The organism is Vibrio sp. DNB22_10_4, from assembly GCF_052879755.1.
In genome coordinates, this window is record NZ_JBNNXW010000003.1 from 115,343 (window position 1) to 173,013 (window position 57,671).

Consider the following 57,671-nt stretch of genomic DNA (forward strand, 5'->3'; position numbering starts at 1 on the left):
CTTGAACAAGTAGAAGAAATGCAAGAGTTCTTCTCCAAGTACCTTCCACAGATGTCTCTCGCAGTTGCCGTTCCCTTTATCATTTTGATCGTTGTCTTCCCAATAAACTGGGCAGCGGGGCTTATTTTCTTGGTCACGGCTCCATTAGTTCCTATGTTTATGGCGCTAGTGGGAATGAAAGCAGCGGATGCTAACCGAAAAAACTTCAAGGCTCTGCAACGCCTATCTGGTCACTTTTATGACCGCTTGCAGTCCATGACAACAATCCGCCTATTCAACCGCACTAAAGCAGAAACTGAAGTGCTGCATGGCGCTTCAGAAGTTTTTCGAAAGCGCACTATGGATGTACTGCGTCTCGCATTCCTCTCTTCTGCCGTTCTTGAATTTTTCACCTCAATCTCTATCGCTATCACCGCTGTGTATTTTGGCTTTAGCTATATCGGTGAACTGAACTTTGGACACTATGGTTTAGGCGTAACGCTGTTCGCGGGTCTCTTTATCTTGATCCTCGCGCCTGAGTTTTATCAACCGCTACGCGATCTTGGCACCTTCTACCACGCTAAAGCCCAAGCAGTTGGTGCAGCAGAAAGCATTGTCGAGTTTCTAGAGCTTGAAGTGCCTGCACTGCCAAATGGCAACACTAAGCTTGATGCTAAACAAGCGGTGACCATTCAAGCTGAACACCTAGAAGTCTTTAGTCCAGATGGCACTAAACTAGTGGGGCCTATTTCGTTTACTCTCAATGCTAATCAGGCAACCGCATTGGTTGGGCCTAGCGGCGCAGGTAAAACTAGCCTAATCAATGCAATTTTAGGATTTTTGCCTTACCAAGGGTCACTAAAAGTCAACAACATTGAGCTTAAAGAGGTAGACCAGTCAACATGGCGTGATGCCATTAGTTGGGTCGGTCAAAACCCTATGCTGCTGCATGGTTCTATCCTAGACAACGTGACTTTGGGTAATCCAAACGTTAGCGATACTCAAGTGAATGATGCGCTTCTGGCCTCTTTCTCTGCTGAGTTTGTCGAAAAGCATGGTCTCAGTTATCAGGTAACAGATCGCTCAGGTGGTCTGTCAGTTGGTCAGGCGCAGCGATTGGCTCTGGCACGTGCTATGGTTCAAAATGGCCGATTCTGGTTACTTGATGAACCAACTGCAAGCCTAGATGCAAAGAGTGAACGATTAGTGACTCAAGGGCTACATACTTCCACGGCCGGCAAAACAACGCTAATGGTTACCCACCAGCTTTCTCAACTTAAAGATGTCGATTCCATCTTAGTGATGAATCAAGGACAAATTGAGCAGCAAGGCAACTATGATGTGCTAGCCAAACAGCCGGGGCTGTTCCAAAGCATGTTGTCGGCACACCACTCCGCCAAATCCCAAGATAAGGGGAATCTAGATGCGTGACCTACTCCCTTATTTGAAATTATATAAAAAGCACTGGTTTGGTCTATCGCTTGGCATGGTATTGGCATTTTGTACCTTGTTTGCCTCCATTGGTCTGCTAACGCTTTCTGGTTGGTTTATTTCGGCTTCTGCCGTTGCTGGCCTAACCATAGCAAGAGAAACCTTCAACTACATGTTGCCTGGAGCAGGCGTTCGTGGCGCGGCAATGGCGAGAACCGCTGGTCGCTGGGGAGAGCGTGTGGTTAGCCACAACGCTACCTTTAAGCTGCTTACCGATCTGCGCATCTTTTTCTTTAAGAAACTGGCACCACTGATCCCTGGAAAAGCGGTCAACATTCGCGACGCGGACATGCTCAACCGTTTGGTTGCCGACGTTGATGCCATGGATCATGTTTATTTGCGACTGATTAGCCCAATGGTGGTTGGTGCATTTGGCATCTTGTGTTTAACCGCAGTCCTTTGCTGGTTTGACGCTGCCCTTGGTTTGACGCTGGGCGCAGTTTTGATGCTACTACTGCTCATCTGGCCAACGGTATTCTATCGACTCGGTAAGAAAAACGGTGAAGCACTGACACTAAACAAAGCCGAACTGCGCATCAAAACGCTTGATTGGCTCCAAGGTTACAGTGAGCTGACCTTATTCGGAGCAGAGTCTCGTTACCGCAACGCTATCCTTAGCGCGCAAGATGAGCTGATTAAAAACCAGTTCGTTCACGCAAAAATATCTGGACTCGCACAGGGTCTACTAATCCTTGCGAACGGCTGGCTACTTATTCTTATGTTGTGGCTTGCCGCAGACGGTGTCGGTGGTAACCAGCCAGATCCGCTTATCGCCTTGATGGCATTCGCAACTATGGCAAGTTTTGAATTGCTGATGCCAATTGCGGGTGCATTCCAATACCTAGGACAAACCTTAACCTCGGCGAAGCGCTTGAACGAGGTCATCCTAGCCAAACCTGATGTGACCTTCCCAAAGGAAGACACCGCACACAGCGATGCTTACTCAATCAAACTGAACCAAGCAAGCTTTAGCTATCCTGGTGCAAGCCAGATGGCACTGCGAGAAATTGATCTTGACGTCCCTGCGGGTCAGAAGCTCGCTGTCGTTGGACAAACGGGATCAGGCAAATCAACACTATTGCAGCTCATCACACGTTACTGGGATGTCCAAAAAGGGTCGATTGAACTCGCGAGAGAGAACATTCAATCTTGGAGTGAAGCACAGCTTCGTCAATCAACCAGCGTTGTCAGTCAGAAAGTGGACATTCTTAATGGTACGCTCCGTGACAACCTCTCAATGGCAAAACCAGATGCCACTGATGAAGAGTTAACCGCTGCGCTCGTCAACGTCGATCTTGGACATCTAACGGAAGAAACAGGCTTAGACGCTTGGCTGGGTGAAGGCGGTCGTCAACTATCAGGTGGTGAAAAGCGACGTGTCGGTATTGCACGTGCCCTACTGCATGATGCCCCTATACTGCTATTAGATGAGCCAACGGAAGGTCTAGATAAAAAGACCGAGCAACAGATCATGGCACTGTTTGAGACTCAGTTTATCGGCAAAACCGTGGTATTTATCACTCACCGATTAGTGAGCCTAGAGTCATTCGACCAAGTCTGTTTGCTTGAAGATGGCGAGGTACTTGAACTTGGTCATCATGATGAGCTTCTTAGCCGTAAAGGTCGCTATTTCGAGCTGCATCAGACATTGTAATCCTTGAAAACGTAGCAGTCCTTTAGGCTCGCTATCTAGCACGAATAAAAAAGCCCTGCACAGTTAGTTGTCCAGGGCTTTTGTTTATCTACCCGATAGAGCCTAATGCTCTCCCTCTTGTTCAAGCACAACTTCGTGAACCTTGACTTGAGTAATTCGGTTATTTTTAACCGACATCACTTCAAACACGAATCGTTGATAGTAAATCGCTTCTCCCTCCTCTGGAAGACGACCCGAAAGCCAAGTGAGAAACCCATTTAGTGTCTGGAAGCCTTCACTGCCCTCTCCTTCGAGTTCACTAATGTTCAACTTGCTTTTGAAAACAGCGATTGGGATGAGGCCGTCTAGTTGCCAACTGCCATCTTTGCATTTTCGTGCCCAAATATGCTGTGTCGTCATGGCTAATTCACCGGCAATCGAGGTAAGCAAATCGTGATGCGTCACAAGCCCCTGAATGTCACCATACTCATCCACAAGGAACGTCATTTCACAGCTCGTCTGCTGCATATAGCTTAGCAGTGACAACCCTTTCATAGATTCAGGTACAAACCTTGGCTTACGCAATAGTTTGACCAAACGTCCAATCGACAGTTCACTGTACTCATCGAGCAATACTTTTGATGAGATAGTACCAATCAAATTGTCCAAACCACCCCGACAGACAGGCCACACTGAATGTTTCGTTTGACGAAGATGTTTGAGGATTTCAGCAAGTGGTTGGTCGATGTCTAGATAGTGAATGTCACATCGCGGCGTCATCAATGAGGTTACAAAGCGGTCATTCAGTTGCAGCAAGTTGGCTATCATCTCCTGCTCTTGGTGTTCAATCACCCCGCTTTCAGAGCCTTCTTTGACCAAGGCTACAATGTCTTCCTCTGTGACAGCGTCACTATTATTATTCTTCTGACCCAACAGTTTTAACATCAAATTAGTCGACAGCGTCAACAGCAACACAAATGGTTTGGTCGCTATAGACAACCAATGGATTGGGTACGCAACAACCAACGCAATACGCTCTGCATTATTTTGCGCTATTCGTTTTGGCACCAACTCACCAACGACAATCGCAAAATAGGTGATGACCAATACCACGCCCGTCGTCGCAAGCAAACTTGCTAACTCTGGTTCCATTCCGATACTGACCAACCAATGCATGATGGGTGCAGAAAGCACAGCTTCCCCCCAAATACCGCTGAGAATACCAATGGCAGTAATACCAATTTGTATCGTGGAGAGGAAAATCGTCGGATCATCTTTGAGCTTTAGCGCCACCTGCGCTGCACCATGATGATCGGCTAGCATTCGCAGTCGGCTGCTTTTAGCCGCCACCAGCGCTATTTCCGACATCGCAAACAAACCGTTAAGTGCTATTAAGCCGAAAAGAATTAATATATCCATAATGTGTTATCACTGTGAATGTGTACTAAGAATATGAATAGTCGCATGTTCCGTGACCAAGCGGTTATCGGATATTTTATGGTAAAGATAGAAGAAGATTGTTGAATGAGATCGAAAAAGCCGCGTAATGAACGCGGCTTTTGACTAACAAATGAAGGTAAATACGAGCAATTAAGCGTATTGCTGTTCGAATTCTTTCATAAAGTCGACGAGTGCTTGCACACCTTCTAGCGGCATCGCGTTGTAAATAGATGCACGCATACCACCAACTGCACGGTGCCCTTTGAGCGCACGCAGACCACGTTCATCAGCCAATTCTAGGAACTTTTCGTCTAGCTCAGGTTTCGCCAATTGGAATGGCACATTCATGAGTGAACGGTTGTCGCTGTGTACTTGGTTCTTGTAAAACGGCGACGCATCGATGTAATCGTAAAGAATGGCTGCTTTTTCACGGTTAATACGCTCGATAGCTTGAACACCACCCAGCTCTTTCAACCACTTGAAGACCAAACCAGATAAGTACCATGCAAACGTTGGAGGCGTGTTATACATCGACTCTTTTTCAGCGAGAACTTTGTAGTTCAGGAACGTTGGTAGTACGTCGCTTGCAAGCTCAAGCAAATCATCACGTACGATGGCAATACAAATACCGGCAGGACCAATGTTCTTTTGAGCGCCCGCATAAATGACACCATACTGACTCACATCGATTTCGCGCGACAAAATGGTCGAAGACATATCAGCAACGATTGGTAAATCGGTTTGCGGCAGTTCATTAATTTCGATGCCGTCGATGGTCTCATTTGGACAGAAATGGACGTAAGCCGAATCCGGGTCAATCACCCATTCACTCACTGGCTGTACTGCGGTTTTACCGTCAATCTCAGTTTTCGCCTGATGTACGATAGGTGTACAGTATTTTTGCGCTTCTTCTACCGCACTTTGTGCCCAGTAGCCTGCGTCGATGTACGTCGCCTTTCGCTTACCGCCAAGCAGGTTGAGTGGTACCGCTGAGAATTGAGCACGAGCACCACCCTGACAGAACAGTACTTTGTAATTTGAAGGGATATTTAGCAGATCTCTTAAATCTTGTTCCGCCTCTTCTGCAACCTGAATAAACGGCTTACTTCGGTGGCTGATCTCCATAACCGACGTACCCAAGTCGTTCCAATCAAGCAGCTCCGATTGCGCTTTTTTTAATACATCTCGCGGCAACCCAGCTGGTCCTGCACTGAAATTGAATACGTTCTCTGACATCGGCTCCATGACCCCATTACTCCTAACAAAATACTTAATCGAGCCACAAGTAATATCACGTTTTCAAAGAGATAAAAAGCAAGAAAAGAGGCACATGGCCTCTTTTCTTTTGACGGGTGAAAAATTACGCTAGTCGCGTTTATTGCCCCATCGGCTGTCCCATGAGCAATGGCAGGAATAATGCAATCAACGGAATACGTTGACCGTTGGCAAACACCAACTGACCCGCTTCAATATTGGCATCCAACTGGTAGCCCGCTTCTTTTTGCTGAACCATATCCATGACCACCAGCTCATCAACCCCCTGAGCCAACATCGGATGGGCATTAATCATACCTTGTGACATGTAAGCATTCATATTGCCCTGAATAGCCGGCATCACCACACTTGGGTCGCGAGACACGTTGTCTGTCCCTTCTGGTACTTCTAACAACCACTTAGATTTGAACTCTTCTTCAGCTATTTTAAAGTGCATGTCATTCATCGACACTTGGAAGCCACGAGCGAACAGTGTCTCGATTAATGGTGCTAGAACATTGATGTCCGCTTGTGCCATTGACGGGTTCGATTGATACACATCCACCAAGCCTTCAAATGACGCTCGATCTAAGGAATTGAGAGCAAAATCGATATTCAGATCGCTGAGCTCTCCACCTTCAGGGTAAGTTAGCTGAGCCAAATCAAAAATATGCTGTGTATCAATGCGATCCGTTTCAGTATTGAGAGACGATTTGAAGGTGTACCCCATAGAATCGATATCAAACAGACTTTGGTGGTTCTGATCCAAAATGGTAAAGTGCTTCATCGATGCACTTTGCTCACCCAGCCAAAAGCCGTTTTCTTTCACTCCCACGCCGTTACCCACAACATCTGTAATGCGTAGCTGCTCTCCATTCTCAAAATCGAGTTGAATCGAAGGAACATTGGCTTGGAAGGTCATCTTGCCAAGTACTGTAGCAGTACCTGTGATCACAGACGGAGAAATCGACATGCTTACCGTTTGCTGCTCGTTGCCTTGGTAACTCCAGCTGTCCAGTGTCATCTCAAACTCGGTGTTGCCATTGAGCTGAGTCACCGTCTTCATTTGTAGCGGAAAATCAGGGAAATTTTCCAATACTGAGTTCGCCGAAAGGCTGAACAATCCATGGCTAATATCGCTTTTCACAACAAGCTCAGTCGGCAAGCCATCGACTTCTAGCTGCTCCTTTAACACAGGATCTTGTACCTGGTAGCGCGTTTCTACTACTGATGACAAATAGCTTCGATCGTAGGAGACAATCTCGGCGCTCACGCCTTCATTGTTTAGCTGGGCGACGCCGTCTTCAACGACTTTTTGTCCTATGTGCCCGACCGCTAAAGGCCAGCACAATACCAAGGCTACAGCGCCGCCAATAGCGCCATACTTCTTTAGTTGATTCATAGAGATAACTTAAACAGTTTGTGAAGTGTATTTCATTCAGTCTAACTCAACTCGCTAGGATCTCCAATCTCATACCTACTTCTCATAACCCTCTGCTTTTTATTGATATATTAAAATCAATCATGACTGATGAGATAAGCTGAGCAATGACGCAAAACAATCGATACGCAGTACTGTGTTTAGATAGCGATTTCGCTAATCTCGACAAGCTGGATACCGAGCTATCTTTGTACCAATCGCATTTCGACATTCATTTGGCGACCTCGATTTCCGAGGGGCACGATCTCGTGCAGCAAATCGGCCGGCAAGGGCAGCACCTTGCAATGGTCATCGCACGCCACAGTCGTCTTTTTGATGGTGGGGAGTTCCTGATTCAGCTGGAGCAATCCGCTCACGCACAGTCGGCGCGAAAAATACTCATCAGCAAAACCGACTCTATCGATATTCAAGCTATCTTAAACGCAGTGAACGAAGGCCGGCTGGATCACTGCCTAACCTACCCTATCGAACAAGTAAGTTTGCACAAAACGGTGGTCAAAGAGCTCACGCAATATGTCGTACACCATGAGAAAGACCAGCTTCTTGATTTTGGAAAAGTCCTTGATCAGCAAAAGATCTTGCGCGCTCATATTGAAAATAAAATGCACTCTTATCGTGCCAGCTTTATTCATGACTTTCATGAGCTGTCTGACAACGAGCTCGCTGTACAAGTCATCGAAGCGCTATTGGCATTTTTTGCTGAAAAAGACGAAACACGCGCGGTTAGGCAATATTCAGCAGAGCACCTTCTTACCGCCGAAGGACAATCGAACCAATTCTTGTGGTTTATTGTTGAAGGACACGTTGCTTTATATAAGAAAGACGATATCGGCCAACAGCGAGAGGTGGTAAGACATAGCAGAGGTGGCATAGTTGGCGGAATGTCATTTGTTACTGGCGAGCAATCTTTCTCCACTGCAATGACGTTAACCCCAACTAAAGTAGTGAAGCTCGACCGAACCGTATTCACTCAGGTAATGCACTCTAATACCGACCTATTGCCCCTATTCACCAACTTGTTGCTGCGCCACTTCAACCGCCGCCTACAAAGAAGCATTAATACCAAACTCGAGCTCCAGAAAACGTTGGAGTCACTGGAGTCGGCACACCAGCAACTCATCGAACAAGAGAAAATGGCCATGCTAGGCCAACTCGTCGCAGGCGTTGCCCACGAGCTCAATAACCCTGTGTCTGCAATTTTGCGCGGCGCCGAAACCTTATCAATAAAAGTCGATGAGATACTCAACACCAAACATGAAGACAATACATTTGATATTGGCCTTGAGGTACTCAAACAGTCCAGACACTCTTCACCGCTTTCGACCTCAGAGCTCAGACTGCGCTCAAAAGAGCTAAACGAACGAATTGGCGATAGACGCATAGCAAAGCGTCTTGTGAACCTCGACCTTCACGACAACGATGCGCTGCTCAAGCAAGCCATAACGAATCCAGCGAAACTTGCCGAGACTCTTAGCAAGCTTGAACGTTTTCAAGCTACCGGTACCACGCTGCGATCCATTCAAGTTTGTGCTCAGCGCATCGCTGATATGGTCAAAAGCCTCAAAGGATATTCGAGACAAGATAATGAATCTTACGAGCGAGTCGATTTACATGAAGGCATTGAAGATACGTTAGTTATCTTTGAAAACCGTCTCAAGCGCCACAGCCTAATTAAAGAGTACGGATCGCTACCTGAGATATTTTGTAAGCCCATCACTTTGCAGCAAGTATGGACCAACCTCATATCCAATGCGCTCGATGCTCTACCCGAGAAAGGCGAACTCACGATACGCAGTAGTCAAGTTTCTCGAGATGATGTTTTTTACAACTGCTTTGAGTTCATTGACAACGGCTGCGGGATCCCTCAGGCACAGCTCGAGCGTATTTTTGAACTTAACTACACCACCAAGCGTGAAGGTAACTTCGGTTTAGGGATTGGGCTGTCCATCTGTCAGCAAATATTGGCTCAACATCAAGGATGGATTGAAGCGACATCAGAAGTTGGCAAATACACCAATATGGCCGTGTACATACCTGTCACACAACAGAAACTAACCAAGGAGCACCACTATGACTGAATATCTAATTTTATGTGTCGATGATGAGCGCGAAGTACTCGATAGTGTGTTGCAGGATTTGGATGATTTCGAAGAGCACTTTATCGTTGAAGGCGCTGAATCGGTCGACGAAGCGAGAGAAGTGATCGCCGACCATACTCGTGATGGGGCTAGATTAGCGTTAATTCTTTGCGACCATATCATGCCAGAGCAAACTGGCGTCAGTTTCCTTATTGAACTCAGTGAAGATGAACACGCTAAGTCATGTAAAAAAGTGCTCCTTACCGGACAGGCTGGCCATGAAGATACTATTGAGGCAGTGAATCATGCTTGTCTGGACTTTTATATCAGTAAACCATGGAAAGGCGATGAACTACGAGCAGTAGTAAAGCAGCAGCTCACGGACTATATGATTGCTAACACTCAAGACTTAATGCCTTGGGCAAGAGTGCTGGATACAGAACGAATATTCAATGCGATCTCAGACAATCGCATCAACTTTGGCGAGTAGAGACTGTTATTGTCACATTAGTCAAATAAATCGCCACGACTTAGGGAGTTATGCGTTTGATAGCTCCCTTTTTTATTACCATTTCCTTACACAAAGCCCCATTATTGGTTGAAATATGTATGACATTGTCAATTTTTGAGGTTTTGCCCCCGTTAGAAGCACTTTTTGTTGGAGCAGTAAGGGGAATTTGATTTATCATAGCGGGATACTTTAAGTTGCCATAAGCATCTAGCGACGTGCACTCTTATGGTCATGGAATTAAGTTCAAACAAAAAGGTTTAGAGACACTATGCGCAAAACTCTATTAGCTGCTCTGATGGTTATCGCTTCGCAGCAAGCATTCGCAAACCAAGAAGAGCAACGAGCTACGATGAGTAACTTCAGCTACGACTACGCAGAAGCTCGAATTGGTGCAAGCCCAATGACGTTTGGTGCGGCTATCAGTAAGTCGATTCACCCAAATGCTCATATCGTTGGTAGCATCGATTCTAAATTTGAAGGCGACTACGACTTCTCTGGTGGTGTTGGTTTCCATGCTCCAGTCAACAACTGGGCGGACTTCACTGGTGAAATGCTAGCGCACATCCACGACAGTGGCGATCACCACAAAACTGACACCGGTATGGAAGTTAACTTGGGTGTACGTCAATGGCTTGGTCCACAGCTGGAAATCGGCGGTAAAGCGGGTTACTTAAACGTTGGTGACAAAGATCGTTGGATGGGTTCTGTATACGGTCGTTTCCACTCTACCGAGCTATTCTCTCTAGGTCTTGAAGGTCGCATTAACCACATCTACGGTGACCAGCTAATGTTTACAGCGCGCTTCGCGTTCTAATTTTATTTACTGGCTTAGCGATGAAAAAAGAGGCCGCTGTTTTAACAACACGGCCTCTTTTTGTATCAATCCCTTTCTATTTCAATCATTACGCTACAGCAATCACTGTTCTATTTGTGAACAATGCTCCAATAAACGTTGCTTCATTGGATCTTGGATTAACTTCCAATGTACCCCATCTACTGCACCGGCGAATTTCCACAACAACTTAACATCGACATCGTTGCCATAAGTGCGCTTCACTCGATTAAACACTCTTGGTGCTCCTAGCTCCAAAAATGTTTTTACATCTTTAATACCCGACTTCTTGACCATGCGCTCTAACGTGAGTTGCATGTTTGGCAAATCTCGCAAACGGCGATTCTCGACCGCGTTCTTACTGCAATGCTGATCAACTGAGTTATCGATTGAGTTTTGAACTAAATCCTTAAGCTCAGGAGCTTGCTGTTCAAATAAGTGGGTTATGTCGTAATAGTTTACCGTCGCAGTTGATTGTTTTTTCACATGACGAAATTTCTCGCATTGTAGACCATGAAGTTTAGAGTCTAAGCCCTTTCCTCCACGGATAAACACTTTACTGTTACTAATCAATGCGTACATGGCGCCGTCCTTGAAGAGCCCAGTGCCACCAAACATCGAACGTTTTTGCGATTCGCCAAATTGAGTCGTGTAGTTGTAAAAAGATTGCTCTATCATTTCCTTTGATCCTTAATCTTTACCCCGATTAATCGATCACCAGAAATAGCAGCTAAAAAAATCAAATTTGTTATCAGCTCGGTCAATCTATAGTGGTATAAAATGCCGGGCTTTTTTATATGTTTTTATAATAGTTCACATTGCAAATTAAGTCTGGCTCAATGTCACAGTTGTGCGAGTTATCCAAAAAACATTTGCGAGTCACTTCACAAAGTAGCACTATACACAACCAATTGCACTAGAGTATGCAATTGAATGATGTTCTAAACAGCAAACGATTCAACTGCACCAATTTAAATCACTAATCTTATTGTCAATTGCAGACCGGCGCAGGTACACTGACTCCATCGCTTAACCTCTCGAATATTTATGAACCACTTATCTTTTTATTGGCTACCAGAGAACCAACAGCTGTTCATCGAAAGCCTCGAAACGGAATTTGCAGACTTAGTCGAGCAATCTATCAATACTGGGAAGATCACTCTCCCACCCATCTCTGAAGTCGTACTAAAGATACAAGCTCTTTGTAACGATGAATCCACAGGTGTTGCTGACATAGCGGAGTGCCTACTAGAAGACCCTGGACTTGCAGCAACCGTCCTTAAAGTTGCTAACTCAGTCATATTTAATCGCCGCAATATCACTTGTAATGACCTCAATACGGCGGTCTCAAGATTGGGCATCTACCGCGTTCGCGATATTGTGACCGCTCAATCCATCGAACTACTTAAGCATTCTGTTCACTTAACAGATGAATGCCACGAAGTATTGGTCAATAGTGCGAAGGTGTCGCGCGAGTTGGCGGCTGTGATGGTGATGGTAACTCGAAAATTTCATGAGATTTCTAACGAACAGTATGTGCACCTAGAGCAAGACAAATCCTTATTGGTCGGCTTCCTCGCGGATATCGGCCTATTTTGCTTAGTCAACGAGTACCACCTCTATTTAGAAAAGGGCAACTACTTAAACCCTGATCTTGCTATGCAGATTTTCCAATCACGCTGCTCACTAACAAGTGAACAGGTTCTTGATACTTGGGGATTTGACTGCGATTTTATCGAAGTTGCTTCCAACCGAGTTAAGCAGATAGAGCGCCCAGAAGTGTCGTATCTCGACGTTGCTCGCATTGCCAACCATATTTTACTGTTCCGCAGACAAGATCACGATGCGTTAGAAGAGCACGAAGTGGAGATTAATGTAGATGGTGCAGACGTGATGTATCAATTAACGTCATTAAGCGAGCAAGATTTTCAGGACAAAATTGCTGAAGTCATCCACTCCACTGGTATGTAGTTCAGCCACTCGGCGTTTCTATCAATAGGTATGTCAACAATTAGCCAGTAGCGGCGATCATTAAGGATAACAAAAGAGGCTCAACGCGATGTTTTCAGGGATGTTGTTTATTTTTACGCCGCTATGTATTGGCTACCTATTTCCTATTTCTAATACCAAAAAACTCGACGTCATCAACCGAGCCACTTCATGGCTGATTTATGTCATCTTATTTTTAATGGGGCTAAGTCTCGCCGCGCTCGATAACTTTGGTAGTCACTTTAAAACCATCATCACGGTTACCGCGACGTTCTTTATCGTGATTGGTGGTTGTAATCTCCTTTGCCTTCCTCTCATTGACAAACTCATGCCATTGAAAACGGAACAGCTAAAAAATCAACTGCCACTCTCTTCAATGGCAATGGAATCACTCAAGCTAATAGCTGTCGTCGGTTCTGGGTTGGTGCTCGGGCTGCTACTTCCCATTGGGCTTGGCTGGGTAGAGACCGCCAGCGAATGGATATTGATCATCCTTCTATTCTTTATTGGCATTCAACTTCGCAACAGCGGATTGACGCTCAAACAGATTTTGGTCAACAAGCAAGGAATGACTATTGCAGCCGTCATCGTGGCAAGCTCGATGGTTGGCGGCATTATCGGCGCACTTATTCTTGATATCTCTCCATATAAAGGCCTAGCCATCGCATCCGGTTTTGGATGGTATTCGCTCGCAGGCATATTGATTGGTGATGCATTCGGCCCTGTTTACGGCGGTGCTTCATTTATGATTGAGCTACTACGGGAACTTGTCGCACTGATTATGATACCTATGTTGATAGGCAAACGTCCCTGTACCGCCATTGGTTATGCAGGCGCAACCGCGATGGACTTTACTCTACCCATCATTCAAAGCAGCGGCGGTGTAAGATGTGTACCCGTTGCCATCGTCAGTGGCTTCATTTTGAGCTTATTGGTACCCGTTTTGATGCTGTTTTTTGTTTCTCTTGCAGGGTAGGTCTCAGGAAAAGCCTATCTATTCCTGTATTCTTGCTTGCAAACATCTCCCAGGCAGCCGCTAATTTTGCCCTGCTTGGGTATAATTATAAGAACCCACGCTCGTTAGCCCACCAAAGGATTAGAATAATGAAAAAATGGCTCACTGCTGCCGCACTGATTAGCACTTCATTTGGCGCAATGTCTGCGGATGCGACACAGTGCTACACCAATAAGTATGATGCTTATATCGACGCTTCCATTCAGTGGTACCAGGACTTAGCACAAATGACCACTAGCGAATACCCTGAGCTTGATGAAGTAAGCCAGTGGTTTTTAGAAGGCCGAAAGCATCACTTTGAACTTAATCGAGAAGCTGTTCACTACTACTTAAGCAATGAACCAGCGAAAGTGGCCACTGAGCAATCTGTAGAAACTTGGCTTCAGCTTGAGCAGCAAGACGTTAAAACACTGTCACAACGTAATGACAAGCTAGGACAGATGGCAGCTAAGAGCTTCGCCGATCGTCAAGCCGCACCTCACCCACAGAATTATGAGCTACGAAGCGCGTTTGCAGATTTGCTTAGCCACCCAAAGAAAATCGAAACTGCGCTTAATCGCTATAATCAATCGATTCAAAAAGTGGAAACGATTGACTGCAAGTAATAAGCTATTAATAGGTCAACGCTATTGATTCATCGATAGCCGAGACAACGTATAACTTTTCGCACCAAGCTGGCTGTTACGCCAGCTTTTTGCATTGTAAGTAACCAAATGGTGTAACAATGCCCTGTGGCACGGCAAAAAATCGGCGTAACAGGACTTTTTTGCGAGACATTCACGCCCATTTGGTTTAGATTGTGCCGCTTGCAGTAACGGAATAATAGTAGATAACGATATGGTATCTGAGCAAAAAATTGCTGATGTCAGCTTTGAGAGCCTCCTTCGAATATTCACTATCCCAGAAGGACCTGACTCTACGCTTACCCAAATTGAAGAAAGTTTATCCAAAAACTTGAACCAGTTTTTGCGAGAGCATATTGTTGCTGAAGAAAAACCCCTTCACGAAATAGAAAAAGACTTCTCTAGTGCCGCTATTCCAGAACAACCAGAGTTCGTGTCGGCGCATACTGAACATCTATTAGATACCCTGGTTTCGCACTCAGTACACACCTCTTCTCCAAGCTTCATTGGTCATATGACTTCAGCGCTACCCTACTTTTTGATGCCACTATCAAAAATCATGATCGCGCTGAACCAGAACTTGGTGAAAATCGAAACATCAAAAGCTTTTACTCCACTTGAACGTCAAGTCCTCGGTATGCTTCACAAGCTGATCTATTCCGAGTCGGAGCCTTTCTACAATAAGTGGATGCACAGCTCAGAACATTCCTTAGGTGCATTTTGCTCTGGTGGCACCATTGCCAACATAACTGCACTTTGGGTCGCACGTAATCGTGCTCTAAAAGCGGATGGCGATTTCCAAGGGGTAGAGAAACAAGGCCTGTTCAAAGCGATGAAGCACTACGGCTATGAAGGACTCGCCATTTTAGTCTCTGAACGTGGTCACTATTCGCTAAAAAAAGCGGCTGATTTGCTCGGCATCGGACAGCAAGGTCTCGTTGCCGTTAAAACTGATGAATACAACCGCATTTGCCCAGAAGATCTCAAGCATAAATTTGCCGAGCTCAAACAGCAAAGCATTCACCCATTTGCTGTTATCGGTGTAGCCGGAACAACAGAAACAGGCAATGTTGACCCACTGCGTGAAATCGCTGCGATTTGCGCTGAAGAATCTTGTCATTTCCATGTTGATGCCGCTTGGGGTGGTGCGACACTTATGTCTGATAGATACCGCACTATATTAGACGGCATTGAACTCGCAGACTCTGTGACTATCGACGCGCACAAGCAGCTCTACATCCCTATGGGTGCGGGCATGGTACTGTTCAAAGATCCACAAGCAATGAAGAGCATTCAACACCATGCTCAGTATATTTTGCGTAAAGGTTCGAAAGACTTAGGGCGTCATACTCTTGAAGGATCACGCTCAGGAATGGCGATGTTGGTGTATGCTGCAATGCACATCATTAGCAGGCCCGGTTATGAGTTATTGATCAACCAAAGTATCGAAAAAGCCCGCTACTTTGCCGAGCTAATCGACAAACAAAGTGATTTTGAACTCGTTAGTAAACCTGAGTTATGTTTGCTTACGTACCGCTATGTTCCGGAAAACGTTAAGCTAGCGCTGGAAATGGCTTCAGAACGTGACCGAGATGAGCTGCATGATCTGCTTAACCAACTCACCAAGTTTGTTCAGAAAAAACAACGTGAAACTGGCTTATCTTTCGTATCTCGTACTCAACTAAACCCGATACGTTGGTCTGGTCGCGATACCATTGTGTTCCGAGTTGTACTGGCAAACCCATTAACCTCGACAGAAGTGCTAAGCAATGTGCTAGACGAGCAGCGAGAAATCGCTCAGTCCGCAACAGCATTAATGTCCGCTCTCAACGCGTTAGCCAATAAAATTTGCGACTAACCTTGCTCGTTCTCGGTTATATGAAATCACTATCACTCTCACACTTATGAAACTTTCTTTCTGTTTTGTGGGAGTGATACGGTAAAATTGCGCTAGAAACTGACAATAAGTGAGCGTTTTTCACTCAATTGTTTTTTTCTTCCAGTTTTTTGTTTGATGCCTGTCATATTCTAAAGATTTCATGTGAGCTTTTGTTACAGCTAACCGAGTGCTTCGTTTATACTGAGGCTATGGAGTTGGCGCTGATCGACCTATTATAAAAACTCGATATCACGGTAACTTGGTCTTTCATTTAGACAAATGAGAGAGAAAAGCTCCCGGATAATTAGCGTCAGCAAGTTGTTCTCTTTACCCTGTGAACACTATGAATACATTAGAGAAAGTCCAAAAGAATTTAGAAAACTTCAGCAAATCTGAGCGTAAAGTTGCTGAAGTTATTATGGCGTCCCCCCAAACCGCCATTCATTCCAGCATTGCTACGCTTGCCAAAATGGCAGATGTGAGTGAGCCGACGGTAAACCGCTTTTGTCGCCGACTCGACACAAAAGGTTTCCCAGACTTTAAACTGCATTTAGCACAGAGTCTTGCCAACGGCACACCTTACGTGAACCGCAACGTCGAAGAAGACGATGGTCCGGACGCTTACACCCACAAGATTTTCGAATCTACGATGGCGTGTCTTGATGTTGCGAAGAACAGTTTGGACTCAATGCAAATCAACCGAGCTGTTGATTTGCTGACTCAAGCAAAACGCATCTCTTTCTTCGGCTTAGGTGCCTCTTCGTCTGTCGCTCGTGATGCTCAGAATAAGTTTATTCGCTTTAATATCCCAATCTCGTGCTACGAAGATGTGGTCATGCAACGAATGAGCTGCATCAACTGCTCTGATAATGACGTTATCGTCCTTATCTCGCATACCGGTCGCACTAAGAGCCAAGTAGAAGTCGCTCACCTAGCCCGTGAAAACGGCGCGACCGTTATTGCGATTACCGCAAAGGATTCGCCGCTGGATAAAGCGAGCTCATTGTCTATTACCGTTGATGTACCAGAAGACACCGACGTCTACATGCCAATGGCAAGTCGCGTAGTACAGATGACGATTATTGACGTGCTTGCAACAGGCTTTACTTTACGTCGTGGTAGCGGGTTTAGAGATAACCTGAAGCGAGTCAAAGAAGCGCTTAAAGATTCTCGCTACAACAAAGCACCAAATTACTAGTCACTGTCTGCAGATGAGCTCATGCTCCTCTACCGAAACACTCAAAAGGGAGGTCAATTGACCTCCCTTTTTCTTCAATGCGTTTTCTAAATCGCTTAATCGAATCGAACTAGTCTGTCTCTACCGGGTTATTTCGGTACTCTATCTCAGTCGTATCTTCTGAAGTCTCTGCATGACCATCACACTGACACTGGCACACTTGATTAAGGATATAGATAAGCCTGTCCTCGGTTAATGGAATTGGGTTTCCTTTAATCGCAACAGACTTCATAGCATCGGCGGCCACTTGTTCAAACGACGTCCCGCACACGCCAAAATCCGAAAGATGCGGCAAGGACAGGCGCTCTAAGATCATGTTGACCCACTGAATGCTATCTTCAATGCTGGCATCGTTTCTACCAGTGAGCAGCTGAGCCATAGTTCGGTAGCGATTAAGAACATCACTGCGCCCTGCTCGCTTCGCAGCTTTAATATTTTCCATCATGACATGAGGAGCAAGGCGAGCAGTAATCACACTATGCGGCGCAGAAATCTTTCCACCCAATGCCGATGCCAAGCCGTGTGCAGCACCGAGTTTTGCGTTGGTAATCGCCATTCCACCTAACATCGCTGCAAAAGAAAGATCTGCGCGTGACTTTGGATTATCTTGCTTACAGCCTGGAATAATCGAATAGCTAAGTCTTCGTAGCCCCTCTTCACACACCATATCAGTGAGTGGATTAGGCTCTCCGCAAACATACGCTTCCATTAAATGGGTAAAGGCGTCCATAGCGCCACGGCCAGAGGTGTAGACATCAGTCCCGTAGGTCAGCACAGGATCCACAATGGCTACATCAGGTAACATATCCGGGCTTCGTAAACTGACTTTCACCTTATCTTGACCCGATTTAAGCACCGCATTTTTAGTTACTTCCGCGCCGGTACTCGCTGTCGTAGGAATGGCAATCATAGGAATGGGCTTGGTTTTGAGAGGGACATTGCGCCCAACCACTTCAACATAATCGTAAACATCTCCTTGGTTAGGAATGATCGCAGCAAGTGCTTTGCCCATATCGAGAACGCTTCCTCCCCCAATGGCAACCACCATGTCAGGTTTAAAACGACGCCCCATAATGGCCGTCTCTTCAACCATAGTAATGTTCGGTTCACCACGAATAGCGACATGCTGATAACGCATGTTTTGATTATGAAGATAATGGATGACTGGCTCAGCACGCTGACGGTCTTGCCCCGTCACGAGAAGTACGCTGTAACCAAATTGATTTATGATAGACAAAGAAGACTGGAGCGCCCCCTCACCAAAGATAATTCGACTCGAAGTCATAAACTGAAACATACCGGATTCCTTTAGGTACACCGTCAACTCACTATTCGAATCATTGCCTATACCGCCAGCAATACGAAAAACAAACCTTAGCGAGTCTTTTCGGTAGAGCAAACATACAAAGCTAACGTCAGCATGCTATGTTCATTGGCGACAGTTTTTGATTTATGCCAAGCAATTAGCGCATGTCACCCGATTAAATACTCAACTTTTGCACAGCATCACACCCTGTTTTCATCCCGCGTCATAGAGATTTGCGCAACTTCTGTGCTGATAGGTTTTACCTATCGCATCAAGAGACAAATGACGCTTTATTTCCTTCTCATCTTGAGGCATAGTGGTTTTCAACAAAATGATGAACCCCTGTTTTTGGTACTGCTGGTTCACGCAAAAAGTTTAGTCTTCAAGGAGAAATTGAATGTTCGTTGTTATTTTTGGTCGCCCTGGTTGTCCTTACTGTGTTCGTGCAAAAGAGCATGCTGAAACGCTAAAAGCTAAACGCGACGATTTTAACTATCGTTACGTTGATATTCATGCAGAAGGCATCTCAAAAGCAGACCTAGAGAAAACGGTTGGTAAGCCAGTAGAAACTGTGCCACAGATTTTCATCGATCAAGACCACATCGGTGGCTGTACTGAATTTGAAGCTTACGCTAAAGCAAACTTGGGTCTATTCGACTAATATGCCCATACAGTCAACTCAAGTATAGTTGACGAAATCATCTTCAAAGCCAGCGCCTTGCGCTGGCTTTCTTTTTTTGCGACTCGGAACACCTTTGGTATAAATCAAACAAGACCTATTAGATAACATTATGATTTCTAACTTGTTACCCCCCACAATTGAACTAATGTCAAAACCGAAAAAATTTCACTTATCTTTTTGAAAATTTCCGCTACAATCGCCACACTTTAATCATTCTTTCACACTGTCTGTTTGAGTCGTACTAGTGAACATAGACGTCGTCAACTTGCTTGACCAAAACCCAATTCTCCTGATCTTTGTCGCTCTGGCGATTGGCTTAGCCTTTGGCAAAATTCGCTTTGGCAACCTTCAACTCGGTAACTCTATTGGGGTGCTGATTACCTCCCTTATCATGGGACACCTCGGATTCAGTTTTAACGCTGAAGCACTGACTATCGGGTTTATGCTGTTCATTTACTGTGTTGGTATTGAGGCCGGTCCAAACTTTTTTGGTATCTTCTTCAGAGATGGCAAACACTACTTGATCTTAAGCTTAACGGTCCTGGTGACCGCGCTCACGGTCACCTACTTCGCCAGCCACTATCTAGGCTTAGATTACGGCTTATCAGCTGGTGTAATGGCAGGGGCATTGACTGCAACACCTGTTCTCGTAGGTGCTCAAGATGCACTGAACTCCGGTTTAGCTACTATCCCACGCGGTATGGATTTCAACCTAGTGATTGAAAACCTCTCGGTCGGTTACGCGATGGCCTATTTGATTGGTCTTATCAGCATGATCATGCTCGCGAAACTGCTGCCAAAGCTTCAAAAGCAAAACCTTCACGACTCAGCGCAGCAAATTGCGCAAGAGCGCGGGCTTGGTGGCAGTGGACAGCGCAAAGTGTACCTGCCGATCATTCGTGCCTACCGCGTTGGTCAGGAGCTGATTGATTGGACAGATGGTAAGAACCTTCGCGAACTGGGTATTTATCGTCAAACTGGTTGCTACATTGAACGTATTCGACGCAACGGTATCCTCGCCCACCCAGATGGTGACGCTATCTTGCAAGAAGGTGATGAAATTGCATTAGTCGGCTTCCCGGACAGTCACGCACGTTTGGATCCAAGCTTTCGTAACGGCAAAGAAGTATTCGACCGCAACTTGCTTGACCTACGTATTGTTGAAGAAGAGATCGTAGTAAAAAGTGACAACATTGCAGGTAAGAGCCTCTCTAGCCTGAATTTGTCAGAGTATGGCTGTTTCTTGAATCGCGTTGTTCGCGCTCAAATTGAAATGCCTATGGACGCTAACATCGTGCTGGCTAAAGGGGATATCCTACAGGTTAGTGGTGAAAAGAGCCGTGTGCATGGCTTAGCTGAGAAAATTGGTTTTATCTCGATCCATAGCCAAATGGCCGATCTGTTGGCGTTTTGTAGCTTCTTTATCCTTGGCATTATGTTTGGCCTAATCACCATGAGTTTTGGCCAAGTATCCTTTGGATTAGGTAATGCTGTTGGCCTACTTTTGTCTGGTATTACCCTAGGCTTTTTGCGTGCCAACCACCCTACTTTCGGCTATGTACCGCAAGGGGCACTGAACATGGTGAAAGATCTCGGTCTTATGTTCTTTATGGTGGGTATCGGATTAAGCGCTGGTGGCAAAATGTTTGAGCACCTAACGCAAGTCGGCCCTCAGGTTATTCTGATTGCTTTTTTAGTCAGTGTACTACCCGTTGTACTCGCCTACTTGGTTGGTAACTATGTGCTTAAGATGAACCGCGCGCTGCTTATTGGTGCCATTGTGGGCGCGAGAACGTGTGCACCAGCAATGGATGTTATTAACGAGCACGCTCGCTCGACAATTCCTGCTTTGGGTTATGCTGGTACTTATGCAATAGCCAACATCTTGATGACTCTAGCAGGTACTATCCTCATCATTCTTTCCTGATGTTTACTGCAACCTAGACAACGGTTCATTGCAAACAACTGTTCACTAGATACAAGAAGGGGCGCATCATGCGCCCCTTCTTCATTTTAATTCAATCGCTTTCGATTATAGGTCGATAACGTCAAACTCTACGAGTGTTGAAACGTCAGCTTCGTAGTCTACGCCTTCAATACCAAAACCGAATAGTTTCAAGAACTCTTCTTTGTACTCAACGTAGTCCGTCAGTTCTTTCAAGTTTTCAGTCGTAATTTGTGGCCATAGTTCAGCACAGTGCTTCTGGATATCGTCACGAAGTTCCCAGTCATCTAGACGTAGGCGGTTCTTATCGTCAACCTCAGCTGCACTGCCATCTGCTTTGTATAGACGCTGTGAGAACATACGGAAGATCTGTTCCATACAGCCTTCATGAATACCTTCTTCACGCATCTTCTTAAATACCATTGCGATGTACAGTGGCATAACTGGAATTGCTGAGCTTGCTTGAGTTACAACAGACTTAAGTACCGCAACGTTTGCGCTACCGCCAGTTTGAGACAGTTTCGCGTTTAGCTCTGTCGCTGCGCGGTCTAGATCCATCTTCGCTTTACCTAGCGCACCTTCCCAGTAAATTGGCCAAGTTAGCTCGGTACCGATGTACGAGTAAGCGACTGTCTTACAACCGTCTGCAAGTACACCAGCGTCAGATAGCGCGTTGACCCAAAGTTCCCAGTCTTCACCGCCCATCACAGTAACAGTATCAGCAATTTCTTGCTCTGTTGCTGGCTCAACACTTGCTTCAATGATCTTGTCAGAGTTAGTGTCTACCGCCGTCGATGTGTATGCCTCACCGATAGGCTTTAGAGAAGAACGTACGAGTTCGCCTGTTTCTGGTAGCTTACGAACTGGAGAAGCCAGTGAGTAAACAACCATATCGATTTGGCCTAGATCTTCTTTGATTAGGTCGATAACTTTCTGCTTCGCTTCATGAGAGAAAGCGTCACCGTTTACGCTTTTCGAGTACAAGCCTTCTTCTTTCGCTAGCTTGTCGAAAGCTGCAGAGTTGTAGAAGCCAGCTGTACCAGGCTTTCTTTCTGTCCCTGGTTTTTCGAAAAATACGCCGATTGTTGCTGCACCACCACCGAACGCCGCAGCGATACGAGAAGAAAGGCCGTAACCACTAGAAGAACCAACCACTAGAACGCGCTTTGGAGCGTCTGCAATTGGGCCTTGAGCTTTGGTGTAAGCGATTTGTTCTTTTACGTTAGCTTCACAACCAACTGGGTGTGTAGTAGTACAAATAAATCCACGAATTCTTGGTTTGATGATCATATTCAGTTCCTCAAAAAATCCCTAGTAGGATAAGAGTTTCACTTCCAGTTCGCACTCTATTTCTGTCAATTTCTCTGATTTTTCCAAGTGGTTGGAGCACTTTCATACTTATAGCGCACAAAAAAAGCGCTCTAGAAACTAGAGCGCTTAGACCTTTAATTCGCGTTAAGCGACACAATTCTCCTTTATGCCACGCTGTTCAGCTTTGGCTTATCAACTTTATCCGTTCTCACTTCAGAGAAGTCATGGCTAAAGTGGTCAACCTGAATCGCTTTGTAGCGCAGTGCATCAGCCGCAAGGATTTTATCGACCTCTTGCTCTGTAAGCACATTGGCTTCAATCGCTTGCTGTAAGCGGTCTTTCAGTAGACCTTTTCTAGCAATCTTGCCTTCTTTCACGCCGACAAACAGTTTCTTCTCTAGGTCACGAATGTCGTACATCGCAAGGAACGCGTTTTCCATCAAACCAATCTTGTCGTTTGGCTGCTCACCAATGTAGCAAAGGTGAGTCAAGCGGTCACGATGCGCACCCGGAACCATCATGCTCTTCGCCAATTCAAGCGTTAGATTATCAGATGGTTTCTCGAAGTGGTTGCCTAGTGGGAACAACAGTCCTTTTAGCGTGACACCGGCCCAACGAGCTGGGAAGTTTTTGTACGCTTCGTTTAGCGACTTAGCCGCGTTGTGGAAACAGTGCTGAACCGCATAATGCACGTAGTCGAGATCCGATGCCTGACGGCCATCATCTTCGTATTTCTTCAGAGCCGCAGAAGCCATAAATAGATACGCTAGACCATCACCTAAACGCGCAGAGATCATCTCTTTACGTTTTAGGTCGCCGCCCAATGTTAGCATCGCGAAGTCTGAACTGACCGCAAGCGCCTTACTTAAACGCGTTAAGTCTTTGTAGTAAACCTTAGTTGGACCGCTCATATGTGCGCCGACAAATTTAGAACCCGTCAGAGCCGCGGCAAAGGCACCAAAGGTATTTTTAGTCGCATGACCAATGTGCTTAAACAGTAACTGATCAAAGTCAGCAGCACCTTGCTTAGCATCTGGATTCGCTGCTGCTTCCATTTCTTGTAGAACGTAAGGGTGACAACGTGTCGCACCTTGACCAAAGATCATCAGGTTACGAGTTAGGATATTCGCACCTTCAACCGTAATCGCGACAGGAATACCAAGGTAGCTCGATGCAAGATAGTTCATTGGGCCATCTTGAATAGCTCGACCGGCATGGATATCCATTGAATCGTTTAGAATCGTACGCGCCATCTCTGTCATGTGATACTTAGCAATCGCTGTCACGATCCCAGGTTTCTCACCCATATCCAGTGATGTTGTTGTTAGCGTTCGTGTTGCCTCAAGCAGGTAAGTAAGACCACCAATGCGACCCATCGCTTCTGCTACGCCTTCAAACTTACCAATCGACATACCAAACTGTTTACGGACATAAGCGTACGCACCAGTTGTTCTTGTCGTTAGGTGGCCAATTGCTGTACCTAACGCAGGAAGTGAGATACCACGACCAGCAGATAGACATTCAACGAGCATACGCCAGCCGCGCCCTGCGTACTCTTGGCCACCGATCAGCCATTCCATAGGAATGAACACATCTTTGCCGCGTGTTGGACCATTCATAAATGCAAGGTGAAGTGGGTCATGACGCTCACCAATTTCTACACCTTTATGGTCTGCTGGGATAAGTGCACAGGTAATACCAATATCTTCCTTTTCACCCAGTAACTGATCTGGATCGTGAAGCTTGAATGCCAAGCCCAATACTGTTGCAACCGGTGCAAGGGTAATATAACGTTTGTTCCAGTTTAGACGAATACCGAGCACTTCTTTGCCTTCATGCTCACCGTAACAAACCACACCTTTATCTGGAATACCGCCCGCATCCGAACCCGCTTCCGGCCCTGTTAGAGCGAAACATGGAATGTCTGTACCATCGGCAAGCCTTGGTAGCCAGTAATCTTTTTGCTCTTTTGTACCATAGTGAGACAGCAGCTCACCTGGACCAAGCGAGTTAGGTACCATGACAGATACAGCCGCACTAATACTGCGCGTCGCAATCTTGGTTACGATAGTTGAGTTCGCCAGTGGTGAAAATTCACGGCCACCAAACTCTTTAGAAATGATCAGAGAGAAGAAACGCTCTTTGCGCAGGTAATCCCAAACCTCTTTAGGTAGGTCGCGATCTTCCTTAACAATCTTGTTATCGTCGAGCATTGCAAGCAACGTTTCTAGCTCGTTGTCCATAAAAGACTGTTCTTCAGCGGTAAGAACTGGCTTTGGATACTGATGCAGCGTTTTGAAATTTGGCTTACCAGAGAAAAGCTCTCCGTCCCACCAAACACTACCCGCTTCCATTGCTTCACGCTCTGTCGCGGACAATGGCGGTAGCACTTTTTTAAACAGTTTAAACGCTGGGTCACTGATCCATTTTCTTCGTAGAGAGCTCATGATACCTATCCTTTTGTTCAGGTGTATTTTTATTATTTCGTTTCTATATACGTTTTGGTTTTAAAGCTTTACTCCGCTGCAACACCGGCTGCGAGGTAAGGAATAATCTGGTCAATAATTGCTTCTGCGCTGACTTCTTTTTCGAATGAGCTCAGCGCAATTTCAGAGAGCGCCTGACTCGACGCCATAGTAAATACGCAGGTGCCAAGCGTAAGGTGCAGACGCCAAAACAGGGTTTCTGCATCTAATTTAGGATTAGCACGCATCACTGAATGAGTGAACATGGCCAATGTTTCTGTGTATCGAGTCGTGATAAACCAGCGTAGGTGACCTTGTACATCGGTATACCCACGGCCGACTAGTGACATAAAGCGGCTCGCACCACCCGGCTTAACATCGTTAAGCGCAAGCAATGGTTCTTTGAGCGACTGAAATACGTCAACCATGTCATAGTCTTCACGTTCGTTAAGTTGGTACAACGCCGTTTCAACCGCCGGCATAAACGCTTCTAAGTAACGATTTAGTACCGCGCGAACGAGCGTCTTTTTGTCGCCAAAGTGGTAGTTAACCGATGCAAGATTCACGTTCGCCTTACTGGTGATCGTACGCAGTGATGTGTCGTTGAAGCCGCCGTCTGCAAATAACGCTTCAGCGACGTCCAGAATTTTGTCTTTAGTGGTAAGTCTCGTCGTCATTTCAATCGCCCGTATCAAACATATGTTTGAATATACTCCCGCAACACCAAGATAACAAGTGATTAACATCAAACTTTTCACATACTGGTCGGACATCTTTCTCAAGAGGCTGTTTTAAAGGGGCTTTGAAGTTTTCGTAATTTTTTTGCTTTTTGTGTGAACTAATTTCGATCAGGTGGGTCTATTAAAGTGTAGTCAGCGAAGAATGAGTTTCTGATGCCACTGTTTTTCTCTTTGTTGACTACATGCTGCTTTTTTCTTATTAACTCCTATTTGTATCCGCCCAAACCCTTGTTGGTTTGGGCTTTTTTTTGCTTATCGTTTTTCTAGAGCCATAAAAAAACCCAGCCGAAGCTGGGTTTGTTTTGTTCTCACTGCAATGCCTGAGCACTTAATGCCTGAGTACTTAATACCTAAGTGGCTTAATATTGAATTTTTGGCTCGGGTGCGGCTTCCTTTGGAAGCGATAGGTTCAATAGGATGTAACCGAGAACCGCAGCGGTTGTTGAGCCCATCAAAATACCCAGTCTTGCATAAGTATCAAACTCTGCGCTCACACCTACAAACGCCAATGACGCGATAAAGATAGACATGGTAAAGCCGATACCACACAGCACGGATACTGCAAAGATCTGTTTGAAGTCAACGCCCTCTGGCAGTTTCGCAACACCAAGTTTCACTGCCGCCCAGCTGAAGGTAAAGATACCCAGTGGCTTACCAACTAGAAGACCCATAGCGATGCCCAGCGGTAGCATCGAAGTTAGTCCTGACATTGATACACCCTCTAGCGAGATACCTGCGTTGGCAAATGCAAAGATAGGAAGAATACCAAATGCAACGTATGGGTGAAGAGCATGCTCTAGATGCTTAAGTGGTGAATGTTCACCCGGCTTACCATTAAGCGGGATAGCAAAACCAAGTACCACACCAGCTAGCGTCGCGTGAACACCAGAGGCCAGTACACTTACCCAGAGCACCGCACCAACCGCTAGGTAGACAGGTATACTAGTCACCTTCTTAGCATTGAGTACGAACAGTATTGCCGTCATTATAAAGCCAAGCGTCAATGCGATAGTGGATAGGTCGCTGCTGTAGAAAAGCGCGATAATAACGATAACGCCCAAGTCATCGATAATAGCAAGCGCCAGTAAGAAGACTTTTAAAGCAACAGGTACACGCTTACCAAGCAGTGCCATGATACCCAAAGCAAAGGCGATATCTGTTGCTGCTGGGATAGCCCAGCCACTCATAGCTTGTGCATCACCCATGTTAAACAAAACATAGATAAGTGCCGGAGCAACCATACCACCGACAGCTGCAATTGCAGGGAAGATGGCTGTCTCTTTTGACTTTAGAGCGCCTTCAAGTAACTCGCGCTTAACTTCCAAGCCAATTAAGAAGAAGAAGATTGCCATCAAACCATCGTTGATCCAGTGTGAAATTGATAGACCGAAAACGTAGGTATGAAGCACGCCTTGATACATTTCATTGAGAGGAGAGTTGGCGATAACCATCGCAATTGCCGCAGCAATAACTAGGATGATGCCCCCTGCAGATTCCATCTTAAAAAAGTTACGAATGACGTCATTCATAATGTAAAGCCCTTAATATTTATTCACATTGTTTGAATGTTAAAAATTGTATATCTAGTTAAATACCATAAAAAATCGATTCTACGGATGTTAAATGTAGGAATAACCGAATAATACTCTTACAAGATTCGAGATATGTATACCAATTCAGCACCACTAGTAACAGTATAGAGCAAAGATTGATGCGATGAATGAATGGCTTAGCTCAGTCTACTCAATGTCAATATCATTCTAGAACAACAATATGACACGATAGCGTAACAAGAAGTGTCAGATGTAACTGAGTAACGCACAAAAAAAAGCGGCTTAGTAGCCGCTTAATTGCATGAATCCTTGAGCTTGGTGGGAGCCATTTGCCATAATAGCCCCTTGCCATTGGGGCACAACGAAGTTGACCCAGTTATCACGCTTACGCGCTTTAATGACAACATCTATATCATGGCTAGGTACTCGCAATCGCCAGCTAAGTGGGACGCGCCGTCCTGAGTCAAATTCTGTATAGCCAACGGCTCGAATAGTAATATCGTCTGTAGGAATATTCTTGACGTTGCCTTGGCGATCCAATATCGCAGCGCTAGTGTAAGGCATATTATCTTTGTATCGATAACGACTTACTAGTAATGCTTCATCATCGCTAAGCCAAAGAATAAAGTTATCTTCGCCAACATAGCTCGCACCAACTAACTCACTGCCCCACTCTTTGCTGAGCCAAGCTCGGCCTTTAACCGTCAGTACCTTTCCATTCGCGAGCACCAGAGTTCCGACGGTTTTCACAAATGGAGCTTCAATGGCATAAGACGCGCGCGGCAGTAAGTCATGCTTCTTGTGGTAACCATTTTCACCAATCAGAGCATAATGACCGGCCGCCATAAGCTGGAGATTCACCGCAAATTGCTCGGTCGCCAATTTTAAATTGCCCGGCAGTGGCTCACTCGATAAAGAGCGCCAAGACCAATCATCAATCCACACTCGAAACGGGCGACTTAACCCACCCGCTTGGCCAATACCGCCACGAGCTATGCGTTGATCAGTAAACATACCAAGATGGCTATTTAGCACCACGTTAGCAATATAGATTTGAGGATCTTGCCAACCAGTAGCAACGCGATCGTCACTGGCATAACGGAAGAATCGAACTCGCAACCAATAGGTTTGCCCTGCTTGATCTTCTAATTGAGCGACAAACTGCCACCACTCGTGCTGAAACTCTGGATGAAAACGAAAATCTTGCGGTAGCTTGATCTCTCTATCTGGCAAAACTGGCTCAAATACCTTTTTACCTGGGGAACCAAACACCGCATTTATTTGGCTTGTTTTCGTTACTGTAATCGCATCGTGTACCGGCTTGGTCGCCCAGATAACCGTTCCTGCGACCACAACAATCAACAAACAAGCGAAAATGAGTTTCTGCATTCGATTCATTTATAGCGCATCCCTGAGTGAATGAATCGGAGTATTACGAATAAGCTTCAATACAGGAAGCGCACCCGCAATAACCAATGCTGCCAACGACCACAAACACGTTCCTAAGTATTGCCAAGGCACAATCTGCAGCTCAAGTGACCAGCCGAAGGACTGCTTAATCACAATGTCGACAATGAGCTGCGCCAGCGCCACGCCCAAAGGCATCGCGATCGCTGCGGAGATCAAACCAAACACCAATAGCTGTAGGCCACCTATCATCACCAACTCTTTACCTGAAACGCCAAGACAGCGCAGTAATGAAGTATGTCGCTGACGAGTAATCTCCCCGGCAATGGTCGCAAAGAAGATACCAAACACGGCAATCACCAATGTGATGTTGCCAAGCGTATCGGCAATAGCAAAGGTGCGATCAAACGTAGTCATCGCTTTATTGTGGATAGAGGTATTATCATAAATACGTTCGCTGCTCAGCCTAAAGCGTGATTGAAGCCTCTGCTCGACAAACAGCGATTGAGTCTTGTCTTTTAACACCGCACCCAAGGCGACATCACCCGAGCCAGCCAAATTCGCAAGCCAACGGTTTTCCGACAGCAATACCTGATGATATGGATTGCCATAGTCATAGTAGACGCCAACAATATGCCAATTACCCCCTAGCGGCGCTCCCAAGTCGACATAGTCTCCCGGGCGCAAATCACGTTTCAGCGCCATAGACTCACTGATCATAATGCTGCGAGAATGGTGAAGGTGATACCAATAGTTTGGCACCGCTATTTTCACCGTTAATGCATCCATCTCGCCAACCGAATTACCAGTACTCACAACTTGCATCAAACCAGATTCGGTTGGGATTTCTTCTTCCCAGCGCCACCATACGCGTTCGACTTCTGGTTGCTCTTCTAACCAGCGGCTCATGCGATTCGCACTGTTATTGGTCGGATACACATAAATATCCGCCGCTAATCGCTGGGTTAGCCAACGATCCGTGGTATCACGGAAACTGCCAACCATGGTTTCAACACCCATGTTCGCCGCCATTGCCAACATGAACGCCATATTCGCCACACCGCGATAACTCATACTCGCCGCTGCATCAGCAAAGAACCAGCGCAGTTTGACCCAGCGAAGTGAGTAGGAGAACAGGGTAAAAATCTTCCAAGTAATAAAGGGTGTAATCAATGCCACGCTAAGTAACATGAGTACGATAATAGCGTAACCTGAGTTTTGAGACTTCGGTGCCTGATAAATCGCAACTGCCGCCACACACAGGCCACAAGCTAAAAATGCCTGCCAAGTAAACTCTGCACCTGTAAAGCGCATTAAAGAAAGTCGCGCAGACAAACGGACTGGCTGCGTCTTCAACAAGCGGATCAAAGGCCAGCCACAAGAAATCACCGCGCCCGACATCGCAAGCACAAAGCTGTACAAGCTCCATTGCCAGCTCCACTCGATACTCAAGCCAATATTGGCGTCATAAAGATCACTCAAGCTTTGCGAAACGGCAGGGATAAGTTGGTTTGCTAACACAAGACCAAACACGTTGCCGCATAGCCAGCTTAGGAAGACCAATACCGCAAGCTCCATACAGAGCGCTTGCGCCAATTGCCAACCAGACACCCCGACTTGTCGCAGGCTGCCAACAAGCGGTTGACGCTGAGCCAATGACAGTGACATTGCCTGATAAAAGATAAACAGCCCAACCACGAACGACAGCATACTCATCGCTGACAAGTTAGTGTGAAAAGCGGCGGTCAGAGATTCCAGTTCAGATTGCGAACTGCGTGACAGTGTCATCCCATTTGGGATCATTTTGCGAAGTCGTTCTAGTTGACCAGAACTCATTTCACCGCAAGCAATGACAGACAAACCCGCAGAACGTTTGAGCGCACGAACCAAGGACATATCCGCGACAATCTGCATGCCTTTAATGCCGACTTTTCGATCCACTTTCACAGGCCCAAGCACTAAGCCATTGTCTAAAGTAATCGAGTCGCCATTTTTCCAACCCTTTAGTTCAGACAGATCATGGCTAACAAGAATCGTGGTGGGCACCTTAATCAAATCTTGTGATTCAATATCACTGATAGTGACCTTGTTCTTCAATTGCAGGAGAGAAATAGGATCGGCGCCCACTAAGTTCAGCTCTAAGCCATCTTTAGTGGTCACTTTCTGGATATCAAACGGAACGCATTGCTTGAAGCCATCACGGCGCAATTGAATATAGAAACCTTGTGGAATTTTGGTTTCCGCGTGTTTAGGACGAATGCGATAAGGAACCGGATTGGCAAACAGTCGCTCGCCACTGGCATAGGCTTGCTGAGCATGATGGTTGATTGCGGTAACACCAACAAGTAGTGATACACCCAGTGTTAGACCAAGCCAAACGAGAAGAATTTGTAGAGGATGGCGACGATAATGTCCCAGTAGCGCCTTAACTACGGGCCATAACATGCAATTGCCCTCCTTGAAGGCGAATTGAGCCATCTAGATGCGACGCCACTTTTTCACTGTGAGTCACGACCAGCAAGGTACATTCCAAGTGTCGAGTGAGAGACGTCAACAAGCGCATGACCGCCTCAGCGTTTCGCTCGTCCAAACTTCCGGTTGGCTCATCCGCAAGCAAGATTTTCGGCTCCATATACAACGCTCTAGCGATAGCCGCACGTTGCTGCTGACCACCGGAAATTTCTTCTGGATAACGTCCTAATAACGCCATTAAATCGAGTGCGGAAAGAATTTGACGCCACAACCCACGATCTTCAGGTAAGCCTTTAATTTGGCGGCAGAAGCGAATATTGTCGGCGATGTTCAGCGTTGGCAGCAAATTAAATTGCTGGAAGATATGACCAATGTTGTTGCGGCGATAAGCGGTGCGCTTATTCTCTTTCGCTTCATGCATAGCAAAGTCAGGGTACCAAATTTCACCAGAATCAACTTTATCGATCCCTGCGATTAAATTCAGTAAGGTACTCTTTCCAGAGCCACTTTCACCCATTAATGCCAGTTGTTCACCTTGTGCCAGTGTTAACTCTGCACTTTGCAGTACAGGATGGAATTCACCACCGTCAATGTAGCCCTTGCTAAGGTCAGACAACTTAAGCATTGAAACTCTTTACGCAAACGAAAATTTGGACACTGAATCTACACTAAAATCGACCTACAAGGAAGGAAAAACCCCTAGATCACCCGACTATTCTGCGAGTTCGCTATTCTTATAAAATATGCTGTCGCTTAATAATAAAAGAGCACTTCAATAATTTGCTTTTCCGCCAATGAAAAATCAGCGACTATGCAGAATAGCTTTTCTGAAAATTTTCTAAAATGTGTTAAGTTTTAGAGAGATAGTTTTTCTTGTAATAAAATCGAGGGATAGAAATGAAACGAGTTTTGGTTCTCGGCGCATCGGGCTATGTCGGCTCACAACTAATCCCTATTTTACTCGCTCAAGGTTATCAAGTAACCGCTGCAGCGCGGCAAATTGACTACCTTAAAGCTCGGGTTATCCCCCACTCACATTTAACCTTCGAATACCTAGACTTAGCCGATCGTGAAGCCACTCTTGCGCTCGTTCCGCAATTTGATCTGGTCTATTTCCTAGTACATGGAATGGCGCATGGACATGATTTTCTAGAATACGAACTGTCGCTCGCACAAAACTTTCGCGATGCGCTGGAAATCAGTGAGGTAAAGCATGTTATTTATCTCAGCGCCATACAGCCACAAACCGGAAACTCTGCGCACCTAGCCGCTCGTAAAGCAACGGGCAAGTTACTACGCACCAGTACAGTACCCATCACTGAATTACGCGCAGGCGTGATAATAGGCCCAGGCTCCGCCGCGTATGAAATCATGCGCGATTTTGTTTACAACCTCCCCGTGCTTATCGCGCCAAAGTGGGTGGATTCTAAAGCCAACCCTATCGCGCTGGAGAACCTCAACCACTATCTTATTGAACTATCAAAAGAAGCCGAACCAAATAGCGAGATTTATGAGGTCGGTGGACCCGATGTACTCTCCTATCGCCAACAATTTGAGGTCATTTGTCAGCAAATAGGCAAGCCGTTGCGTCTATGGGCAACACCACTTCTCACTCCGAAAATCGCCTCTTACTGGCTCGGCGTGGTCACATCCGTGCCTTCAAGTATCGGCCGTGCTCTACTGGCGGGGCTTGAGCATGATTTTATTGCCAACTCTCAATCGATTAGGCAGCGCTTCCCGCAAGAGCTCATTTCTTACCAGCAATCCGTCGCATCCAGCATTCAGCAGGACGGTGAATTCATTCGCAGCAATGTATGGGGTTTTGAGCCCGCAGCACTTAGCCGTTGGCAAGCTGGGTATGGTTATTATCCTAAAAAAACCGGAGCGAGCTTTACAACGAGTAAAAGCGCTGAGCAGCTATGGGATGTCGTTAAAACCATTGGCGATCCCAAAGACAGCTACTTCTTCGCCAATATACTTTGGCGAACCCGAGAGTGGCTCGACATCTTCTTTGGTGGTGGTCGTCCGGTGAGGCGCTCTCCCGAAGGGCCAGAGCTAAAGGTGGGTGACTTTATCGATTCATGGAAAGTCATTCGCTGCGAGCCGCCTTACTTTCTATCCCTGCTATTTGGGATGAAAGGACCTGGACTTGGACGGCTAGAGTTCACCATCACAGACCATGGTGACAAACGTGAGATAAACATCAGCGCTTGGTGGCACCCTAAAGGCTTTTTAGGACTACTGTATTGGTTTGCGATGATGCCAGCTCACCTGTTCATTTTTAAAGGCATGGTTCGAGCTATTGTTCGCAAATCTAAATAGTTGGTAAAGCAAGGCGATTCGCAAAACTAACTAAACAGATAGCAAGCCCAGTTAAACGAGTATGACATTGATTCAGAAACAAAAAAGCGTAGCACCCATTAACTAAGATGGAGCTACGCTTTTCTAAACCAGCTTATTTAAACCAACTCTTTAAAACCAAATAGTTACGCTTTAAATGAAAGCGGAATTTCCGCTAACTGCGTACCCTGGTTAAGTGGATAAACAAGGTACTCACCGTGGTATTTCACTTTCGACTTATAATCGGTCACTTTGTGAAGCATAAATCCCGCCTCATAAGCTTTCGTGACGAACTCAGCGTGGTTACCACGAACAAACCAGCTCATTGGTTTCACTAGGTTCTCACCATCAAAGCAGTCATCACATTGATTAGCACACACAGCAAACGAGTTGGCGCCATCGGTGAAGAATTGGACTTTGCTGCCATCGGTCAATACTTCCGACGTACACACGCCCCAGCCTGCTTGTTCCATATCATCAATGAACTGCTCGATTTTAGCATCAGTAATCGGGGCTATCTCGCAACCGAAGAAGCCTTCGTAATAGGCAGAGATGCGTTTGAACGTAGGCTCTAGCATCGACTCATTGCCCTTAGAACGCCCAGTCTTTTGCCATTGGATAAGGTTCGCACTCGTCGCTTTACCAAAACGCTGAGTTTTAATCGCACGTGTTACCCACCTCAACAAAAAGTGGTTATTCGATACAGGTGAGTTAATCAGCTTCCCTGTTGCGTGCTCTGCCGCCAACTCTTCTAATGCTGAGTTCACGACCTTTTGAATTTCTGAATAATATGCAGACATTACGCTTTCTTTCCAAACGTCCAATACAAGGCGGCGGATAATACCGAACAAATCGCCATTAATGCAATCATTGGCCACGGTGTACCGCTCGGTAAAAACGCCACAATAGCGCCGACTACCGACCCTGTGCCAAATCGTAACGTACCCGCTAACGACGAAGCTGTGCCAGCCATTGTCGGGTAACCACTAAGCAGTAAGCCCATAGCATTACTACCAATCGTAGACAGAGTACCAACAAATAGCATCACAAACGGCACAATGCCCCAAATACCAAGATCAAGCACGCCACTCACTAATAGCCCCATGCCAGCAAATAGCTGGACACCGATACCAAAGCGCAGCATACCGTGCAAACCTACTTTCTTAACAAAGCGGCCGTTTAAACTGGTCATGATGATCATAGTCACAATGTTCAGACCAAACAGGTAACCAAATTGATCAGGCGACACCCCATAGATATCAATATAGACAAACGAACCGGCTGTCAGAAAGGCAAACATGCCCGCAAATGAAAATGCACCGGAAAAAATAAGCCCCATCGCAACTGGGTTGTGACAAAGACGCAGGTAATTTTTTATTGTGGTTCTAAATCGCAGCGGTTGTCTGTTTTCTGGAGCCAGCGTCTCTGGAATTTTCCAAAGAACCGCTGCAATAACGATCACCGAAAAGCCCGTCAACACCCAAAAGATTGAGCGCCACCCAAACCAAACGGCAAGATGACCACCAATCATTGGTGCTACCAAAGGTGCCAAGGTAATAACCAAGGTGACAAACGACATGGTGCGCGCAAAGTCTTCTTTATCAAACATGTCACGAACGACGGCTTGGATAATCACCGCGGCAGCAGCACCAGCAAACCCTTGCGCAGTACGAACCAATGTAAGCGATTCAATGCTGGTCGTGGTCGCACACACTGCGGAGGCAACACCGAAAAAGAACACGCCAAATAACAAGATAGGCCTGCGTCCAAAACTGTCCGCAAGCGGGCCATGCAAAAGCTGACCAATAGCAAACCCAGCGGTATACACGGTTAACGTGATTTGCACAGCGCCAGCGGTGACACCCATATCCTGCGCGATCGTTGGCATCGCAGGGAGGTACATGTCAATCGCCAGCGGCGTCAATGCACCAATAGCGCCAAGCACTAAAAACAGTAACAAACCAAGTTGGGGTGTATTGGGCTGCGATGTGGTTTGAGAACTCATATCGCTCCTAAAACGTCGATGAGCCGCATTCCTTGCTTTTATGCTCATGTTTTACTCAACGTCCCGTTGAGTGAGATTGGTTGTGAAACTGGCTGCGAGAATAGGAAGGTCGTCAGCACAAAGCGCAGTCTGCTTTGCACTGATTATATTAGGGGCTCACAGCCATTGTGTTCACAAAATGAATCTAAACTTATAAATCAAACTATTAGTATTACTTTTTCCAGACTGAGTCAATTTCTTCTTGAGTGAGATAACGATACTCGCCCGGCTCAAGCATCTCATCCAAAACAATTTCACCCACACTCTCACGATGAAGACCTTCAACCTTGTTGCCAAGTGCCGCAAACATGCGCTTAACTTGATGGTATTTGCCTTCATGAATAGTCAATAACACTTCGTTATCATCGATGATTTCAAGCTTCGCTGGAAGGGTCGGCGCTTTTTCGTTTCTAAGCTCGATGCCTTCTTCAAACGCTTGCTGATAGTTTGGCTGAACAGGATCGGCCAACCACACGCGATAAGTCTTAGCACACTTGTGTTTTGGCGATGTAATTCTGTGTGACCACTGACCATCATCGGTAATTAACACCAGGCCGGTAGTATCCACGTCCAATCGACCAGCAAAGTGGAGATTTTCCATTTTCACTTCATCAAGCAGCATAAAGGCCGTGTGGTTAAAGCCATCTTCATGAGAGCAAACAAAACCATCTGGCTTAAACAGCATGATGTAACGAGGGCCTTGCATCCGAACCTCACGATCTTGCCATTCAACACTACTCTCTTCTGTTACCTTGATTGCACCACTCTTTTGAATCACGCCATCAACAGTGACGTCGCCTGATTTGATGATTTTTGTGGCTTCTTTACGTGTAGCGCCTAACGCGTCACACAAAAACTTATCTAAACGCATGAATACCTCGTTTTCATTTCGTGGGGTATTATAGAGGGGTTTTTCAAAATGTAGAGTAAAACTGAGCCGTATGTACACGCTTCGACCTTATCAAGCCGACTCCGTTAAAGCCGTTATCCATTATTTCCGCAAAAATGACACCCCAGCTGTCATCGTGCTCCCAACAGGCGCTGGTAAAAGCTTGGTCATTGCTGAGCTCGCTCGCCTTGCACGCGGTCGAGTACTCGTGCTTGCTCACGTTAAAGAGTTGGTTGAGCAAAACCACGCAAAATATGAAGGCTATGGTCTGAAAGGATCGATATTTTCAGCGGGCCTCGGGCGCAAAGAAACTTCCGAACAAGTGGTCTTCGCGTCAGTACAATCTGTGGTGAGAAACCTGGATGCATTCGCTAATCAGTTCTCATTGCTGGTCATCGATGAATGCCACCGCGTGCCAGAGACCAAAACATCGAGCTACCAAAAAGTCATCAGTCATTTATGTGAGATTAACCCTGGCATAAAAATACTTGGACTGACTGCGACCCCATATCGTCTTGGTGTCGGCTGGATTTACCAATATCACACCAAAGGCTTGGTGCGTAGCGATGAACCGCGTTTCTTCAAAGACTGTATTTTTGAACTTCCGATTCAGTACCTTTTGGATGAAGGGTTCCTTACCCCTGCAAAACTCATTGATGCTCCAGTACTGAGCTACGACTTCTCTCAGTTAAAGCCCACCAGCATGGGTAAATACAAGGAGTCGGAAATGGACTTGGTGATTGAGCAGTCCAAGCGCGCGACGCCTCAGATTGTGGAGCAGATCATCCGCTACAGTGAAGATAAGCAAGGCGTGATGATTTTTGCCGCAACGGTGCGTCACGCACAAGAGATCCTTTCGCTGCTGCCAGAACAAGCCAGTCAAATCGTCATAGGCGACACACCAACGCCCGAGCGCGACGACATCATAAACCGCTTCAAACAGCGAGAAATCAAATTCTTGGTCAACGTATCCGTACTGACCACAGGCTTTGATGCGCCGCATGTCGATTTAATTGCGATACTACGTCCAACCGAATCCGTTAGTCTTTATCAGCAAATTGTTGGCCGTGGCCTTCGCCTTTCTGATGGCAAAACGGAATGTTTAGTACTCGATTATGCAGGTAATACTTACGATCTCTATCAACCTGAAGTTGGCAACCCAAAGCCCGATTCAGACTCGGAAATCATTACCATCCCCTGCCCTGCCTGCGGCTTTAACAATGACTTTTGGGGCAAACTCGATGCCAATGGTTTTTTGATTGAGCACTTTGGCCGTAAATGCCAAGGCTACTTTACCGATGAAGAAACGGGGGAGCGAGAACACTGCGACTATCGCTTTAGAGCCAAATACTGCAATGAGTGTGGTGCCGATAACGACATCGCCGCTCGAATTTGTCATGAGTGCGACGCAACCTTGGTCGACCCAGATAAAAAGCTCAAAGAAGCATTAAACCTTAAAGACGCATTAGTCTTCGAGTGCGTCGACATGAATCTGCAAGTTCATAAAGATGACAAAGGCAAAAGCAGCCTGCGTGTTAACTACATCGGCGAAAACGATGCACAAGTAAGTGAGTTTTGGTCTTTGAGCACAAAAAAACAAAAACAGACCTTTTTGTCTAAGTTCGTGCGCCCGCATTTGGCGGATAAGCATCGTGAGTTTGACGCTACCTCACCGACTAAAGTGGTGAACAACCAGCACCGCTTCAGGTTGCCCGCTTTTGTCATCGCTCGTAAAAGTGGTCGTTTCTGGAAAATGCGCGATAAAGTGTTCGATGATGAATTAAACTAAAAACCTGTTCAGGTTTGATTCATATTTTGCCCGTTATATTAATACCATGTTTGATAACGCTGAGATCTTGCTATGCCTTACCCAGTAAATAAAGTCTTTGCCACACTCGCTCTTTCAGCCTTGCTTGTCGTTCCTTTGACGGCAAACGCGGGCTTTTTCTCTGACGACCAGGCTGCTAATAAACAGAGCGGTCATGAGTTAGTCCAAGATGTAGAAACGGGTGATACTCGCGTTGAGTTCGATGAAGATCAGGACGAAGTCTTTGATGCCGTTCAACAAGGTCTCATTAAGCCTTTCTCTGAGCTATTTGCGACGGTAGAAAACGATCTTAACGGCCGCGTGATAAAAGTCGAGCTTGAAGAAGATGACAACGAGTGGATTTACGAGCTCAAGCTATTGCATGATCAAGACGTTATAAAAGTCGAATACAATGCAACAACACTGGAGATGATGGAAATCAAAGGCCATAATCTACAACGAGTTATCAAAAAATAAATCACAATTAACTATATGACTCGCAAACAACTATATAACTCGCAATCAACTATAAATAAAAAAGAGAAAGATAATGAAGATTCTTGTTGTTGAAGATGAACCAAGATTGGGTGAACAGATCTTAGAAACACTTGAAAGCGCAGGCTGGGTACCTGAGCTCGCTCAAGATGGTATTGATGCACTTTATCGCGCTACGTCTGAAGATTGGGATGCGATTGTGCTCGATCTAGGACTTCCAAAAATCGATGGCCTCACGGTGTTGAAAGGTATTCGAGATGAAGGCATTAACACGCCAGTCGTTATCCTTAGCGCTCGTGACACCCTAACACAGCGCGTTGAAGGTCTTAACGCAGGTGCAGATGACTACCTCACCAAGCCATTTGAGATGATTGAACTCATCGCCCGGATTCGCGCACAGCTTCGCCGTGCTTCGGGTAACGCCTCTCCACTGATGCAAATTGGCGATCTAAGCTTAGATACAAGAACGTCTAAAGTGATGTGGCAAGGTAGTGCAGTGAGTCTCACGGCGCTCGAGTACAAAGTTGTCGCTTATTTTATGCATAATGCCGACAAGGTCATTTCCCGCACTGAGCTGGTTGAGCACATTTACAAACAAGACTTTGATCGCGACTCCAACACGATTGAAGTATTTATCGGCCGTATCCGTAAAAAGATCGCCCCGAATGTCATAAGAACCGTTCGAGGACTAGGGTATCAGCTGAATGCCTAATCTTTCCAAAGAGAGACTGCGCAAAGGAGTCAAAAAGCTCAGTCTCAGAACTCGACTATTACTCGCAGCGACACTATGGCTCGCCGCCATGACCATTGCCGCTGGCGTATCCATTCCCGGGTTAGTTCGAGATTACTTAATCAGTGATCTCGAAGTTCAACTTGGTCATGCCATGGATGAAATTGCCGCCAACCTCGAGGTCGACGACAAAGGTCAGCTTATTCTTTCGGCTCAACTCTCCGATCCTCGCTTCAATCAGCCATATAGCGGTCTTTACTGGCAAATTGAAACCAAGCAAGACATCCAACGCTCCCGTTCGCTCTGGGATCAAACTCTGCGCACTAAAGGCAAAGAGAAACAGCCCCATTACTTTGGTGCCAAAGATGAAAGGCTCATCACTATAAAGCGCACTTTGTTTCTGCCAGAAGTCAGTGACGGAGTCACCATTATTATCGGCCAAGATGAAGACCCTATTGATGACACACTAGAATCCCTCACCGGTGAGCTTTGGCTCATTCTCGGTGTTATGGTCTTCGGTATATTAGCGCTCATCATTGGCCAAGTAAGCTGGTCTTTGCGTCCACTAGGTAAAATGCAACGTGAGCTACAAAGTCTAAGAGCCGGCGAGCAGCACTCATTAGACGAGCAGTACCCTAAAGAGATTGCGCCGCTGGTTAAAGATCTCAACGCACTACTGTTTCACTATCAAGAGCTTCTTGAACGAGCAAGGCATCATGCCGGCAACCTATCACACGCGCTTAAAACGCCGCTGTCTGTGCTAAAGAATGAGCTTGATAGCCTATCTGCTGAAGACCGCGCCAAGTTGGAGCCACAAATTGCTCAAATCCAAGCACAAATCGATTACCACTTAGGCCGAGCACGCATGGCGGGTGCGATGAACATCCTCGCAGTGAAATCGTCCCCTAGTGAGCGCGTCGATGCTATCTCGCTCGCCTTTGACAAAGTCTTTGCCGAACGAGAAATTGCGCTTATTAGCGAGCTTGATACCGACTTGGAAGTCGCGGTTGAAAAAGCCGACTTAGATGAGATGCTTGGCAACCTACTAGAGAACGCTTACAAGTGGGGCAACAGTATAATTCGAGTTCACTCCAATGATATTGACGACTCTGAAGTCGAACTCATCATCGAAGACGACGGGCCGGGCATTCCAGCAGAGCAATGCCGAGAAGTCACCAAACGCGGCGTTCGCCTGGATGAAAGCACACCTGGCACGGGTCTTGGACTCAATATTGTCTCTGAAATGGCGCACAGTTATCGTGGTCAACTAGAGCTTGGAGAGAGTAAAATGGGCGGATTGCGCGCAGTTCTTAAGCTAAAGCGCGCAAAGGGCGAAAAATAGTAGAGATATAAGCAATTTGCTATTGCCGAGCCCCAGTATGGATGTTAGTATCCGCGCTCGTTTTGAGAGTATCTTTACGATCCCTTAAAACGATTTAAGTTTTGACTAGGTCGCTATGTCAAAACGTATTTGTTAATTTTACTATTTTGAGAGTAAAAACTATGAAATTCGAAGCAGTAGTACGTACTGAACTAGGTAAGGGTGCGAGCCGCCGCCTACGTCACGCTGGTCAATTCCCAGCAATCGTTTACGGTGGTGAAGCAGCACCTCTATCAGTTGCTCTAAACCACGATGACATCGTAAACCAAATGGACAAGCCAGAATTCTACGAAGGCATCACTCTAGTGGTTGCTGGCGAAGAAGTTAAGGTTAAGCCACAAGACGTTCAACGTCACGCGTTCAAGCCAAAAGTTGAGCACATGGACTTCATCCGTATCTAATTCCCCTACCAAGGAATTAATCGGATTTAATCCAAACCTTATGCATAGAAAGATTCTCGGCCTTACCAACCAAGAATTTTAAAAAATTCGAAACCCCGATGCTACCAACATCGGGGTTTCACCGTTTTAAAAGGGGGCAAAACTCTCTTAACCTCTGGTTACTAAAGACTTTTCACACTTCCCTCTTCTTCGCACTCCCCTTCACGATCAGTAAAATTACAAAATAATTACAATATACAGTAGTTGAAAACCCCGGTTTCAGCCCCTACCATCAGGCTAGCAAAATGAATAACCATTCAAAACATTGCCTAGTTCGAAAGCCATTTAGCCAACATATCAACACTCAAAAAAGTGCCATTTTTCTTTAAGGGACGTCATTTGGGCTGCTTAATCCGCTTTCCGCTATTTTTTAGTCGCCACAATAAGAGCGAGATGTTTGCTGCTAATGGAGGCGCTTATGAAATATCGGACTTTGAAACCCCAACAATTTCTCGATGAGTTCTATCCCGACTCTGGGATTGGTATCCGCACTGTCTATAACTGGCTCGATCGCGGATTGCTCACCTTCGTTCTGACTCCCACAGGTAAAAGGCTGGTGGTCATCGACGAGTACGTCCTTTCTCTTACCGCTCGCACTGATCTATAAGCCTTGGTAAGACGATATGGGACGCAGACGCACCGAGCGCAATTCAGACCTTCCCCCCTATCTGTATCGCTACAGAGATGCACAAGGTCGAATCCGATTCCAGTTGGAGCTCATCGATAAAACTCGTATCACGCTCCCGCCTGGCGTCTCGCCCCATATCGCCAAGATGCAAGCAACGAACTACAACATCCGTTACCGCGACACGTCGGCTATTTTTGACCGCATAAGTGATGACGGCCACGCCAAGAAACCAACCGGGAGCCGCTTCAATGTTCCTTTATGCGACGCCATCCAGATTGTGGATAGAGAAGTCGTACGAGAAGAGCTCTCCGACGGTTACTTACAAAAGTATCGAAGCACCATGGTTAAGCTTGAGAGCGAACTTGGCGGTGTACTGACACGTAACCTCAATCTCGAACTGGTCAATGAGTTTCTCGAAGAGCACTATCACTCTACCAGCGCCAAAAACTTCAATAACATTCTTGCTCATATTAAGAAGTTGGCGAGCTACCTCGCGGACAAGACCTACATCTTGGATAACTTCATGCGTAACAAAAAGAACCGAAAAATCACGCGCAGCGAAGGCAAGAAGACACGTCAGCCATTAACAATGGAAGACTTCATGGCGATTCATGACGCTGCGCCTACGTTTCTTAAAGTAGCAATGAGACTCGCTTTTGAGACGACTCATGCGGTGAAGGAAATCACCAGAATCAAACACACCATCCCTCGCCCTAAAGAAGGCGTATGTGGCATTGTTTGGAACGACAAACGCCAGCCAATGCACATCAATGGTATCGAAGTGTATGGCACGCTCTACATCCACAGACAAAAATCCAGAAACCATGACAGCTCTCGGGTCGCGATCCCTGTGACTCGAGGCATTTATGAAACCATAGAACTAGCAAAAACCGATCGCCTTGTTTGCCCCTACGCAGTTAGACGACGTCCGCGCCAATCACAAAGAGGAACGGCGAAAGGCAACGATCACCCTTTTCAACTTGATAGCCAGTACTTAAGCAAGGCATTCAGTCGCGTTCGCGATGAAGTAGGTGTAAAAGCGAACCTACCAAAAGCCGAGCGCCCGACTTTTCATGAAATACGCGGTCTATCAGCAAGAGAGTTCGAACGACGCGGCTACAACCCAAGCGCAAGAATGGCTCACAGCAATACTAAGACAACCGAAATCTACACAAAACCGGCTGAATTAACTTGGGTAGCGGTCGAACCACTCGATATTTGGGAAAATAATTGTGAAGTTCGTGTACCTGCGCCCTATAGATAGAGCAGAAAATTAAATTGAGGAGAAAGACATGTCATATTCAATTGGTATTGTCGTAAACGTTGGAACAGGAACCGTTCCTTTTGCTGACATTTTACTTGCAGGTGATGGAAGCTCTACTCGCTTCTTCGGAGCAAATGCCTCGAGTTTAAAATGCCACGGAAGTGTCTATTTGAATAATATCTATTGGCGCTCCCATAAACCCTATGCCGAAAATATACTCCCACTTAGGATTCCACTGCCAGAAGGCTACAAAAATAGAATGGCTAGCCTATACGCCACCTTCATCGATGACTTTCTCAAGCTCAACAGCTTTGTAGAAAAGGTGAGCCACCCAGCCTTAACACCCTTCGTTGAAAAACTGCAGCATGACGAAGGCTTGTTGGAAGCATTCATCACCATCCCTGCTAGTATGGACAATCATCACTCGTGTTCACATGGACTGTTAGCACATTCGGTAGAAGTAACCCAGCTTACGCTCGATCGCCTCTCCGCGCTCAATAAGTCTGACGAGGAGATACAAGTAGGTATCATCGGCGCCCTTTTTCACGATATTGGCAAGTGCTTCCATGCTGCTTGTACAAACGAGCTTAAATACGTGCCAAATAACCATGAAGAAAAAACCATGGTGATACTTGCGGAAGCAATAAGCGCACTCTACAAGTGGGAGCCGAGCTGGCTTGACATTCTAGAGGCTTGCTGGGCGACAAGCGCGAGCGTTAGAAATGTGAGTAGCCCTATCGTAAGCATTGTTCGCAATGCAGATAAGGACTCTGCCTGCGATGACTACTGTGTTAGAGAGTTTGAGGGGATGCCTAGCCGGTTCTGGTTTAAAGTCGTACGAGATAATGGGAATGTCACTAGGTTTTTGCGTTCTAGAACGCCACAGAAGCGTTTTGGGTAGAATCGGCGCGGGGTTAGGCGCAGCTGCATCAGCTTTAATTAATGTTCCATAAATTCGCATTCGTCGAGCATGCTAACGAGATTTAACGTAACTCTCGCTAGCACGTTTATGGACAATAACGCGTCAGTGATTTTACTAATTTAGCAAATGATCAATTAGCTCAGGTATAGTAAGCCTCTTCTTAGATGACCAAAATCACTGAGCCACGACAAAGAAGGTTCAGTTTAATTAATAAAACAAGAGACAAAAACTTTATCTGCTACTATTAACCACTAAATTGCAATCAGCCAAAAAGTTTAGTGAGTCGACAAGAAACTTCTGATATCTAACTTTTTTCTGACTCAAAGTTAGGTCTACGTTAAGAAAAACTCTGGTTTGTTGAGGGCAGTTTAATACTTCCTCTCGACCCAGCTCCTCTAACATATTAACTCTATCGTACAAGTTCTTAAACTCTCTTCTTGTTCCAAACTTATTGTATACATCTTCAAGCTCAAACAACGTTGAGTTTGCATGTAATCTTTTGGATACATTATTTAAAGTTACCTTTATATCTTCTTCGGAAAAGTCACGTCCTAAAGGATACTCAAAATCAAAAAGAGCTGCGTTAGGCAGTTCGTCAAGGGCAGGATTGAAGTAACCAATCATCTCATTATTTTTTTTGAATCGACTGTTACACCTATCTCCTGATGGTACAAAGTTATGTAATGACAGCGCTAAAAAAGGGAACTTAGACTTAGGGAAATAGTGATCGATAGCAGGTCTGTAGCGTGTTAAAGGCTCAATACTTTCATCAGCACAATAGGGACAGTAATGCAAATCAATCAGGTTAACTATTTCTGCACCAAACCTAGCTATAACATAATCATAATTGAAGGCGCTGGATAGACATTCTAACCAATGTGGAAACTTTGCCTTGAAATTATCGTTAGCCTGAACTGTCCCATTGACTATACTGGTAAGCTTTCCAAGTTGAGCTTTAATCTCACCTGCTTTAGTTGCTTGGTTCATATTCTCAACAAACTCGCCGAGTAAAATCGAAGGTTTTGTGGTAAGGAAGGCATCCACCTCGGTAAGCACATCTCTCTTGATATTTTCTATAGCCAGCTTACCTTCATTCGTTCTAAGATTTAGATGATTACATTTAGTGTCTACATTAAAAGAATTGAAAAAGTGCTTAGGGTTAAAACGCTCAGCCAGAATTGGGATACTCTCAAAAATCTCTTCGCAGGCGACTTCCAAAACAAGAGCATCTGAAGATAGAAGAAGTCGGAGACCAGCAGCATCAAAATACAAATGGAGTTTCTCTCGCAATTCACCTTCCAGGCCCTCGAACGCTGCATCCAACCTTGGGCGCACATAGTCGAGACAAAAAGCCAAATACCTTTCAATAAAATCTGCGGAATATAATACCTTCAACTGAATCATTCAGTGTCTCCCAGCATACGTCTAATATTTGAATTCTTTATTTTTCTGACTAACTCTCTATCAAACGCTGTTTGACACTCATTAATTTTGTTATTCATGATTCTATCGATATGAGATTTAGAGTGGCTACCAAACGTGGAACTCAGGTGCATACCATCCATATAAAGTTGCAAAATCTGAGTACCAAAACCGAAAGACTCCCCTACTAGAGGGGATTGTCTTGGTTCCCGATATAAAGAGACAATATCTTCAGGTAGGAAGTCGCCGATGATTATAGGAGAGTGAGATGTAAGAACTAGTTGTACACTATCTCGTGGATACTCAGCTTTCAAAAAACTCAGCGTATCAGCCAAAAACTCTCTTTGCCAATCAGGATGCAAGTACAAATCGACCTCGTCCATGACAATCAAGTGACTTTCCGAACTAGAACGCTTTTCGTCATTGATATAATAGAAAAGCTCGGCAAATAAGTTTAGCTTTGCAAATTCTCCTGTACTGAAGCCTTTCCAACCATAATGGAAGTTAGAAACCACATTACTTGGAAGTTTGGATATTGACATCATTAGGTCGATCACTAACGCTGTCTGCGAAGAGGTAAATCTATCTTTATCTTTTACCTCAATATCCATTCGGTGTTCACTGATGACTTCCGATATTCTTCTAATTGCTCCCACCACGTCGTGAAACCGCTTGCAAATTATAAATGCATCAGCTTCTGATATTACTTTAACCTCGGAGTGCTCGTACATCTTGCTACTAAGTATGAGATCTAGAACAGTATCTGGTTCTGATAGGTCTACTCGGCCTGTCATAGAACCACATAGTAACTTTAAAAACATGAAATCTTGCAACTTAGCTCGAAATCCTGAGTACTTGGTAACATGTCTGAGAATCGATATAAGATTTACACGCATCAATTCTGAAAACAAAGATACACGCGGATCATCTACTGAATCCGATATGAAAGCTGGTCTGGTTTTAAGCATATGATCTAAAAGCTTTAGATCTTCAGAAGAAAGCTCAAACTCTTTTCTGACATCGTCCCTAGCTAAAAGGTTCTTAAGGTAAGTTGTAGAAGATGGCTTGAAGAAAAACTCAAACTCTACCTTAATATTTTGTTCATTCGCCATCCAAGAACTGTTCACGAAGAAGCTAATCAAACGAGATATTCTCTGGGCTAACTTCGTTGGGCTACCTGTTTTGTACTGAGCCAAAGATAAGTCATGTGAAAAAACATTTTTTCTAGTTCTTCTAGAAATCGTACTTGATTCACCACCAGATAAATTATTTGCTTTTATCAGCCTAACCTTATGATAATTAAGAAACCTTCTATAGTTATTGCTCACTTTCACCGTGTGCGTAGATTCAACTTTAATTGAGTCAACGTCAAAATTTATCGGGCAAAGATGATAGATTTTTTCCTTTTCATTGAACCAAATAAAGAATCCAGAAGAATCTGTCGCTTCATAAGAAGACTCGATAAAGTCCAGTAATGTACTTTTCCCCGTGCCGTTTTTGCCAACTATCGCAGTACTTTGAATGCCATGGTAATAGTCAAGGTTACTCTCAACAGTATCGAGACAAAGTTGTTGACGCTCAAAGGTTACTTGATGAGCATTTGATAGACTGACACCAATGTCCTCAAGGACATTGTGATGCTCAACATACATGTAAACTAATTTCATATACTTTTCTGTTCGCATTTGATTTGCTAAATAACCCTATCATCATCTAAACAAGTTTTTGTTCTAACAAGAAAAGGGGCAAAATTGTGCCAGAGCCAGCACCTGGCACACTGTTGGAAGAAACGCGCTAGATTACTAGTCTCTAGCGCATCCAATTGAGATTACGAAAGGTATTGTGAGCCTCCCCTAAAATAGAGTCCCCCACATCTCATTCATTCATTTAGATGGCAGTTATATCAATAGTATCTTCATGAATTTCTTGGTTATTTTCTAGTGATTGAGAAAGAAATCCACGTTCCATCTTTCCATCGCCTATGTAGAACAGCTTTGAGTTAGTCGGGAAGTAAGAGTTTTTAACCTCTTTAGCTCTAACTTTTTCAATAGGTTTAATTTCTTCATCTTCTTTAGGACTAGGCTCTCTAACATGCTCAGATATAGACACAAACGTCTGAGTATCACTTGGCAGATTCTTGCCAACAAATGACAGAATGATCTCCAAGTTAGTTTCATCAATATCCTCCTTGAGAATAGCGTCAAGCAAGAATGGTAGTCTATGGGCTGTTTTCGATTTTGCTATCATAGCGTTTAAAGCAAAGTGATAAGCCATGACGGTCTTGTGAAGTTCAACACCTTGACGTGGAAAAGAATGAATTCTGTACAAATCCAGATATCGAGAATCGGTCAAAGGCTTAAGCTCTAACAGTGATGTGTACTTTGTAAATATCTTCTTGAATGCCTTTTCCTGCCTAATTCGAGAGGATATTGTTTCTTGTTCAGTAACCATAGAGCCAAGAGACTGTTTAACACTTTCCAACTCGCTCTCTGAGTGTTCAATATCTGTTTGCATTTGCTTGTATAGCGTAATATTTGCTTTATTTTCTACCCATTGCTCAAATGTAACTCCGTCTACGTTTTTGTCCAAAAGAACGCCATAATCATTAGAGATTTCGGTATTGATAGCCATCATTTTTTTCTTAGACGAATTTATCTTGGATTTTTTATCGATTAGTTTATCTGTAATATGCGACTCAAGTTCGACAGTATCATTATATTTTTGATAATGGCTGTACAATCCTTCAAGAGAGTATGACAAAACCTGCGTGCATGCTGGACAGCGATCAACATCGTTATAATTCTGCTTTTTGATATTTCTCTTGGTTCTTTTCAGAATTTTATGGTGATTTTGCAATAGAGAAAGTTCATTACAAAGCTTAATGTACTTGTTCCTTTCTTCCTCTAATGAATTTGACTTTAAAACGTAGTTTTCTATGTAGGCTTCTGCTTGCTCGCCAAACGCTTCGTCAACTAAGTTAGAAAATTGGAACTCAGCTTTCTTACTATACCGCTTGAGATTATTTATATCAGCAGATAGTCGATCTCTTTCCTTCGATAACCTTCTATGCTCCACGCGATCAAAGCTATTACTTATACCCAGATAATAGTCTAAGTAGTCGTCTTTAAATCCCTTGTAATATTGAAGATTAGAGAATGACTCACGCAAATATACCCAACCAACAGACTGAGAAATATAATATGGTAAGAACATGCTTTCGAGTGGGGCAGATTTAAGTTCGCCTTTTTGCTCAAGAATAAGTGAGAATCCAACTAAATCTCTTATGTAGTCCTTCAGTCTAATGTGCTCAGCACTGTTATCGGCATCAACTCCATGGAAAGGAACTATTTTTCCACTTGGCTCTTTGACGTAGATGGATTTTGAGTCCCTAACAATGGTATAAGATTCCTGAATCTGACCTAGCTTCTTAGTAAAGTCTACTCTGAAAGTCGGCTGATATGAGAGAATTTCGTCTAAATTTTCTCTAACGTCATTAACACCAAACGTAAACAATAGACTCTGGATCAAAGAACTTTTACCTGATGTGTTGCGTCCACTAACTATGTTTACACCTGGTGAAAACTCTTCACTAAAACACGAATTATGCGATTCTGAGCTGACAAATAATCTGTTAAACGTAATTGTTGTGTTCATTACAAGGCCTCACCGTGGTGCTCTACAAATGCGCATAAAGTAGAGAAGAAAATATCAATATCTCTTAGATTGATGCTGTTTTTACTTTTAATGCTCGAAACGTACGCCTCAAACATTTCATCATGGCTGTAGTAGTCCATTGAGTAGTCATTGTCCTTAACGAAGCTTTTGATGATCTGGTGCTCGTTATTCATCATGTCTTTCAAAAACTCAAATGTATTCCTAATATAGTTTTCATGACTATTTTGGATGCCAATAGGAACTCGAAACTTATGGGCTAGTTCTTTTGAGTGATCTCTCCACAGCTTGAATGTCTTTTGCTCGGTTTCAATGATATCAACCGCTTTCTTGATCTCAACGCCCTCAACTCTCTTAGAACTGTCAAGTAAGGTAATAATTTTGTCTTGGTTGTAAATGGCTTCAACTTCCCTAAACAGGCTAAGAAGCAACTCAATGGCGGCTAAAGGATCTGATACATGTGGAAACTTCCTACTCATTAGCCCGACTAGGCAATCTTTTTGTGCACTCTTTGTACGTGGAAAATCCACCCACTGAATATGCAGATTATCGAGTTCAGGTTTGTGGTAAGTAAGTTCTTCCGTGCTACAAAAGCTGTCTACTTTCTTGTTGATTTTGTCTTTGATATCGTCAGGAACAGAATCGTATCTACACTTACAGTTCTGCTCGTTAAGAAGGTAGGTTATTTCCTTTTTTCCATAATCCTGTTCTTGCTTATTAGGTGTGTATTTAAGTTCGATGTCGGAGTTGGATACAAACGTTAGCTCATGAGTATAGCTTTGACATTTAGGCGCTGGGTCGTTTCTGAGATCGTTTCCAACTTCAAGCATCTTAGCTATCACTTCGGAGAATCGTTTGTTTATTGTCCAGACTTTGCCTGAGAGCTTTTTGGCCTGATAAGAATGGACTTCTTCGATATTGCTGCGACAATCTGTTCTGTAGCAAAATAGGAAGTCGTCATGATGCTCAATACTTAGAAAGAACTCTCTTTCCTTGAATCGACTATATTCGTTTAGGAGTAAGTACAACGCACAATTGCGCTGAAACTCGAACCCCAACAAAGCGTCAATACCTGAGTTAGCTGATTTTTTTCTTTTACTCAAAGCTTCACCTTAATCAAAACCCTCATGGCACCTTCATCAGACAATGCCCCTCACCCTTAAACTATGTGACACATTGCCACCAAAGTTGCTCAGTATGGGGGAACAGGTTTTGCATCTATGTTCCTGTATAGACGAACATTTTTACATACTTTGGGTAAAACGCATATCCCATCGTGCTCATATTCAGATTTCTAACTCAAAGATTAGCAACCCAAAATGAGGGGAAGACCTTGCGATTCGCTTAAATAATTAGCTTTAGTATGGCAATCACCGATAATGAGATATTAAGCGTAGCTTTACTCTAACTCGTTTTGGGGCACAAGTGATTTACGAAACAAGCTGTTTCGCAATTGTGCAAGACCCTCTCGCATAATTGGTTACTAGAGTTTGTCCAACAGGCTGTTGGACAATTGGAGCATGCATGAGTTGTTGCAGATTCTGCAACAACTGAGCTTTCTTGTTGTTCTGGCAACTGTTGCCAGAATTGCAACAGTTCAACTGCCGAGGAATCCTCGATAGTTGCTTGATAAGCAATGTACATAGTTTACACATTAGTAATGCTCTATAGCTAAACCACGCACTCTGAAACGGTTTGGGGCAAAAAAGTGTTTGCTACTGTCGGTTCACACAAACCTACCCCAAGTGAACTGATATAGGAAAGTGACTAGAGTTTTCCTTCGACTATGTCATTCACTACGAAGGCATGATAATCTTAATTTATAAAATCTATAAGTTATTAATTTAGTTAAGGAAAACGTCATGAACACTGGCTTAAAGTTATTGGCTATTACCGCTTCACTGAGTATCGTGGGGTGCGCGTCAAAACCCTACAATGCAGGTCAATACGCAATTGAGAATCAACGGCTCGCTTCAGAGTCGTCATTAGAAGCGGTTGAACCCGATGAGCAGTTCTCTAACGCGATGAAAATCATGTATGACTACACCCAAGTAGATATAGACAGAGCCAATAACCTTGACCGACCGTTCGTCCGAGGAAGTACGGCGACAAAAGATGCGATTAGCGCGGGTGGTACTGCCGCTCTGCTAGCAAGCGGTGCGTCTTTGTTGGATGCATCCTCTTTCCTCTTGGGCTCATCCTATAAAAAGGATGTCAGCTCACTCTATAACAACAACCGCATATTACGCTTCGTCGAAGTAAGTGAGTCCACGACACCAGCGGAGCTAGAACGATTAATCACTGGCCACCAAAAGGAACTCGCTCAGCTGATTGCCACTAGCTACAGAAAAGTCGATGTCGATTACACTTTTATTGACGAAACAAAGATCTCTCCAGAGCTAGAGAAAGTTTGGTACAAGAGCGCGTACCACGTCATTCCGAGGGATCGCACGGATTCGAAACGAAACTTTTCGAAGCTATGCAAACATAGTACACCTGAAGTCGAGAGTTTCATTACACGTCTAAATGCAATATACGACGTGAATTGCCAGTCTCAAGTGTTGAATCACCTCCAATTCGTGGTCAATGACGACCTACAGCCTGTTGCTGCATTCGACGGACGTAAAGTACCGAATTACGCTGTCATCAGTGCGATATTACCCGATGATTTTCCGATGAGTGCGTTAAGCAGTACGTACCCATATGACTACGCTTTTCAACCAGCCTTTGCTTGGTTCTATTCACCATCAAAGTTTGCCAGAACGTATGGAGAGAAGGATTTAAAACAGCAGTTCGAAGCCGGAAATGTGGTTTTTCTGCCTACATTAACCGCTCTTCAGACGAGCACAAATGTGCCTTTTAGCTACCAAAGCAAGTAATCGTTTGGTGACGTAATCGAGGCGCAAAGTCGCTCTGCTTGCCAACGTTCTTCAGCACGTTCGCTTCTGGGCGCAAGATATGACGATGTAAAAAAAACGCCACCCAGAGCCTGTTCTTCTTCAGCTTTGGGTGACGTTTTCCTAACGATTCGGTAGAAAAATCTGGACTAAAACAGTTTAAGCTCCGACGCCGATAGATCGATAGTTTCTATGCAATGGCCAGTATTTGAACTAACACGCTTACTGGAGGGTGGTTGTGCGCTCACTTTCTATCGCCATTAGCTAACTTAGGAAGTCATCAAAAAGAGAGGTATCGGCTTCAATGTCGTCCCACTGTCGCTGCAAGTCACCATGATCAGTATGGTCAGTCAATGAGAGGCTACTAAAAAACCTTGCTCTGGAGGCTGAACGCTGCAACGAACAGATTTCAGCATCACGATTCTGAAGCTCAGGCCGCGCTGCAGTATAGTGGGCATGCGTGAGTTGTTTTGTGTCGGTATTTTTGCTTCGTTGATGGCTCATGGTCTAACTCCTTTCTCGAACGGATGTAATTGAAACATCGTCAGTATGGCAGTGGCGGAATGCCCTCCCCCCAAAGAAAAACTAAAAGCCTGCATACTACAAGGCTTAGAACCCAAATGGGGGGAGGATATTCTTTTGTGAAGCAGCATTTGAAGTACTAACAGGTTTACTGGCTTAGAACTGACTGATACAAAGAGAGCAAAACGTATAGACTTATCTAGCTTTCGCATCGCTCCAATTACCCTCATAACTCATTGATAACCTGTTGGAATAAGCCATATTCCAACAATTCACAATCCAACTCACCTTAGCCCCGTTAAGATACGCGCGCGCGGATGCGCCTAATAAATAACTTACGGTGGTGGTAATGAAAATCAAACTATTAGTGCTGACGATCGCAGCGTTCGCCCTCGCGGGATGCACATCTAAACCCGAATTAACGGCGGTTGAGCCAACCCTATGTGAACTGAGACCAAATCAAACGCTGGTCGGTGAAAAGACCATTAAGAGCAATGGTCGAGACGTCACGTCTTGCTACTATGAATGGGTGTACGAGCCAAGTGGTCATATCATGGATGTGATCGCGCCTGACTATACGGTTTACTCCGCTACGACATACATCTACAAGGGCAAAGTCGATACTTGGAACAACATCAGCAACATGACGGCCAAAGAGCTCCGTGAGGAGCAGCGACAGCAAGAGCAAGCGCGTAAGCGTGCCCAAAGAGAAGCCAAAGAACAAGCCTGTCAAAGCAGTCCTGAGTGCATGGCAGAGCGAGAAAAGAAGAAGCAGGCACAGCAAGAGCACAACCAAATTTGTGATGGTTTTTTCAAAGATTTAAGCGCGAAGACCACCTTTACTCACGAACGTATCGTCGTCGCTAGACCCATGATGACGGGAGCCTATCTTTGCGTGGCACAGGGACTGGTTGAAACGCCACATGGCAGCAGGTTTAAGCAAATACAACTTACTGGCAACCCCGAAACCGGTGTGTACGAATACAAGTAGCTCAAAAATGACGAAAGCCGCTGGCTGTATGCGTTAGCGGCTTTGGTAAAAGTTTGATGACTGGATGACTGGATGACTTGAGCACTACTTGTCGCGATGCCAGGAGCCTGCTAGCTTACCGTTTACATAGTTCTCTCTAATGATGAGGACGCCTTTTTCATTGTAAGCCTTTGACACACCATGTCGTTCACCATTGACATAATTCGTCTCTCCTTTAAGAGCGCCGCTTTCAAAATAGCCCTTAGCTAAACCCTCAGCCACACCCTTGGAATAGGGCTGTGTTACTTTAATTGCCCCACTTTCATAGTAGTTAGAAACGAGCCCCTGAAGTAGACCATTCTTATAGAACTCTTTAGACTGTAAAGCTCCGCTTTCATAATAAACCTTCGCCACGCCTTCAAGTTTACCGTTAACTTTATTTTGCTCTTTCCATAATGCACCATTTTCATAGTAGCCTTTGACAATGCCCTCTATAAGGCCATTGACTGAAGACTGTTCTAGTTTAATGGCTCCACTTTCATAGAACTCTCTTCCTAGTCCCTCTTGTAAACCATTAGCAAAGTTCAACTCTATTTTCGCGGTACCACTTTCATAAAACTCGCGATGTATTCCATCTTGAACACCGTTGGACATGTTTATCTCAATTTGGATTGCGCCGCTTTCATAGTAGGCCTTAACAATGCCCTCTAGCTTCCCATTAACGTAATTCTGCACGAACTCTTTGCCACCGCTTTGGTAATATTGAGTTGCAAGGCCTTCCTGCTTTCCATTCTTATAATTAACTCGACTTTGGATCGCACCACTTTCAAAGTACTCCAACTGTTCACCATGGAGTTGACCGTTCACATACTGAAATGCGCCTTTTAACGAGTCATTTTTGTGAAAAGTCTTGGCAAGTCCCTCTTGCTTACCATGCACGTAGTGGATTTCTTTGTGCCTAGCGCCATTGTCATAAAACTCTTTGAGGCTACCATGCCATTGATTATTGAGATAACTCCCGGTTCGAAATAGACGGCCATTCTCAAAATATATGACTTGCTTACCATTAAGTTTTCCGTCTTTATACTGTTCCTTACCCTTCAATTTCCCGCTTTCATAGTAAATTATCGTCTCACCATCCTGCAGGCCGTCCTTGTGGTTCTCTTGTGTTTTCAGCGCCCCACTTTCGTAATATGTCTTGACTACTTCTGCCACAGCCCCAAACGACAGAAAAATGCTCAATAAAACAACTACTTTACTCACTTATTTATACCCAAATCCATTTTATAAATTGCTTTCGGATACTATCAGAATGAAAACTAAGTGCATATACAAGGAGTAAAAAATGAGAGGGAGGTGGGCGAGTCACAAATCAATCGCTTACTGCGCTGCCCACCAGCCGATGACACAATCGCGAGACGACTGTTCGTTGACGCAAATTGCCACGTGTTGTTCGAGCTTGTCTGCCGCAATTATCGGGTGAGCGTCAATGATAGGGTAGCGAACTGAGACAGCGCTAGGTTCAAGATTACGAAGTTCCGCATGTGTCAAAACGGTTCTACCTTGGATATCCAGCGCGAAGATATTGTTGCCCGACTTGTATCCTTGATAATTAATAGCATCGACCGGTAACGACTCACCAGCTGACGTTTGCTCCACCTGCTCCATCAGGTCTTGCCATGCCCAAGCTTGTTCCTGCATCTATGACAGTCTCTCCTCCCTAGTTTATATCAACACTCACGCAACACCTTATAAACCGTCGACCGACTGCACCCCAACTCACGGCTAATCGCATTCTTACTCCAACCACCAGAAGCCAAGTCTTTAATACGTTGATGTAGCTCCAAATTGGGATAACGTCCGAGGTGCTTACCTAACGCTCGCGCTCTTTCACGCCCTTCATTACAGCGCTGTAAAATCCGAGAACGTTCCATTTCAGCAAACGCACCGATGGTGGTGTAAATCACCCGGCCTACGTCACTGTTGATGTCTAAATCGCCAAGGTCATGACAAACAAGCCCCGCGCCACGCGCGCTTAATTGATCAGCGACGCCAAGCGCATCGATGGTGTTTCTAGCGATGCGATCCACTTTTGTCACGTGAACTACGTCTCCTTCTCTCGCAAATTCGAGAAGTTGTTTTAGTCCATTGCGCTCAGTGCTCTTACCGCTGGCTTTATCCTGAAAAATCTTTTCGCAGCCTATTTTGGATAGTTGTTCAATTTGAACATCAAGATTTTGTTCATCACTGCTGACGCGCGCATAACCTATTAACATGAGAACCCCTTTAAAGTGTCTGAAAAGTCCCTTTTGTTGCGTGTACATGTGCAGTTAGCAATTTGCAGACTTAATGCACACGATTTAGGGTACCATTCGGCCAAACCAGCAGAGTCCGAAAAGGTACAAGTTCTGAGACACCACAGGGCGCTGTTTTCGCAGCGTTTAATCAATTTTTATCATGACTTACTTTTGTGTAAGTTTAATCTTGATACTATTGCCTACAGAGCTAGATTGGGTAGTTTCTGCATTTAACCCAACACCAAAGAATTCAATCTTAATGCCGCCTGATTTATCAGTAGAAATATACATTCCCATTTCTACTACAAGTGATTTCAAGCTAGTGTCTTGATTTTCGGCTATCACCTTCACAGCTTCAGCCAAATGCGAAACAATATATACAATATGTTGATCTAACTCTTTTGACTCAGGGGTCCTTGCGTTAGGATTTACAGTAAAAGCAAGCTTTACCATATTTGATGAGCCAACCTCAGCGCTACCTGAACTCACCACTTCAAAACCACCACCAGCAGATTTCGTTCCTTCAGCTATTAAGGTAATTGTTGCTTCATCGATGATAAGCTCCGTTTCACCTGACAATTGCTGATTAATACTACCTAGTAGGCTCGATATTTCTTCTAATGATTGTTTCACGGTTGCTGCTGTGCGCTCAGGCGGCCCTAAGTTACTACAACCAGAAAAAATCAGTACCCAAATGAATATAACAACCTTTTTCATAACTCCTCCTTAAGTCATAGCGCTCGCTAAAATGACGAGCTACAAACCATCAAGCATGAATTGAAGCCCGTAATCACAAAAATCAAAGTCGCGCGCCAGTTAAACCTAACCAGTCCTAGCCAACTCTATTACCGTTCGCGGAAACTGATATTTATCGAAATTTGGACGATTTTTCACTCGCCGACATAATTTGACTAACATTGCTATATCTTCTTCGTCATTGTCCCAAAAAAATTCTCCCGCAAGTCGTACAGCCCCCCACATGGCGCTAGCCTTAAGGTAATCTACTCTGTTGCGTCGTAGTAGCTTGAAAAAAATGTCATCCGTTTTCTCTCTGTCTACTTGGTGGATATAGAATAACCAATCATGGATGAGAGCCGGGAGCATGACGTCAGGATTGAAAGGTGAATAGGTAAGTTGCCATGCTGCTGGGGGGATGCTCGCTCCATCATATCGAAACGATTTGGGAACCACGATTTCGATTCCATCGATTACAAGCTCGTAATCCCGCAGCAACTCGTATCTATTTTCTGCTGGTATTGGCTTAAGCGTCGGTTGCTTCATATTTTACTCCATAGAGTTAAACTTCATCATATTCAACGGCATATTGCTGGCGCTAAATATCGAAACTCTCAAAGGAAACCAATCCACCTTTTCGAGCGAAAATCTCTACAACCAGTCTACTTGGTGTCACTTTAACTCGCGTAAAATTGTCACCCGAAAACCCCTTGGTTACCTTTGTTATAGGGTAAGCATTGGGGTTTGCTTCAGAAGCGACATAACCCGATACTTTGAATTGTCTGCGCTTCATATGAGGGTATGGCCAGAAAAATGATGATGAGATGATTGATAGGATTTTTAGTGGGGGCTGCCCCTCTACGGAGATGTCTAGTTCAGCAGACATTGAGCAATGAACATCCCCTGATAGAAATACCACTTTTTCAATATGGT

49 protein-coding genes (2 of these 49 running past the window's edge) are annotated in these 57,671 nt (G+C 45.0%); 23 read left to right on the plus strand and 26 right to left on the minus strand.

Annotated elements, in window-relative coordinates; translation table 11 throughout:
* Positions 1-1,410: the 3' portion of a heme ABC transporter permease/ATP-binding protein CydD gene (cydD, locus tag ACVA6Q_RS11485; protein WP_446647578.1), read on the plus strand. It extends 378 nt beyond the left edge of the window; the window shows 1,410 of its 1,788 coding nt (coding positions 379-1,788); the start codon falls outside the window, past its left edge; it ends in the stop codon at positions 1,408-1,410.
* The gene (gene cydC, locus ACVA6Q_RS11490; RefSeq protein WP_446647579.1) at positions 1,403-3,124 is read left to right on the plus strand and encodes a heme ABC transporter ATP-binding protein/permease CydC; all 1,722 of its coding nucleotides are present in this window, start codon (positions 1,403-1,405) and stop codon (positions 3,122-3,124) included. The genes cydD and cydC overlap by 8 nt, the downstream gene beginning before the upstream one ends.
* A gap of 102 nt (positions 3,125-3,226) precedes the next feature.
* Here cydC and ACVA6Q_RS11495 read toward each other — a convergent pair whose 3' ends face one another.
* From ACVA6Q_RS11495 to ACVA6Q_RS11505, 3 genes are all read right to left on the minus strand, one after another.
* On the minus strand, positions 3,227-4,522 hold the full coding sequence (locus tag ACVA6Q_RS11495) for a hemolysin family protein (RefSeq protein WP_446647580.1): 1,296 nt from the start codon (positions 4,520-4,522) through the stop codon (positions 3,227-3,229).
* Between the two features lie 171 nt (positions 4,523-4,693).
* Positions 4,694-5,788 (minus strand): 3-phosphoserine/phosphohydroxythreonine transaminase, encoded by a 1,095-nt coding sequence (gene serC / locus ACVA6Q_RS11500; RefSeq protein WP_446647581.1) that lies wholly within the window; start codon positions 5,786-5,788, stop codon positions 4,694-4,696.
* A 130-nt stretch (positions 5,789-5,918) separates the two neighbouring features.
* Positions 5,919-7,199: a DUF945 family protein gene (locus tag ACVA6Q_RS11505; RefSeq protein WP_446647582.1), complete on the minus strand. Its 1,281-nt coding sequence runs from the start codon at positions 7,197-7,199 to the stop codon at positions 5,919-5,921.
* 146 nt (positions 7,200-7,345) lie between these two features.
* Between ACVA6Q_RS11505 and ACVA6Q_RS11510 the strand changes: the two genes are divergently transcribed.
* The 3 genes from ACVA6Q_RS11510 to ACVA6Q_RS11520 all read left to right on the plus strand — a co-directional run bounded on the left by ACVA6Q_RS11510 (position 7,346) and on the right by ACVA6Q_RS11520 (position 10,641).
* Positions 7,346-9,316: an ATP-binding protein gene (locus ACVA6Q_RS11510; RefSeq protein WP_446647583.1), complete on the plus strand. Its 1,971-nt coding sequence runs from the start codon at positions 7,346-7,348 to the stop codon at positions 9,314-9,316.
* A complete protein-coding gene (locus ACVA6Q_RS11515) occupies positions 9,309-9,806 on the plus strand; it encodes a response regulator (protein WP_446647584.1) in 498 nt (165 codons plus the stop codon). Before ACVA6Q_RS11510 ends, ACVA6Q_RS11515 begins: the two co-directional genes overlap by 8 nt.
* Positions 9,807-10,095: 289 nt before the next feature.
* Positions 10,096-10,641: a hypothetical protein gene (locus ACVA6Q_RS11520; protein WP_353498596.1), complete on the plus strand. Its 546-nt coding sequence runs from the start codon at positions 10,096-10,098 to the stop codon at positions 10,639-10,641.
* Between the two features lie 102 nt (positions 10,642-10,743).
* Here ACVA6Q_RS11520 and ACVA6Q_RS11525 read toward each other — a convergent pair whose 3' ends face one another.
* Positions 10,744-11,337, minus strand: a complete 594-nt coding sequence (locus ACVA6Q_RS11525; RefSeq protein ID WP_353498595.1) for a TfoX/Sxy family DNA transformation protein — start codon at positions 11,335-11,337, stop codon at positions 10,744-10,746.
* A gap of 369 nt (positions 11,338-11,706) precedes the next feature.
* Here ACVA6Q_RS11525 and ACVA6Q_RS11530 point away from each other — a divergent pair, with 369 nt between their 5' ends.
* From ACVA6Q_RS11530 to ACVA6Q_RS11550, 5 genes are all read left to right on the plus strand, one after another.
* A complete protein-coding gene (locus tag ACVA6Q_RS11530) occupies positions 11,707-12,630 on the plus strand; it encodes an HDOD domain-containing protein (RefSeq protein WP_446647585.1) in 924 nt (307 codons plus the stop codon).
* A gap of 88 nt (positions 12,631-12,718) precedes the next feature.
* Positions 12,719-13,624 (plus strand): lysine exporter LysO family protein, encoded by a 906-nt coding sequence (locus tag ACVA6Q_RS11535; RefSeq protein ID WP_353498593.1) that lies wholly within the window; start codon positions 12,719-12,721, stop codon positions 13,622-13,624.
* Positions 13,625-13,752: 128 nt separating this feature from the next.
* Positions 13,753-14,268, plus strand: a complete 516-nt coding sequence (locus tag ACVA6Q_RS11540; protein WP_353498592.1) for a hypothetical protein — start codon at positions 13,753-13,755, stop codon at positions 14,266-14,268.
* Positions 14,269-14,500: 232 nt separating this feature from the next.
* Complete coding sequence (gene panP / locus ACVA6Q_RS11545; RefSeq protein WP_429759123.1) at positions 14,501-16,144, plus strand: pyridoxal-dependent aspartate 1-decarboxylase PanP; 1,644 nt, start codon at positions 14,501-14,503, stop codon at positions 16,142-16,144.
* Between the two features lie 364 nt (positions 16,145-16,508).
* Positions 16,509-17,363 carry a MurR/RpiR family transcriptional regulator gene (locus ACVA6Q_RS11550; protein ID WP_418641467.1) on the plus strand — a complete coding sequence of 285 codons (855 nt, stop codon included), beginning with the start codon at positions 16,509-16,511 and terminating at the stop codon, positions 17,361-17,363.
* 109 nt (positions 17,364-17,472) lie between these two features.
* On the opposite strand, the gene ACVA6Q_RS11555 is transcribed toward ACVA6Q_RS11550, so the two are convergent.
* Positions 17,473-18,699, minus strand: coding sequence for an iron-containing alcohol dehydrogenase (locus ACVA6Q_RS11555; RefSeq protein ID WP_446647586.1), 1,227 nt, complete (start codon positions 18,697-18,699; stop codon positions 17,473-17,475).
* 406 nt (positions 18,700-19,105) lie between these two features.
* On the opposite strand from ACVA6Q_RS11555, the gene ACVA6Q_RS11560 reads away from it, so the two are divergent.
* Positions 19,106-19,369, plus strand: coding sequence for a GrxA family glutaredoxin (locus ACVA6Q_RS11560; RefSeq protein ID WP_353498588.1), 264 nt, complete (start codon positions 19,106-19,108; stop codon positions 19,367-19,369).
* A gap of 265 nt (positions 19,370-19,634) precedes the next feature.
* Positions 19,635-21,317 (plus strand): aspartate:alanine antiporter, encoded by a 1,683-nt coding sequence (locus ACVA6Q_RS11565; protein WP_446647587.1) that lies wholly within the window; start codon positions 19,635-19,637, stop codon positions 21,315-21,317.
* A gap of 105 nt (positions 21,318-21,422) precedes the next feature.
* On the opposite strand, the gene fabV is transcribed toward ACVA6Q_RS11565, so the two are convergent.
* The 7 genes from fabV to ACVA6Q_RS11600 all read right to left on the minus strand — a co-directional run bounded on the left by fabV (position 21,423) and on the right by ACVA6Q_RS11600 (position 31,908).
* Positions 21,423-22,625, minus strand: coding sequence for an enoyl-ACP reductase FabV (gene fabV / locus ACVA6Q_RS11570; protein WP_446647588.1), 1,203 nt, complete (start codon positions 22,623-22,625; stop codon positions 21,423-21,425).
* A gap of 185 nt (positions 22,626-22,810) precedes the next feature.
* Positions 22,811-25,093 (minus strand): acyl-CoA dehydrogenase, encoded by a 2,283-nt coding sequence (locus ACVA6Q_RS11575; RefSeq protein ID WP_353498585.1) that lies wholly within the window; start codon positions 25,091-25,093, stop codon positions 22,811-22,813.
* Positions 25,094-25,161: 68 nt separating this feature from the next.
* Positions 25,162-25,788 carry a TetR/AcrR family transcriptional regulator gene (locus ACVA6Q_RS11580; RefSeq protein ID WP_446647589.1) on the minus strand — a complete coding sequence of 209 codons (627 nt, stop codon included), beginning with the start codon at positions 25,786-25,788 and terminating at the stop codon, positions 25,162-25,164.
* Between the two features lie 422 nt (positions 25,789-26,210).
* Positions 26,211-27,380 (minus strand): Na+/H+ antiporter NhaA, encoded by a 1,170-nt coding sequence (gene nhaA / locus ACVA6Q_RS11585; protein ID WP_446647590.1) that lies wholly within the window; start codon positions 27,378-27,380, stop codon positions 26,211-26,213.
* Between the two features lie 306 nt (positions 27,381-27,686).
* Positions 27,687-28,793, minus strand: a complete 1,107-nt coding sequence (locus ACVA6Q_RS11590; RefSeq protein ID WP_446647591.1) for a lipocalin-like domain-containing protein — start codon at positions 28,791-28,793, stop codon at positions 27,687-27,689.
* Positions 28,794-28,802: 9 nt separating this feature from the next.
* Positions 28,803-31,256 (minus strand): ABC transporter permease, encoded by a 2,454-nt coding sequence (locus tag ACVA6Q_RS11595; protein WP_446647592.1) that lies wholly within the window; start codon positions 31,254-31,256, stop codon positions 28,803-28,805.
* The gene (locus ACVA6Q_RS11600) at positions 31,237-31,908 is read right to left on the minus strand and encodes an ABC transporter ATP-binding protein (RefSeq protein ID WP_353498580.1); all 672 of its coding nucleotides are present in this window, start codon (positions 31,906-31,908) and stop codon (positions 31,237-31,239) included. Before ACVA6Q_RS11600 ends, ACVA6Q_RS11595 begins: the two co-directional genes overlap by 20 nt.
* Before the next feature lie 272 nt (positions 31,909-32,180).
* Between ACVA6Q_RS11600 and ACVA6Q_RS11605 the strand changes: the two genes are divergently transcribed.
* Positions 32,181-33,605 (plus strand): DUF2867 domain-containing protein, encoded by a 1,425-nt coding sequence (locus tag ACVA6Q_RS11605; RefSeq protein ID WP_446647593.1) that lies wholly within the window; start codon positions 32,181-32,183, stop codon positions 33,603-33,605.
* 164 nt (positions 33,606-33,769) lie between these two features.
* Here the strand turns inward: ACVA6Q_RS11605 and ACVA6Q_RS11610 are convergent, their stop codons facing one another.
* From ACVA6Q_RS11610 to rsuA, 3 genes are all read right to left on the minus strand, one after another.
* Positions 33,770-34,423, minus strand: a complete 654-nt coding sequence (locus ACVA6Q_RS11610; RefSeq protein WP_353498578.1) for a DUF2913 family protein — start codon at positions 34,421-34,423, stop codon at positions 33,770-33,772.
* Positions 34,423-35,628 carry a Bcr/CflA family multidrug efflux MFS transporter gene (locus tag ACVA6Q_RS11615; RefSeq protein ID WP_353498577.1) on the minus strand — a complete coding sequence of 402 codons (1,206 nt, stop codon included), beginning with the start codon at positions 35,626-35,628 and terminating at the stop codon, positions 34,423-34,425. The genes ACVA6Q_RS11610 and ACVA6Q_RS11615 overlap by 1 nt, the downstream gene beginning before the upstream one ends.
* A 211-nt stretch (positions 35,629-35,839) precedes the next feature.
* Positions 35,840-36,538 carry a 16S rRNA pseudouridine(516) synthase RsuA gene (gene rsuA / locus ACVA6Q_RS11620; protein ID WP_446647594.1) on the minus strand — a complete coding sequence of 233 codons (699 nt, stop codon included), beginning with the start codon at positions 36,536-36,538 and terminating at the stop codon, positions 35,840-35,842.
* Between the two features lie 70 nt (positions 36,539-36,608).
* Here rsuA and ACVA6Q_RS11625 point away from each other — a divergent pair, with 70 nt between their 5' ends.
* From ACVA6Q_RS11625 to ACVA6Q_RS11660, 8 genes are all read left to right on the plus strand, one after another.
* On the plus strand, positions 36,609-38,345 hold the full coding sequence (locus ACVA6Q_RS11625) for a DEAD/DEAH box helicase (protein WP_446647595.1): 1,737 nt from the start codon (positions 36,609-36,611) through the stop codon (positions 38,343-38,345).
* Positions 38,346-38,417: 72 nt separating this feature from the next.
* A complete protein-coding gene (locus ACVA6Q_RS11630) occupies positions 38,418-38,840 on the plus strand; it encodes a PepSY domain-containing protein (RefSeq protein WP_446647596.1) in 423 nt (140 codons plus the stop codon).
* A gap of 73 nt (positions 38,841-38,913) precedes the next feature.
* Positions 38,914-39,570, plus strand: a complete 657-nt coding sequence (locus ACVA6Q_RS11635) for a response regulator transcription factor (protein ID WP_446647597.1) — start codon at positions 38,914-38,916, stop codon at positions 39,568-39,570.
* Positions 39,563-40,930 carry an ATP-binding protein gene (locus ACVA6Q_RS11640; RefSeq protein WP_446647598.1) on the plus strand — a complete coding sequence of 456 codons (1,368 nt, stop codon included), beginning with the start codon at positions 39,563-39,565 and terminating at the stop codon, positions 40,928-40,930. The genes ACVA6Q_RS11635 and ACVA6Q_RS11640 overlap by 8 nt, the downstream gene beginning before the upstream one ends.
* A 161-nt stretch (positions 40,931-41,091) precedes the next feature.
* Positions 41,092-41,370, plus strand: coding sequence for a 50S ribosomal protein L25 (gene rplY, locus ACVA6Q_RS11645; RefSeq protein ID WP_353498571.1), 279 nt, complete (start codon positions 41,092-41,094; stop codon positions 41,368-41,370).
* A 457-nt stretch (positions 41,371-41,827) separates the two neighbouring features.
* Positions 41,828-42,016 carry a hypothetical protein gene (locus tag ACVA6Q_RS11650; RefSeq protein ID WP_038230201.1) on the plus strand — a complete coding sequence of 63 codons (189 nt, stop codon included), beginning with the start codon at positions 41,828-41,830 and terminating at the stop codon, positions 42,014-42,016.
* A 16-nt stretch (positions 42,017-42,032) separates the two neighbouring features.
* Positions 42,033-43,301, plus strand: a complete 1,269-nt coding sequence (locus ACVA6Q_RS11655; RefSeq protein ID WP_446647599.1) for an integrase — start codon at positions 42,033-42,035, stop codon at positions 43,299-43,301.
* A gap of 28 nt (positions 43,302-43,329) precedes the next feature.
* A complete protein-coding gene (locus ACVA6Q_RS11660; RefSeq protein WP_446647600.1) occupies positions 43,330-44,202 on the plus strand; it encodes a hypothetical protein in 873 nt (290 codons plus the stop codon).
* A gap of 252 nt (positions 44,203-44,454) precedes the next feature.
* Here the strand turns inward: ACVA6Q_RS11660 and ACVA6Q_RS11665 are convergent, their stop codons facing one another.
* From ACVA6Q_RS11665 to ACVA6Q_RS11680, 4 genes are all read right to left on the minus strand, one after another.
* Positions 44,455-45,627 (minus strand): hypothetical protein, encoded by a 1,173-nt coding sequence (locus ACVA6Q_RS11665; protein WP_446647601.1) that lies wholly within the window; start codon positions 45,625-45,627, stop codon positions 44,455-44,457.
* Positions 45,624-47,312 (minus strand): AAA family ATPase, encoded by a 1,689-nt coding sequence (locus ACVA6Q_RS11670; RefSeq protein WP_446647602.1) that lies wholly within the window; start codon positions 47,310-47,312, stop codon positions 45,624-45,626. The genes ACVA6Q_RS11665 and ACVA6Q_RS11670 overlap by 4 nt, the downstream gene beginning before the upstream one ends.
* A gap of 220 nt (positions 47,313-47,532) precedes the next feature.
* Positions 47,533-49,299, minus strand: a complete 1,767-nt coding sequence (locus ACVA6Q_RS11675; protein ID WP_446647603.1) for a hypothetical protein — start codon at positions 49,297-49,299, stop codon at positions 47,533-47,535.
* Positions 49,299-50,420: a dsDNA nuclease domain-containing protein gene (locus ACVA6Q_RS11680; protein WP_446647604.1), complete on the minus strand. Its 1,122-nt coding sequence runs from the start codon at positions 50,418-50,420 to the stop codon at positions 49,299-49,301. The genes ACVA6Q_RS11675 and ACVA6Q_RS11680 overlap by 1 nt, the downstream gene beginning before the upstream one ends.
* 759 nt (positions 50,421-51,179) lie before the next feature.
* Between ACVA6Q_RS11680 and ACVA6Q_RS11685 the strand changes: the two genes are divergently transcribed.
* Positions 51,180-52,196, plus strand: a complete 1,017-nt coding sequence (locus tag ACVA6Q_RS11685) for a hypothetical protein (RefSeq protein ID WP_446647605.1) — start codon at positions 51,180-51,182, stop codon at positions 52,194-52,196.
* A 282-nt stretch (positions 52,197-52,478) separates the two neighbouring features.
* Here the strand turns inward: ACVA6Q_RS11685 and ACVA6Q_RS11690 are convergent, their stop codons facing one another.
* Entirely contained in the window at positions 52,479-52,718 is a 240-nt protein-coding gene (locus ACVA6Q_RS11690) for a hypothetical protein (protein WP_446647606.1), read from the minus strand.
* Between the two features lie 367 nt (positions 52,719-53,085).
* On the opposite strand from ACVA6Q_RS11690, the gene ACVA6Q_RS11695 reads away from it, so the two are divergent.
* On the plus strand, positions 53,086-53,727 hold the full coding sequence (locus tag ACVA6Q_RS11695) for a hypothetical protein (RefSeq protein ID WP_446647607.1): 642 nt from the start codon (positions 53,086-53,088) through the stop codon (positions 53,725-53,727).
* An 84-nt stretch (positions 53,728-53,811) separates the two neighbouring features.
* On the opposite strand, the gene ACVA6Q_RS11700 is transcribed toward ACVA6Q_RS11695, so the two are convergent.
* The 6 genes from ACVA6Q_RS11700 to ACVA6Q_RS11725 form a co-directional block, all read right to left on the minus strand.
* Positions 53,812-54,969 (minus strand): toxin-antitoxin system YwqK family antitoxin, encoded by a 1,158-nt coding sequence (locus tag ACVA6Q_RS11700; protein ID WP_446647608.1) that lies wholly within the window; start codon positions 54,967-54,969, stop codon positions 53,812-53,814.
* Positions 54,970-55,086: 117 nt separating this feature from the next.
* Complete coding sequence (locus tag ACVA6Q_RS11705) at positions 55,087-55,407, minus strand: hypothetical protein (RefSeq protein ID WP_446647609.1); 321 nt, start codon at positions 55,405-55,407, stop codon at positions 55,087-55,089.
* A gap of 29 nt (positions 55,408-55,436) precedes the next feature.
* On the minus strand, positions 55,437-55,982 hold the full coding sequence (locus tag ACVA6Q_RS11710; RefSeq protein WP_446647610.1) for a recombinase family protein: 546 nt from the start codon (positions 55,980-55,982) through the stop codon (positions 55,437-55,439).
* Between the two features lie 186 nt (positions 55,983-56,168).
* Positions 56,169-56,720, minus strand: a complete 552-nt coding sequence (locus ACVA6Q_RS11715) for a hypothetical protein (protein WP_446647611.1) — start codon at positions 56,718-56,720, stop codon at positions 56,169-56,171.
* A gap of 105 nt (positions 56,721-56,825) precedes the next feature.
* The gene (locus ACVA6Q_RS11720) at positions 56,826-57,284 is read right to left on the minus strand and encodes a DUF1353 domain-containing protein (protein ID WP_446647612.1); all 459 of its coding nucleotides are present in this window, start codon (positions 57,282-57,284) and stop codon (positions 56,826-56,828) included.
* 52 nt (positions 57,285-57,336) lie between these two features.
* A protein-coding gene (locus ACVA6Q_RS11725; protein WP_446647613.1) for an alkaline phosphatase D family protein crosses the window boundary here: on the minus strand, positions 57,337-57,671 show its end. Its footprint extends 1,072 nt past the window's final position; only the last 335 of its 1,407 coding nucleotides appear in the window; the start codon falls outside the window, past its right edge; its stop codon occupies positions 57,337-57,339.

What these genes read in the sequence shown, in the direction of transcription:
- ACVA6Q_RS11600 (WP_353498580.1), bottom strand. Translation starts at nt 31,908, where the DNA reads ATGCTTAAGTTGTCTGACCTTAGCAAGGGCTACATTGACGGTGGTGAA.
- ACVA6Q_RS11555 (WP_446647586.1), bottom strand. Translation starts at nt 18,699, where the DNA reads ATGTTTCAGTTTATGACTTCGAGTCGAATTATCTTTGGTGAGGGGGCG.
- ACVA6Q_RS11610 (WP_353498578.1), bottom strand. Translation starts at nt 34,423, where the DNA reads ATGTCTGCATATTATTCAGAAATTCAAAAGGTCGTGAACTCAGCATTA.
- ACVA6Q_RS11660 (WP_446647600.1), top strand. Translation starts at nt 43,330, where the DNA reads ATGTCATATTCAATTGGTATTGTCGTAAACGTTGGAACAGGAACCGTT.
- ACVA6Q_RS11720 (WP_446647612.1), bottom strand. Translation starts at nt 57,284, where the DNA reads ATGAAGCAACCGACGCTTAAGCCAATACCAGCAGAAAATAGATACGAG.
- ACVA6Q_RS11655 (WP_446647599.1), top strand. Translation starts at nt 42,033, where the DNA reads ATGGGACGCAGACGCACCGAGCGCAATTCAGACCTTCCCCCCTATCTG.
- ACVA6Q_RS11495 (WP_446647580.1), bottom strand. Translation starts at nt 4,522, where the DNA reads ATGGATATATTAATTCTTTTCGGCTTAATAGCACTTAACGGTTTGTTT.
- ACVA6Q_RS11575 (WP_353498585.1), bottom strand. Translation starts at nt 25,093, where the DNA reads ATGAGCTCTCTACGAAGAAAATGGATCAGTGACCCAGCGTTTAAACTG.
- ACVA6Q_RS11525 (WP_353498595.1), bottom strand. Translation starts at nt 11,337, where the DNA reads ATGATAGAGCAATCTTTTTACAACTACACGACTCAATTTGGCGAATCG.
- cydC (WP_446647579.1), top strand. Translation starts at nt 1,403, where the DNA reads ATGCGTGACCTACTCCCTTATTTGAAATTATATAAAAAGCACTGGTTT.
- ACVA6Q_RS11710 (WP_446647610.1), bottom strand. Translation starts at nt 55,982, where the DNA reads ATGTTAATAGGTTATGCGCGCGTCAGCAGTGATGAACAAAATCTTGAT.
- ACVA6Q_RS11690 (WP_446647606.1), bottom strand. Translation starts at nt 52,718, where the DNA reads ATGAGCCATCAACGAAGCAAAAATACCGACACAAAACAACTCACGCAT.
- ACVA6Q_RS11540 (WP_353498592.1), top strand. Translation starts at nt 13,753, where the DNA reads ATGAAAAAATGGCTCACTGCTGCCGCACTGATTAGCACTTCATTTGGC.
- rplY (WP_353498571.1), top strand. Translation starts at nt 41,092, where the DNA reads ATGAAATTCGAAGCAGTAGTACGTACTGAACTAGGTAAGGGTGCGAGC.
- ACVA6Q_RS11510 (WP_446647583.1), top strand. Translation starts at nt 7,346, where the DNA reads ATGACGCAAAACAATCGATACGCAGTACTGTGTTTAGATAGCGATTTC.
- ACVA6Q_RS11630 (WP_446647596.1), top strand. Translation starts at nt 38,418, where the DNA reads ATGCCTTACCCAGTAAATAAAGTCTTTGCCACACTCGCTCTTTCAGCC.
- nhaA (WP_446647590.1), bottom strand. Translation starts at nt 27,380, where the DNA reads ATGAATGACGTCATTCGTAACTTTTTTAAGATGGAATCTGCAGGGGGC.
- ACVA6Q_RS11685 (WP_446647605.1), top strand. Translation starts at nt 51,180, where the DNA reads ATGAACACTGGCTTAAAGTTATTGGCTATTACCGCTTCACTGAGTATC.
- ACVA6Q_RS11515 (WP_446647584.1), top strand. Translation starts at nt 9,309, where the DNA reads ATGACTGAATATCTAATTTTATGTGTCGATGATGAGCGCGAAGTACTC.
- ACVA6Q_RS11505 (WP_446647582.1), bottom strand. Translation starts at nt 7,199, where the DNA reads ATGAATCAACTAAAGAAGTATGGCGCTATTGGCGGCGCTGTAGCCTTG.
- serC (WP_446647581.1), bottom strand. Translation starts at nt 5,788, where the DNA reads ATGGAGCCGATGTCAGAGAACGTATTCAATTTCAGTGCAGGACCAGCT.
- rsuA (WP_446647594.1), bottom strand. Translation starts at nt 36,538, where the DNA reads ATGCGTTTAGATAAGTTTTTGTGTGACGCGTTAGGCGCTACACGTAAA.
- ACVA6Q_RS11650 (WP_038230201.1), top strand. Translation starts at nt 41,828, where the DNA reads ATGAAATATCGGACTTTGAAACCCCAACAATTTCTCGATGAGTTCTAT.
- ACVA6Q_RS11595 (WP_446647592.1), bottom strand. Translation starts at nt 31,256, where the DNA reads ATGTTATGGCCCGTAGTTAAGGCGCTACTGGGACATTATCGTCGCCAT.
- ACVA6Q_RS11605 (WP_446647593.1), top strand. Translation starts at nt 32,181, where the DNA reads ATGAAACGAGTTTTGGTTCTCGGCGCATCGGGCTATGTCGGCTCACAA.
- ACVA6Q_RS11715 (WP_446647611.1), bottom strand. Translation starts at nt 56,720, where the DNA reads ATGAAAAAGGTTGTTATATTCATTTGGGTACTGATTTTTTCTGGTTGT.
- panP (WP_429759123.1), top strand. Translation starts at nt 14,501, where the DNA reads ATGGTATCTGAGCAAAAAATTGCTGATGTCAGCTTTGAGAGCCTCCTT.
- ACVA6Q_RS11705 (WP_446647609.1), bottom strand. Translation starts at nt 55,407, where the DNA reads ATGCAGGAACAAGCTTGGGCATGGCAAGACCTGATGGAGCAGGTGGAG.
- ACVA6Q_RS11560 (WP_353498588.1), top strand. Translation starts at nt 19,106, where the DNA reads ATGTTCGTTGTTATTTTTGGTCGCCCTGGTTGTCCTTACTGTGTTCGT.
- ACVA6Q_RS11665 (WP_446647601.1), bottom strand. Translation starts at nt 45,627, where the DNA reads ATGATTCAGTTGAAGGTATTATATTCCGCAGATTTTATTGAAAGGTAT.
- ACVA6Q_RS11615 (WP_353498577.1), bottom strand. Translation starts at nt 35,628, where the DNA reads ATGAGTTCTCAAACCACATCGCAGCCCAATACACCCCAACTTGGTTTG.
- ACVA6Q_RS11550 (WP_418641467.1), top strand. Translation starts at nt 16,509, where the DNA reads ATGAATACATTAGAGAAAGTCCAAAAGAATTTAGAAAACTTCAGCAAA.
- ACVA6Q_RS11520 (WP_353498596.1), top strand. Translation starts at nt 10,096, where the DNA reads ATGCGCAAAACTCTATTAGCTGCTCTGATGGTTATCGCTTCGCAGCAA.
- ACVA6Q_RS11625 (WP_446647595.1), top strand. Translation starts at nt 36,609, where the DNA reads ATGTACACGCTTCGACCTTATCAAGCCGACTCCGTTAAAGCCGTTATC.
- ACVA6Q_RS11670 (WP_446647602.1), bottom strand. Translation starts at nt 47,312, where the DNA reads ATGAAATTAGTTTACATGTATGTTGAGCATCACAATGTCCTTGAGGAC.
- ACVA6Q_RS11535 (WP_353498593.1), top strand. Translation starts at nt 12,719, where the DNA reads ATGTTTTCAGGGATGTTGTTTATTTTTACGCCGCTATGTATTGGCTAC.
- ACVA6Q_RS11695 (WP_446647607.1), top strand. Translation starts at nt 53,086, where the DNA reads ATGAAAATCAAACTATTAGTGCTGACGATCGCAGCGTTCGCCCTCGCG.
- ACVA6Q_RS11675 (WP_446647603.1), bottom strand. Translation starts at nt 49,299, where the DNA reads ATGAACACAACAATTACGTTTAACAGATTATTTGTCAGCTCAGAATCG.
- ACVA6Q_RS11640 (WP_446647598.1), top strand. Translation starts at nt 39,563, where the DNA reads ATGCCTAATCTTTCCAAAGAGAGACTGCGCAAAGGAGTCAAAAAGCTC.
- ACVA6Q_RS11590 (WP_446647591.1), bottom strand. Translation starts at nt 28,793, where the DNA reads ATGCAGAAACTCATTTTCGCTTGTTTGTTGATTGTTGTGGTCGCAGGA.
- ACVA6Q_RS11580 (WP_446647589.1), bottom strand. Translation starts at nt 25,788, where the DNA reads ATGACGACGAGACTTACCACTAAAGACAAAATTCTGGACGTCGCTGAA.
- ACVA6Q_RS11530 (WP_446647585.1), top strand. Translation starts at nt 11,707, where the DNA reads ATGAACCACTTATCTTTTTATTGGCTACCAGAGAACCAACAGCTGTTC.
- ACVA6Q_RS11635 (WP_446647597.1), top strand. Translation starts at nt 38,914, where the DNA reads ATGAAGATTCTTGTTGTTGAAGATGAACCAAGATTGGGTGAACAGATC.
- fabV (WP_446647588.1), bottom strand. Translation starts at nt 22,625, where the DNA reads ATGATCATCAAACCAAGAATTCGTGGATTTATTTGTACTACTACACAC.